Below are 48,470 nucleotides of genomic sequence, written 5' to 3' on the forward strand. Positions count from 1 at the left end.
CTGGGAGCGGCACTGGCACCAGGCACACCACGACCGCCCCGGCGCGATGAGCACGAGTCCCGCGCACCCGTACCTGGCCCGGGAGATCGGCGCTCTGGTGCCGGGTTCGGCGTTGGACGCCGGGTGCGGCGCTGGCGCCGAGGCGATCTCGCTCGCCGCCCACGGCTGGCAGGTCACCGCCGTCGACATCGCACCTGTCGCGCTCGCCCGAGCCGCCGAACGCGCAGCGGAGAGCGGGGTGTCCGAGCGCGTGCGGTGGGTGGAGGCGGACCTGACGGCCTGGGCTCCGGAGGCACGGTTTGACCTGGTCACGACGCACTACGCGCACCCCGCGATGCCGCAGTTGGCCTTCTACGACCGCATCGCCGAGTGGGTGGCACCCGGCGGCACCCTCCTGATCGTCGGGCATCTGCACACCTCGGAAGCCTCCGCGCCGGGGCACGGACACGGGCACGGGCCCGGGCACCACCCGCCGGACGAGGCATCGGTCACCCTCGCGGACATCACCGCCGGCCTGGACAGCAGCACCTGGGAGATCGTCACCGCCGAGGAGCACCGCCGCACGATGCCGGGCCGGGACGCACCGCTGCACGACGTGGTCGTACGCGCCACCCGACGCCAGTGAGCACACCGCTGCCGACCGCCGGACGTCCCGGCGGCCGGCAGCGGCTGTCACACAGCGGGCTCGACGGCCGGGCAGCTGGCACTCCGGGCGGGCACCACCTGATCGATCAGGTACGAGTCGACGACTCGTTGCACGCACGGGCTGCTGCTGTAGCTGCCGTGCCCCCACCCCCGGTAGGTGAGCAGCGCGCCGTGCCGACCCAACTGCCGCGCCACGTTGCGCGCCCAGCCGTAGCCGCTCGCCGGGTCGTGCACCGTGGCGGCAACCAGCAGCGGCACGTCGGTGTGCACCCGTAGCCGATGCTGCGGGTTGGCCACCGGCGTCGGGGTGCCCAGGCAGGTGACCAGCGCGAACAGCGCCGGCGGGTAGCGCAGGTCCGGCGCGAGCCGGGCCGCCCGGCGCAGATGTCCGGCGTACTCCCGGTAGTCGCGCACCGGCAGGCTCCAGTCCTGACAGAAAACCGCGAAGGGGTACGGAGCCACGGCCTCGTCCGCCAACGGGCGGACGCTCGGCGTGGTGGCCGTTCCCTCCAGTCGGAGGATCCACTCGGCCAGGCCCGGCCACCGCCAGGTGTCGTAGAACTCCTTGTGGGTGAGCCTGCTCAACTCGAATGGGGTGAGCACCACCCCGGGCCGCTTCGGGTCGGTCAGCAGACCGCGCTCGGCCCGGGCGTGCAGCCCGGCCCAGATCGCCTGGAAGTCCCGGCCGTGCAGCGCACAGGCCGTGGACCGGTCACACCAGGCGACGAACTCGTCGAACGCGCCCTCGGCAGTGGCGGCCTGGGTGTCCAGGAAGGCGCGGGTGCCGAGGCTGTGGTCCATGGCGGCCTCCAGCACGATGGCCCGGACCCGGTCGGGGTACAGCTCGGCGTACCGCTGCCCGAGCACTGTGCCGTACGAGCTGCCGTGGAAGGTCAACTGCCGCTCGCCGAGCGCGGCGCGGACCGCGTCCAGGTCGCGGGCGGCGCTGGTGGTGTCGACGTGGTCGTAGAGCGCCCCGGTGCGGGCCCGGCAGTCGGCACGCAGCAGCGCGTTGTTGGCCAGCGTGGCGTCGAACTGCGCCTGGTCGGCGATCAGTTGTGGTTGCCGGGCGAGCAGGTCCCGGGCACAGACCACTGGGTGGCTGTCGCCGGTGCCGCGTGGGTCGAAGCTGACGATGTCGAACCTGGCCCGCAGGTCTGCGCTGAACCGGGAGCTGCCGTTCACCACCCGGTCGACCCCGCTGTCGCCCGGCCCGCCGGGGCCGAAGACCAGCGCGCCTTCCCGGGTGGCCGGCTTGGCGACCCGGCGGGCCAGCGACAGGTCGAAGCGCTCACCCCGGGGTCGGTTCCAGTCCACCGGCAGCGACAGGGTGCCGCACTCGGCGCTGCTGTCCTCGGCGCACGGCCGCCAGTCGATCGTCGGGGCGGGCTGTGGTCGGGCGGCGGCCCGGCTCGCCGGGGTCAGGCCGGTGGCCGTCAGGGCCAGGGCGACCGCCCAGCCGACTGCGGATTTGCGTACGCGCAGCATGAGGTGCTGTCCTCTCCTCGAAGGAGCGTTGCCTGTGAAACTCGCCCACTGGGCGAGGTGATGCTGCTTCCACCCGGGCCGTCGAGTAGCCGCTCGACGGCCCGGGGCCTCTCGTCCGCCGGGTCAGTCGACCTCGCGCAGGACGCGTTCGAGCGTGGTCATCCGGGTCTCCATCCCGCCCAGCCGGCCGTCCATCGCCGCGAGCAGTCGGGCGTTGTCCGCCTGGGCCTGAGCGGCCGTCTCGGCCAGCCGGCGGTAGTCGTCCGCCCGGTCCGCCTCGTACCGGGCCCGCCGGGTCTTGGCGAGCTGCACGACGGTCACCGTGACCACGCTGATCAGGAAGGCGAAGATGCCGATCGCACCGACCACCTCGGTCCAGTCGTGCTCGCTCATCGCTGTGCTCCCGGCTGCTCGCCCGAGTCGGGCACCGTCAGCGTCTCGACCGCGGCCGCGATGACCCCGGGGGTGAGTGTGAGCACGAACGGCTCCACCTCGTAGTAGTTCATGGCCTTCCCGTCCTCCGACAACTCCAGGCGGGCGGTGACCAGCCCGGCCGCCGCCAGCTTCCGTAGGTGGACCTGCAACAGCGCCCGGCTGATGCCCAGTTGCCGGGCCAGCCCGCTGACGTACGCACGCTCGCGGGCCAATGCGGCGACGACCCGCAGCCGGTGCGGGTTGGCCAGGGTGGCCAGCACCCGGACCAGGTCGTCGCCGGTCGGCGGTGAGGCGGCGCTCATAACCAGCCCTTGCACATGCCAAGGAAAGTTAGCAGGTGCCGGCGCGCTGCGGTGCGGGACGCGAGTGGAATCAGGGGGATCTCAGGGTCGGCGAAAGAGTCCTGACACACAGCACGCCGGGCCGGTGATGATCACCGGCCCGGCGTGCGGGTTACGTCGTACGTCAGCTCTTGAAGGCGTCCTTGATCTTCTCGCCCGCCTGCTTGAGCTTGGCGGTGGACTGGTCAGCGCGACCCTCCGCCTCCAGCTGCTCGTTGTCGGTGGCCCGACCGGCGCCTTCCTTCAGCTTGCCGGTCGCGTCCTCGGTGGCGTTGTTGATCTTGTCGTCGAATCCCATTGCCAACCTCCATTGCAAGCGTCGCTACGACAACAGAGGTACCCCCGCCGGAACCGGCCCAACCATTGCCGTCGTCACAGATCGGCAGCGGCCGGACGAAAGCGACGCAGGCGCAGGCTGTTGGCCACCACGAAGACCGAGGACAGCGCCATCGTGGCGCCGGCGATCATCGGGTTGAGCAGCCCGGCGGCGGCCAACGGCAGCGCGGCCACGTTGTAGCCGAACGCCCAGAACAGGTTGCCCCGGATGATGCCGAGCGTGCGGCGGGACAACCGGATGGCGTCCACAGCGGCGTCCAGGTCGCCCCGGACGAGGGTGAGGTCGGCCGCCTCGATCGCCACGTCGGCGCCGGTACCCATCGCCAGCCCCAGGTCGGCCTGGGCCAGCGCCGGGGCGTCGTTGACCCCGTCACCGACCATCGCCACCGACCGCCCCTCGGCCTGGAGCCGCTTGATCACGTCGACCTTCCCGGCCGGCAGCACCTCGGCGATCACCTCGTCGACGCCCACCTCGGCGGCGACCGCGCGAGCAACTGTGGCGTTGTCCCCGGTCAGCAGGACCGGAGTCAGCCCCAGCCCGCGCAGCCGAGCCACCGCCGCCCGGCTGGTCGGCCGGACCACGTCGGCGACAGTGAGCACGCCCCGGGCCCGTCCGTCCCAGCCGGCGACGATCGGCGTACGGCCGGCAGCCTCGGCGTCGCGCACTGCCCACTCGACCTCCGGCGGTACGTCGAGCTCACGCTCGCGCAGCAGCCGGACCCGGCCGACCAGCACGACCCGCCCGTCGACGGTGCCGGTCACCCCCAGCCCTTCGAGGTTGCTGAAGGCGGTCACCGGGGGCAGCGCGCCCGCGTCGGTGGCAGCGGCCGCGACCGCACGGGCGATCGGGTGCTCGGAGGCGACCTCCACCGCCCCGGCGAGCCGGAGCAGCTCGGCCCGGTCCACACCGCTCGCCGGCACCACGTCCACCACTGTCATCCGGCCGGTCGTCACGGTGCCCGTCTTGTCGAGCACCACGGTGTCCACCCGGCGGGTCGACTCCAGCACCTCCGGGCCCTTGATCAGCACGCCGAGCTGGGCGCCCCGACCGGTGCCGACCAGTAGCGCCGTCGGGGTGGCCAGGCCGAGCGCGCACGGGCAGGCGATGATCAGCACGGCCACGGCGGCGGTGAACGCGGCGGTCGGGCCGGCCCCGCTGCCGAGCCACCAGCCGAGCGTGCCGACGGCGAGGGTGATGACGATCGGAACGAAGACCCCGGAGATCCGGTCCGCCAGCCGCTGCACGGCCGCCTTGCCGCTCTGCGCCTGCTCCACCAGGTCGGCCATCCGGGCGAGCTGGGTGTCCGCGCCGACCCGGGTGGCGGTGACGACGAGCCGCCCACCCGCGTTGATCGTGGCGCCGACCACGCCGTCACCCGGGGCGACCTCGACCGGCACCGACTCACCGGTGAGCATGCTGGCATCGACGGCGGAGGTGCCCTCGTCGACCACTCCGTCGGTGGCGATCTTCTCCCCGGGGCGGACCACGAACCGGTCACCGACGGCGAGCCGGTCCACCGGGATCAGGGTCTCCACGCCGTCACGCAGCACTGTCACGTCCTTGGCGCCGAGGTCGAGCAGGGCGCGTAGGGCGGCGCCGGCGGTCCGCTTGGAACGGGCCTCGAAGTAGCGACCGGCCAGGATGAACACTGTGACCCCGGCGGCCGCCTCCAGGTAGATGTTGCCGGCGCCGTCGGTCCGGGTGATGTCGAAGCGGAACGGGTGCGTCATGCCGGGCATCCCCGCGTCGCCGAGGAAGAGCGCCCAGAGCGACCAACCGAACGCGGCCAGGGTGCCGAGCGACACCAGGGTGTCCATGGTGGCCGCGCCGTGCCGCAGGTTGGTCCAGGCGGCCCGGTGGAACGGCAGCCCACCCCAGACCACCACCGGGGCGGCCAGGGTCAGCGACAACCATTGCCAGTAGTCGAACTGCCAGGCCGGGACCATGGCCAGCAGCACCACCGGCACGCTCAGGGCCACCGACACCCAGAGCCGGGTACGCGGCCCCCGCAACGGGTCCACCGGGGGTTCCGCGCTGGGCGGGGCTGGCAGCGCCGCCGTGTAACCGGTCTTCTGCACGGTCCCGATCAGGTCGTCCGGCGTGATGCCGTCGGCGTACCGGACGGTCGCCTTCTCGGTGGCGTAGTTGACTGTGGCGCTCACCCCGTCCATCCGGTTGAGCTTCTTCTCGATCCGGGCTGCGCACGCGGCGCAGGTCATCCCGCCGATCGCCAGTTCGATCCGGTTGGGCGCCTCGGGCAGGGGTCTGCTGGTGGTGGTCATCGTCTGGTCCCGTCAGTTGTGTCCGTGCCCGGGGGTGCCGTGGTCGGCCCCGCCGGTCGGTGCGGGCCCGCTCGGAGTGGGGGCGTCGCCGGTCGGGGCAGCGTCGGCGACCACTGTGAACTCGGCGGTGTGCACCCGCCCACCGTGTTGGAAGTCGAGGTAGAGACGGTAGCTGCCGGTCGAGGGCACCTCGGCGAGGAAGGTGACGGCCGGACCGGGTCGGGTGCGCCCATCGCCGGGCGTCCCGTCCGGGTGCACGTGCAGGTAGGCCAGATCGCCCTGGCGCAGTGCCACAAGGTGCCCGTACGCGCCCAGGTAGGGCTCCAGGTCGGTGACCGGCTGCCCGTCCCGGCTGACGGTCAGTGTCAGCGACGACGTGCGGCCGGGCTGCGGCGCTCCGGTCAGGGTGACCGTGTAGCCGTCGACCGTGGTGGTGGTCGCCGGGGCGGGCAGCGGCCGTTCGGTCAACTCGCCGGGGACTGTCACGTCCACGCCGAGGGTCAGCGGCTCACCACCGGTCGGGGTGAAGTCGGCGAACGCCCGCCACTGACCGGGGCCGGCCAGCGGGGTGTCGACCCGCCAGGTGCCGTCCGGGGCCAGCTCGGGGTGGACGTGACGGAAGCCGGAGAGGTCCCGACGGGCGACGATCAGGTGCATCTGCTTGTCGTGCGCCACGTCGTACCGGGTGACCGGGCGGCCGTCCGGGCCGGCGATCCGGAAGGCGAACCCGCCGGCCGGGGCGTCGACCGGTTCGAGGGTGTAGCCGTGTTCGGAGACGAGCAGCCCGCCGGGGAGCCGATCGCCCGTCCCGCCCCGTTCGTCCGCCGTCGGGGTGGTGGCGGCATCGTCGTGCCGGCTCTCGGCGGCCGGGGCGGTGTCGACGACCCTGCCGACCCCGTAGGTGGCGCCGAAGACCGCCGCCAGGCCGACGGCGAACCCGGCGAGTCTCGTCACGGTGCGCACGCCGGCCCGCCGATCACGCGTCGACGAGGTCGTAGCCGGCCTCGTCGACGGCGGCTCGGACGACAGCGGTGTCCAGCGGCTGATCGCTGCTGACGGTGACCCGGCCGGCCGCGAGGTCGACCTGGACGTCACGCACCCCCGCGATGGCGCCGACCTCGGCCCTCACCGCGCTGACGCAGTGCCCACAGGTCATGCCCTGCACCTGATACGTCGTGTTGACCATTGGATCGTCTCCTTCGCGGTACCGGTACCCGGTGGGGGTATCTCGACAGAGCCGACCCTACCATACCCCCTGGGGGTAGGCTATCCTTGTCGGCATGACCGCACCCACCCCGATCCGCGGATACACCGCCAGCAAGGACCAGCTGCTCGCGCGGCTCCGCCGCGTCGAGGGGCAGGTCCGGGGCATCGAGAAGATGGTCGACGACGACCGCTACTGCATCGACGTGCTCACCCAGATCTCCGCCATCCAGGCCGCCCTCGACAAGGTGGCCCTCGGGCTGCTCGACGGGCACGCCCGGCACTGCATGCACGAGGGCGCCGCCGAGGGTCGGGCCGACGAGATGGCCACCGAGATGATGGCGGCGGTCGGCCGGCTCATGAAGCGCGGCTGACCGCGCTCAGTCCGGCGCAGGGTCGAGACGGACCCTGCGCAGCAACTGCGCGTTGAGCGCCACCACGATGGTGGACGCCGACATCAGCACCGCGGCCAACGCCGGGCTCAACGCCACGCCGGCCCAGGCCAGCACCCCGGCGGCCAACGGCAGCGCCACCACGTTGTAGCCGGCCGCCCAGGCCAGGTTCTGTCGCATCTTCCGGTACGACGCCCGGGACAGCCGGACCACTGCCCCCACCCCGCGCGGGTCCGAGGATGCCAGCACCACCCCGGCGGACTCGATCGCCACATCGGTGCCCGCGCCGATCGCGATGCCCACGTCCGCCCGGGCCAGCGCCGGCGCGTCGTTCACCCCGTCACCGACCATCGCCACCACCAACCCCCGCCGCTGAAGCTCGGCCACCCGATCGTCCTTCTCCGCCGGCAGCACCTCGGCGAAGACCTCGTCGACGCCAGGTCGGAAGCCGAGGTCGGCGGCGACCGCCTCGGCCACCGACCTGGCGTCACCAGTGATCATGGCGATGGTGCGGACACCCTCGGCACGCAGCTCGTCGACGGCACGCCGGGCCTCCGGACGCACCTCGTCGGTCAACGCGAACGCACCGAGCACGGCGTCCGGCAGCCGCACCAGGTGCAACACCGCGGCACCCCGCGCCGACCACCGCCCGGTCGCGGCCTCCAGCTCCGCCGGGACCGGAAGGCCCAGCTCGCGCAGCAGCGCCGGCCCGCCCACCGCGTACTCCGTACCGTCGATCGTCGCCTGCACACCGCGGCCCGGCAGCGACCGGAACCCGGCTGCCCGGGCCGGGCCGGCGCTCCCGACCGCCGCCACTATCGCCCGGGCCAACGGATGTTCGCTCTCCGACTCGACACCGGCCGCGATCCGCAGCACCTCGTCCCGCTCGACGCCGGACACCGTCACCAGGTCGGTCACGCCGTGCTCGCCCCTGGTCAGCGTGCCGGTCTTGTCGAAGAGCACCGCGCCGACGGTCCGCATCCGCTCCAGCGCCAACCGGTCCTTGACCAGAATCCCGGACCGCGCGGCGAGCGCCGTGGAGAGCGCCACGACCAGCGGGATGGCGAGACCCAGCGCGTGCGGGCAGGCGATCACCAGGACGGTGACCGCACGGACCACCGCCTCGTCCGGCTGACCGAGCGCGGTCCAGACCAGCACCGTCAGCACGGCGGTGCCGGTGGCCAGGTAGAACAGCGCCGCGGCGAACCGGTCGGCCAACAGTTGGGCCCGTCCACCGGAAGCCTGGGCCTGCGCGACCATGCGCTGGATGCCGGCGAGGGCGGTCTGCTCACCCAACGCCTCGACGCGCACCCGGACCGCCGAGTCGGTGGCGACGGTACCGGCCACCACCCGGTCGCCCGTCGACCTGGCGACCGGCCGCGACTCCCCGGTGATCATCGACTCGTCCAGCTCTGCGGCGCCCTCGACGACCTGGCCGTCCGCCGGCACCCGACCCCCCGGTCGGACCAGCACCACGTCACCGATCCGCAGACCGGTCACCGGCACCGCCTCGACCCGCCCGTCCGCCGCCACCCGTTCGGCCTCGTCCGGCAACAGCGCGGCCAGCGCCGTCAGCGCTCCCCGGGCCTGCCCGATGGCCTTCATCTCCTGCCAGTGCCCGAGCAGCATGATGGTGACCAGCGCGGCCAACTCCCACCAGAAGTCCAGGTCGAAGGCGCCGACGCTGGTCGCCAGGGACGCGGCGTACGCGACGGTGATCGCCATCGCGACCAGCAGCATCATCCCGGGCGCCCGGTCCCGGACCTCCCGAACCGCACCGACCAGGAACGGCCAGCCGCCCCACAGAACACCACCGAGCCGAGCACCGGTCCCACCCAGTCCTGGACGGTCAACCAACATGCCGCCCCGGAGACCGCCGCGCGAGCGGTTCGGCCACCCGACACTCCGCCACGACCTGCGACCCCCGGGAGGGCTGGCTAGCATCTCCCACGATGGCCCTCCGAATGCCGCTGCACAGTCGGGCACCGGCGCCGCCACGTCATGGCGTCGCCCCCGGCCGACCGGGCCGAGCACTGACCGTCCGTGATCAGGCGGTCGTCAGGCAGCGATCCGCCCCGCCGTCCGCCGCGTTTCCACAGCAACTGTGAACCGCCCGGCCCGCTGACCCGTATCCCGCACCGGATCGTTGGGAGACTCGCCTTGGCCGCCGACCACACTCACCCCGCTCCGTCCGCCCCACCACGGGTGCGACGGATCCTCGTCGTGACTGTGGTACCCCTCTTCGTCGCCACAGTGCTGGCCGCGGTGCTGCTCTGGCCGCGCGGCGGGTCACCGCAGACCGATGGTGGTGCGGACGTGCCGCGCCACCCCGGCACCGTCACCCGGGTGGTGAGCGAGCCGTGCCCGCCGGTGCCGTCGGTTCCGGAGGGCACACCGAGGGTCGGCGACGGGCGGTGCGGCACTGTCGACGTCCGGGTCGACGACGGGCCGAACGCCGGCCAGCAGGTACGAACTCCGGTGCCCGACGGGCCCGGCGCACCCCGGGTCGAGGTCGGCGACGAGGTCGTCCTGGTCGAGCTGGCCGATCCGGTTGATCCCACCACCAGCAACTGGAACATCGCCGAGCACCAACGCGGCACCCCGATGGTGTGGCTGGCGGTGGTCTTCGCTGCCGCGATCGTCGCGTTCGGGCGGTGGCGAGGTCTGGCGGCGCTCGCCGGGCTGGCCGCCAGCTTCGCCATCCTGCTCACCTTCGTGCTGCCGGGCATCAGCGCGGGCAGGTCACCACTGCTGGTGGCGGTAGTCGGCGCGGCCCTGATCATGTTCGTGGTGCTCTATCTGACCCACGGGGTCACCGCACAGACCTCGGTCGCGGTGCTCGGCACCCTGGGCAGCCTGGTGCTGACCGGCGTGCTCGCCACCATCGCCACCGCCGCGACCCACCTCACCGGGTTCGGCAGCGAAGACGCCACCACCCTGTCGATGTTCCAGGGCGACGTGGACCTGCACGGTCTGCTGCTCGCCGGAATCATCATCGGCTCGCTCGGAGTGCTCGACGACGTGACTGTCACCCAGGCGGCCACCGTCACCGAGCTGGCGAACGCCAACCCCGGGCTGACCCGGTTGCAGCTGTACCGTGCCGCCACCCGGGTGGGCCGCGCGCACATCGCCTCCACTGTCAACACCATCGTGCTGGCGTACGCGGGCGCGTCACTGCCCCTGCTGCTCCTGCTCACCGCCGACGCGCGGCCGATCGGGCAGATCCTCACCAGTGAGTTCCTCGCGCAGGAGATCGTCCGCAGCGCTGTCGCCACCCTCGGTCTGATCGCCGCCGTGCCGCTGACCACCGGGCTGGCCGCTGTGGTGACCGCCGCCGGGCGCAGCGCTGCCGCAGCGTCCACCGACGCTCCCGCGCCCCGGCCCCAGCCGGACCGCAGCGAAGCACTGGCCGCACTCAGCTCACCGCGAACGGCCGGCTCCGACGAGCCGGACCGGACGCGGACCGCACCCCCATCCGAGGCCACCGACCGGTGGCCGGAGCCGAACAGGAGCACGGATACGACATGGTGACACTCCTCAGCGTGACCAGATCGGGCATCCACCCTGAGAACCACGTCACTGGTCACTCAACGCTATGGCGAAATGACGCTTTTGGTCGGCATCCAGGCGTAGCTCAGGCGGTCGACTCTCGGGTAACCTCGCTGCCGGTTACCGATGAAGGCGCGAAGCGGCGCCTGCGGTGCCACCGCCCAATCGCCAACCGGCGAGCCGGGGACCCAGGTGCCTGGGGTGAATCCGCGTCAGCGGTAGGGGCCACTTCCGCCCCGAACCCGTCAGCTAACCCGGTCGGCGGTCGACGGAAGGGAACATTGTGACGGCACCCCTACGCCGCTGGTTGACACCCGTGGTGGCCGTGATCGCCGCACTGACAGTGCTCGCCGGGCCGCTCCCGGCGCACGCCGCCCCGACGAACCCCACACCGTCCGGGCACGAGGAGGACGGCGAGCCCAAGCTGCTCAACGACGTCATCGAGCAGGCCAACCGCGACTACTCCGCCGCAAAGTCCAAGCTGGACAAATCCAAGAAGCGGCAGGGCGAGTTGGCGGCGGAGGTCAACCGCGCCAAGGCCGACCTGGACGCCTTGGCCCCGCAGGTCGGGCAGATCGCCGCCCAGGCGTACCGGACCGGCCGGATCGGCGCGGTCGCGATGCTGCTGGAGAGCGAGGCTCCCGACTCGTTCGTTCAACGCGCCGGGATGCTCGACGAGATGAACATGGTCAACGAGAAGAAGCTCTCCGAGGTCAACGAGGTGAAGGCCCGCGCCGAGCAGGCGAAGCTGGCCCTCGACACCGAGGTCCGGGAGCAGCAGAAGCAGACCGCCCTGATGGCGAAGCGCAAGAGCGAGGCCGACAGGGCGCTCTCCCTCGTCGGCGGCAAGGGCTTCACCGGCGGCCTGGTGGACGCCACCTCCAAGGTCGCGAAGATCGGCCCGGGTCGCACCGCCGACGGTGACTGGAAGCCCCAGTCGTGCAGCGAGAATGACCCCACCACGTCCGGCTGCATCACGCCGCGCACGCTGCACGCGTACAAGGAGGTCAAGGCGGCCGGCTTCAACCGGTTCGTCGGCTGCTACCGCCCCGGCGGGCCGTGGGAGCACCCCAAGGGGCGCGCCTGCGACTGGTCGCTGCAGAAGAGCGGGTTCTCCCCGTGGCACAACAACGACACCCGGACGTACGGCAACAACGTTGCCGCGTTCCTCATCCGTAACGCCGACCGGCTCGGCATCTACTACGTGATCTGGAACCGGCAGATCTGGTTCCCGGCCACCGGCTGGAGTTCGTACAGCGGGCCGTCGAACCACACCGACCACGTCCACATGTCGCTGCTCTGACCCGCACGATCCCCGTCGAGGGCCGTTCCGCGTGATGCGGAGCGGCCCTCGACGCGTCAGACGGTGGCAGGCGCGGCCGGGTCGGTCGAGGCCGCGGTCTCCAACGCCGCCAGGCCGGCCGGCACGGCGGCCACCGGGCGCACCGCGCCGGCAGCCAGCCGGTAGGACACACCCACCACCGCGCACCGCCCCTGCGCCACCGCGTCGGCCAGCACGGGCGACTGCCCGAGCAACGTCTCGACGGTCTGTGCGATGTGGATGTCGACGATGCCGTCGATGTCGTCCACGCCCTCGGCCGCGGCTCGGCGCAGGCTGGGCAGCACGGCGTCGACCACCGCGCCCAGATGGCCACTCGGCGCGGTGCCGGTCGAGGCAGACTCCCGGGCGGCCTGCACCGCACCGCAGGAGTCGTGGCCGAGCACCACCACCAGCGGGGTGCCGAGGACTGTCACCGCGTACTCGACGCTGCCGAGCACCTCGGGACCGGCGGTGTGCCCGGCGGTGCGAACCACGAACAGGTCGCCCAAACCCCGGTCGAAGATGATCTCGGCAGCCAGCCGCGAGTCGGAGCAGCCGACGATCACCGCGAACGGGTGTTGCCCGTCGGCCACGGCGGCCCGGTGCCCGGCATCCTGGTTGGGGTGGCGTGGGGCGCCATCGACGAAGCGCCGGTTGCCGGCGACCAGCTCGGCGTACGCCCGGGTCGGCTCGCTGAGCGCGGCGGCCCGGTCGGTGGTCCGCTGCGGACCCGGCTGACCGCCGGAGCTCCCGGTATGACTCATCCCGCACCTCGTCTCGACGCATCTGACCTGGTCAAACCGGCTCTCCGCCGGCCGGGCGGCGGGCGCTGGCTCGTGCTCCACCGTCACACGCACCGTAAGATGCGTCAAGGTATGCGTGATTTAGATTTCATACGTTGACTTCGGCCACCCCCTGGGCAACCTTCCCGGGGCGGGGCGGACCAGACTCTCGCGAGGGCAGACGGACATCCGGAAAGGCGGTCACACGATGGCGAGCACGGTGACGGACGACACCGGCGGCGGGCGGAACTGGACGTTCCTCACCAATCACGGGCACGTCCTGCTGGCCATCGCCCGCGATCCGACCGCCCGGCTGCGCGACGTCGCGGCCGAGGTCGGCGTGACCGAACGGGCCGCGCAGGCGATCGTCGCCGACCTGGAGGCGGGCGGGTACCTGCACCGCACCCGGGTCGGGCGACGCAACGAGTACACACTCAACCCGGCCGGCCGGTTCCGGCACCCCGCCGAGGCCGACCGGCAGGTCGGCGACCTGCTCGCGCTGTTCGCCGACGACTCCACAGCGAAGGCAGAGCCCCGGGCCTGACAGTGGTCACCGGGGGCCGCTGACCGATGGTCACGGCGGTAACCTTTGCGTGTGCGCGAATGCCCGCCGTTGAGCGCGACCCCGTCCCGCCGTGCCCTTCGGGGCGTCCTCAGTGGAACGCTGGCGGTCCTGCTCGGCGCCGGCCTGGTGGCACCCTCCCCCGCGACCGCCGCGCCGCCCCTCTGCGGTCCCACCGGCACCGACAGCCTGACCCAGCTGCCGTGGGCGCTCCGCCGGCTGGAGCCGTCCTCGGCGTGGCCCCTGTCCCGGGGCGCCGGGATCACGGTGGCCGTGATCGACTCCGGAGTCTCCGCCGCCCACCCGCTCCTCAAGGGGCAGGTGCTCGAAGGGCGCGACTTCAACGGCCTGCCGGCCCGACAGGGCCAGTGCGACGAGGCCGGGCACGGCACGCTGATCGCGGGCATCATCGCGGGCCGGGAGGGCACTGTCGTCCCCTTCAGCGGCATCGCCCCGGCCGCCCGCATCCTGCCGATCCGGGTTCTGCCGCAGCTCGGCGCGGTCAACAACCCGCAACTCCCGGCAGAGATCGCCGCAGCCATCGACTGGGCGGTCGCGCAGGGCGCCGACGTGATCAACCTGTCCCTGACCACAATTCCCCGCCCCGAACTGACGGCGGCCGTCGAGCGCGCCCTGGCCAAAGGGGTGGTGCTGGTCGCCGCCGCGGGCAACCGGTCGGAAGATTCGCAGAACCTGCCGGGTTACCCGGCCGCGTACCCCGGGGTGATAGCGGTCGGCGGGGTGGACGAGCAGGGCGGCCACGTCGGCACCTCGATCAGCGGCGACTACGTCGACATCGCCGCACCCGGGATGAACATCGTCGGGCCGGCACCCGGAAACAGCGGCTACCGCACCGTGCCGGAGGGCGGCACCAGCTACGCCGCCGCGTACGTCTCGGGAGTGGCCGCGCTGGTCCGGGCCGCCTACCCCAGTCTCGACCCGCAGCAGGTCGCGGATCGGCTGACACGCACAGCGGACAACCCACCCGAGGGCCAGAACGCCGACATCGGCCACGGGATGGTCAACCCGTACCGGGCGGTGTCGAGCCTGCTCGGCAGCCGGGCGAACCCTCCGGCCGGCGTGCTCCCGGCGCCCGCCGTGCGGGACGACCCGCTGAGCTGGCAGCGCCCCGCAGCGATCTGGGCGGCGGTCATCGGCGGGCTACTCGCCCTGCTGCTGCTGGTCGCGCGACCGATCATGACCCTTGGCCGCCGACGCGACTGGCGCCCCGGCCGACGCACCGACGCACCAACTGCCGGCTGAGCGGCGCACCGCAGCCGCAGCCAGGTGCCGACGCCTACGTCCGCCAACGGTTACGCCCGCCAACGCCAGACACAGAGCGGCTCCGGGCCGGGCGAACCGGACCGGAGCCGCTCGTGCGAATGCCTCAGCTCCACACCTTGGAGTTGCTCATCTCCGTGGTGAGGTAGTTCTCACGGGCGATGCCCACGGCACCACCGATCTCGTTCAGGATCCGGTTGATGTCCCGGACCGCCGCGTCCCACTTCGCCTGGTGCTGCTCGTAGGCAACCCGGTCCTCGCCGTCCCAGTGCAGCTTGGTCAGCATCGACCGCAGCGTGTCAAGCTTTTCCTCGAGAGTCTTCGAGATGGCCTGCATCTGCTGGTTGCTGCTCTCGAGGACCGCATAGTCAACTTTGATCGTCACGATTTCCTCCTCTGCCGGCTACGGATCACGGGTTGAGAGCAGAGTGGAACTTGTCCAGCATCTGCTGCTGCTCTTCGTCGTTGACCTGGTGCGTCGTACCCGACTTGTCGAGCAGGTCAGCGATGCTGTCCATCGCCGTCAGCAGTTTGACGGTGTCCTCGTTCCAGCGCGTCATCAGCGACTGGAAGCCCGTGGACGCCTGACCCTTCCACGCGATGGCCAGGTCGTCGACGACGTTCCACAGCTTCTTCAGCTCGCCGTCGACCTCGCTGCGCGTGGACCGCACGTCACTCGCGGCGGTATGCAGAGTCGCAGCTTCGACCTCGAACGCCATGCTTCACACCCTTCCGTCTGTTGTGGTGGCGGCTTCGCCGCATCCTCCCCCGCGGCAAGGCAGCAACACCCCACCGACGGACACTCCTGTGAAGACCGTAGCGGAACGGGTCCAGCCCTCGCAGCCCTGACCGGCGACGTTCGATGGATGGTGGTGAATCGGGCCGGAAAGGCCCACCACCCCTGCCGAACGAACGACAGCGCTCAGGCCGGCTCGGACCAGGCGGTCTGAATCAACTGCTGGCCATCGCGACGGCGCACCAGGGTGCCCCGACCGGGCGGTTGCGGGCTCGGCCGCAACGTGCCGAAGACCGCGCCCTCCTCCCGGTTGCCGGACATCAGCAGGCCCGGAGAGTCCAACTCGCGAAGCCGTTGCAACACCGGCTCGTAGAGCGCCCTGGACACACCACCGACGCGACGCGTGACGATCAGGTGCAGACCGATGTCGCGGGCCTGCGGCAACAACTCCTGGAGGGCGCTCAGCGGGTTGCTGCCACCCGATGCCACAAGGTCGTAGTCGTCCACCAGGATGTAAAGATCCGGACCCTTCCACCAGCTCCGATCACGCAGCTGGGCGGTGGTCACGTCCGGGCCGGGCAGTCGGTTGGACAGCGCGCTGCGGATCGATCCGAGCCCCTGGGCGAACGCCTGGTTCGACGGGGCGTAGTCAAGCAGGTGGTCACCCTCCACCGCCCCCAGCAGGCCACGCCGGTAGTCGGCGATCACCAGCCGGGCCTGCGCAGGCGTGTACCGCTCGGTGATCCCCCGGGCGATCAGGCGCAGCAGGTTGGTCTTGCCGCACTCCGCGTCACCGAAGACCGTCAGGTGCGGCTCGTTGGCCAGGTCCAGGTAGACCGGAGCGAGCGCCGACTCGTTGACGCCGATCGGGAGACCGGGCGTCGACCTGTCGATGATCCGGGCCAGCTCCGCCACCGGCATCCGGCGCGGCAGCAACCGCACCTTCGGCGCCGGGCGACCCGGCCAGTTCGCCGCCACGTGCCCGGCCAGGGACAGCGAGGCCTCGCTCAGATCGTCGATGTCGCGACGGCCGTCGATCCGCGAGATGGCGGTGAGGAAATGCAGCTTGTCCCGGGTCAGGCCACGACCGGGCGACTTCTCCGGCACGTTGTTCGCCGCCCGACGGTCGATCTCGGACTCCGACGCGTCACCGAGGCGCAGCTCCAGCTTGGTGCCGAGCAGATCCCGCATGTTGATCCGGATCTCCGCCCACCGGACGGCGGTGAGCACCACGTGCACACCGAAGCCGAGGCCCCGGTTGGCCAACGTGGTGATGATCTGCTCCAGCTCCTCGTACTCCTGGCGCAGGGTGTTCCACCCGTCCACCACAAGGAACACGTCGCCGAACGGGTCGTCGGCGAACTCACCGGCGGCACGGCGGCGGCGGTAACTCGCCACCGAGTCGATGCCGTGCTGAGCGAAACGACTCTCCCGGTCGTCCAGGACGGCGACCACCTCGGCCACCGTCCGGCGGACCGCCTCGACGTCGCGCCGACCCGCCACCCCGGCCAGGTGCGGCAACCGCTCCATGCTGCGCAGCGCGCCCCCGCCGAAGTCCAGGCAGAAGAACTGCACCTCCCGCGGCGTGTGCGTGAGCGCCAGCGAGGCGAGCAGCGTACGCAGCATCGTGCTCTTGCCGCTCAGCGACCGACCGACGATGACCACGTTGCCGCCGGCCCCGGCCAGCTCGACCATCATCGGGTCCCGGCGCTGCTCGTAGGGGCGGTCCACGACGCCGACCGGCACTGTCAGTCGCCCGCGCCCCGGCCAGGAGGCGGTGCACAGGCCGTAGGTGGGGTCGACAGCCAGCGGGCCGAGCAGCTCGCCGAGGCCCGGCGGGTCGGCCAGCGGCGGCAGCCACACCTGGTGGGCCGGGCGGCCCCGACCCTTGAGCTGGTCGATCAGCACGTCGAGCATCGCCACGGCCTTGCCGTCGGCAGGCTGCTCCGGCTCCGGGGCGGTGGCCACCGGCACCTGCGGGACCTGCACCGGAACGAAGTCGAGACCGTACGGCACGATCCGGCGCTGCACCAGCGCCTGCGAGGCGGATGCCTGCTGCCCCGGCGCCCGGTACGCCCCCGACACGTACGCGGCCCGGAACCGCAGCATGGTGCTGGTGTCCGTCTTCAGGTAGCCGTGGCCCGGCGCGTTCGGCAGCTCGTACGCGTCCGGTACGCCGAGCACGATCCGGCTCTCCACAGCGGAGAACGTCCGCAGACCGATCCGGTACGACAGGTGCGTGTCGAGGCCGCGCAGCTTGCCCTCTTCGAGGCGCTGGCTGGCCAGCAGCAGGTGCACGCCGAGGGACCGACCCAACCGGCCGATCATGACGAACAGGTCGATGAAGTCCGGTTTGGCTGCGAGCAGTTCGCTGAACTCGTCACAGATGATCAACAAGCTGGGCATCGGCGCCAGCGGCTCACCTGCCGAACGCGCCTTCTCGTACTCGAAGCGGGAGACGTAGTTGCCGGCCGCCCGCAGCAGCTCCTGCCGGCGCACCATCTCGCCGGCGAGCGCGTCGCGCATCCGGTCGACAAGCGGCAGCTCGTCGGCCAGGTTGGTGATCACCGCGCTGGTGTGCGGCAGCGCCTCCAGCGAGGCGAAGGTCGCGCCGCCCTTGAAGTCGACGAGGACGAAGTTCAGTTCCTCCGACGAGTGGGTCACCGCCAACGCGGCCACCACGGTACGCAGCAGTTCGCTCTTGCCGGAGCCTGTCGCACCGATCACCAGACCGTGCGGGCCCATGCCCTCGTGCGCCGACTCCTTGAAGTCGAGCTCGACCACGTTGCCGTCCGGGCCGACACCGAGCGGGATGCGCAGCCGGTCACGGTGCCCACGCGGGCGCCAGGTGTTCTGCACGTCCACCGCCGCGGCGTCACCGACACCGAGCAGGTCCGGCAGCTCCGTGCTGCGGGCCAACGGCTCGTCGCCGCCGGTCTGCTGCTGGGAGAGCCGGAAGGGTGCGATCTGTCGGGCCAGCCCCTCGGCGGCCTCCGCGCTGAGCCGGTCGGGCCGACCCAGCGTCGACGACGAACTGCCCCGGACCAGTTCGAGGGATCCACCGTCATTCACGTCGAGGCAGAGCAGCCAGCGGCCGGCGTCGCGCGGCACCGTCCCGGACAGGTCGATGACCGTGGCGCCGAGCAGCCCCGGGCCCACCAGCTGACAGGTCGGCGAGATCTCCCCGCCGTCGATCACCACCACCAGGTGCGGAGCGGTGGTCAGCGGCTTCGCCTCCGGCGCGAACCGAGGCCGCCCGGCCAGCTCGGCGGCGAGCGCGGCCTCGGCCTCGGCCAGACTGGCGAAGACCAGCCGGCGCGCGCCGGCCGCGTCCGTACGACCGCTGTGGTGGGCGTGTGGCAGCCACTTCACCCAACCCCAGGACGACTGCCGGTCAGGTGCGGCGACCACCGCGATCACCAGGTCGTCCGGTGCGTGGAAGGTGGCCAGCTGCCCCAGCGCCGCCCGGGTCAGGTCGAGCACCGGCTCGCGGTCGCCGCGCAGCACCACCCGGCTGAACGCGCGCACCGACAGCGCCGTCGGCAGCTCGGGCACCGTGGAGTGCGCCCGGACGAACCGGCGAAGCGCGATTGCGCTCATCGGCTCCAGGTCCTCCACCGGCTTCGTCTCCGGTGGGACGATCTCCACGGCGAGCCGCTGCGGCCCGAGGGCGATCCGGGTCTCGCCGAAGTCGTCCTCGGTGATCCGCCGCTCCCAGAGTCGCCGCGACGCGGCGATGGACCAGAGCGCGTCGGGCTCCGGGTGCCGCCAGGCCATCGCGGCCCGCTGCTGCTCGGCGGCACGCCGGGTGCGCTTGCGCATCTGCGCCAGGTAGCGCATGTAGTCGCGGCGATCGGCGTTCAGCTCGGCCTTGTCCTTGCCACCGCTGTTGGCCAGCGAGCCGATCGCCATGCCGAGCATCGAGACACCGAACAGACCACCGGCGACGTAGGTCATCATGCCGCCGCCCTTGCCGGCGTAGAGGAACGCCATGGCGCCGACCCCGCAGAACATCGGCAGGATCATGAGCAGCTGCCCCATCCCGCGGGGCGTCGGCTCGGGCAGCTCTGGAGGCGACTCCAGCAGCACCTCGCCGCGCGGCAGGGCCGGCCCCGGCTGACGCGGGAGCCGGCGGAACACCACAGTGCTCACGGCTGTCTCCTCCCCAGAAGCGGCCCTGATGACGTGCGGCCCGCGGAACACCGCCCGCGGGTGGGCATCGTACGTGCCGTCATCGTAGGTAATCTGCCGTGTGCGCGGTGGACCCGTACCGCAGCATTCCAGCCAGCCGATCACAGACGCACACCTGGAGGCCACTGTGGCGACGAAGACGGCGACCGGTGGTCTCAGCCGGATCACCATCGTGGCTCCGCGTACCCGGATGGATCTGGCGCTGCCGTCGGACGTGCCGATGGCCGACCTGCTGCCCACACTGCTGCGTTACGCCGGCGAGGACATGGCCGACGAGGGTGCGCGGCACGGCGGCTGGGCACTGTCCCGGTTGGGTGGTGCGCCCCTCGACGGTGGTCGTACCGCGGCGCAGCTCAGCGTCCGCGACGGTGAGGTGCTCTACTTCAACCCCCGGTCCGACGCCGCGCCGGAAATCGTCTTCGATGACGTGGTGGACGCGGTCGCCACAGCCACCAACCAGCGCCCCGGCGCCTGGCAGGTCGGCGCGACCCGCTCCTTCGCTGTGGTCTTCGCGGCGGCGGCGTTCGGCGCCGGCGCGCTGGCCGCCCTCTTCGCCGGTCCGCCGCACCTGCCCGGCGCGCTGGCCGCGCTGCTGGTCGCGGTGGCGCTGTTGGTGGGCGCGGCGGTGCTGTCCAGGGCCGCCGGTGACAGCGGCATCGGCGCGGTGCTGGCCCTCGTCGGCCTGGTGCACGCGGCCACCGGCGGTCTGCTGCTGCTCGCCGGCGATCAATCGTTGACCGACCTGGCCGGTCCGCATGTCCTGCTCGCGGCGACCGCGGCGGTGGTGGCCGGCGCGGTGGCAGTGCTGGCGGTCGGCGACCGGTACCCCCTCTTCTTCGCCGCGATCGGGGTCGCGGCCGCCACCGGTCTGGGCGCGGTGCTCTGCCTGGCCCTCAGCCTCGACGCGGCGGCCTCCGCCGCGGTGGTCGCGGCTGTCGCGTTCGGCGTGGTGCCGGCGCTGCCGATGATGGCCTACCGGCTGGCCCGGCTGCCGGTGCCGTCGATTCCGACCGGTCCGGAGGACCTGAAGACCGACAGCGAGTCGGTGGACGGCCGCCAGGTGCTCCAGCAGAGTGAGCGCGCCGACCAGTTCCTCACCGGTCTGCTGTGGACGGTGTCACTGCTGGTGCTGGGCGCGCAGATCGTGCTGGCCCTGGACGGACGCCTGCCCGCGGTGCTGCTGTGTCTGGTGCTGGCACTGCTGGCGCTGCTGCGGGCCCGCCCCCTCCTGGGCCGGGCCCAGCGCACCCCGGTGCTGCTGACCGGCACCGTGGGTCTGGGCCTGGCCGCCGCGACCACCTTCGCCGGTGGGTCGCTGCCGGTCCGGCTCGGCCTGATCCTGGGCGGGCTGGTGCTCGCCGCGGTGATCAGCCTGATCTACGGTCTGACAGTCGCCGGCAAGCGCATCTCGCCGGTCTGGGGCCGCCTGCTCGACATCGCCGAGATCCTGCTCATCATCGCGCTGGTGCCGCTCGCCTTCTGGGTCTGCGGCCTCTACGGCTGGATCGTCAACCTCCGACCCTGACCAGCACCGGTCAGCGCGACCGCAGACCGGTGGAGACGCCCAGCGCCGACGCGACCGGAGCGGTGGCGTAGACGCCCGGGGCGTGCTGACCGTCCATCGGCCGGGTGGACGCACCCACCCGGCCGGCGACCTCACGAACCACCTTGACCAGGGCCTCGACGTGGTTGTCCATCGCCGCGACCCGCAACAGCGGTGCCGCCACCCGACCGTCTGACGAGACGGTCACGGCCACCGTGTGCGACGGCGCCGAGGTCGCGGTGATCGCGTCCACGAGCGGACCGAGCGGCGCGTCGAAGCGGCCCCGCAGCGCCATGCAGCGGTGCGTCCAGCCGCCGCCGCGCAACCCACGCCAACTCTCCGCCGGCGCCTCGGGCACCAGGTCCAGACCGGCGGCCGAGACGATGGCCGCGCGCAGCTCCTCCCTGCCCAGCGGGCGATGTGCCAGCCCCGCCGAGGTCAGCGCCTTGCCGAGCCTGCCGATCCCGGCCGCCACCGTCCGGTGCACGCCGGTCAGCCCACCGCCGCGGCTCACCGCCTCGACCCGGGCGTCCCGGACGGTGAGCCGCACCGCCACCCACACGGTCCGGTGGGCAGCCGGCGGCGCACCGGGTGCCGGGTACCAGACCAACGTGTGCGCGACGACCTGGGCCCGGGAGACCGGGGCGCTGAAGTCGGTGAGCACCCGCAGCGCGCGGTCCACCGCGGCGGCGTCGACGGAGCCGACCGCCGCACCGGTCGCGGACTGCAGGGCGACGGCCGCGAACCAGCCCTGGTCGTCACGCCCGATGCCGAGCCGGGTGCCTCGGTCGGTCAGCTCGATGACGCTCAGCTCAGGAGCGAGCGCAGCCAACCTCGGGTCGGTCGCGGTGCCGCCGGCCAGCGCGGCCGACGCCCGCTCACCGCGTCGCCGCAACCGCCGGCGCAGCAGCAGGTCCTCGAACCACCAGCGGCCACCCCGACGGGCGAAGGCCGCCAGGACGACCAGCAGCGCCGCGGCGCCCGCCGCGGCGAGCACCCAGCTCGGCCCGGCCGTGGCGGCCCAGACGCCGACCACGCACAACTCCAGTACGACGAGCTGCCCGACGAGCACGGGGCCGACCCGCCCACGGCCGGGCCGCTCAGCCGGGGGCACCGGCCGGCTCGGAACGTCGACAGGGTCCGTGACCGCTCGGGCGGGTGGCGCCTGAACCTGCGTCATCGCTGACTGTCCCTCCTGCACGGTACGACCCTGCGCCGGTCGGTCCGGTGCCGGCCACGAGCGGTGGTCCCAAGGAACCACCGTCGGCCCCTTATCGTAGGGAAGCCCGCGACGGCACCCCGACCCTGATCGTCGCGGATCCACCCCGCCGGAGGTAAGTCATGCGGACCCGCCGCGATCAGGTGCAGGCGTACCGCTTCGTCACCCGCCGCATCGTCTCCGCCTTGCTGTCGGGCGATCCGGAGACCACCAACCTGCCGATGCGACGGCTCGGCATGGCCGTCTTCGGCAGTGTCCTCACCGCGGCCATCGTGCTCGGCGGGGTGGGCGCCTACGGCCAGTTGACCGGTGGCACGGCGCCGCTGGACGACCAGACCCTTGTCATCGAAAGGGAGACCGGCGCGACGTACGTGTTCATCGGGGGCAAGCTGCACCCGACGCTGAACTACACCTCGGCCCGCCTCATCGTGAACGACGCGAGTGCCCAGGTGCGGACGATGTCCCAGGCGTCGCTGCGGGACCGGCCCCGCGGCGTCACCGTCGGCATCGTCGGGGCGCCGGACGCCCTGCCGGACCGCAAGTCGCTGACCGGGCTGCCCTGGTCGGTCTGCGACGTGCCCGACCCGGTCGACCGGCAGCGGTCCAGCACCCGACTGGTGATCGACCGGGCGCTGCCCGGCGGCACGCCGCTGGGTGACCGGGCGGTGCTGGTCTCGGTGAACGACCAGCGATACCTGGTCACCAACAACACCCGACTCCAGCTACTCGATCCGTCCCGCACGATCACGGCGCTGCGGATGGCCGGCACCGAGCGACTCCAGGTCGGGCAGCAACTGCTCAACGCCGTACCGGCCGGGCCACCGCTGCGCCGGCCGTCGCTGCCCGGTGAGGGCGAGCCCAGCAGTCGCACGGTGGCCGGGCAGTCGCACGACGTCGGTTCGGTGTTCAAGGCCGCCGGGCGGCACTACGTGCTGACCCGGGACGCTCTCGTCTCGATCAGTGAGATCACCGCTCTGCTGCTCGTCAGCAACGGCGGTCGGATCACCGACATCACCCCGAACCAGGCCAGCGAGGCGTTCGAGGAACGGCGGATCGAGGAGGACGGGGTGCCCCCGACGATGCCCGCCCTCTACCCGGCCCAGCCCGGTCAGACCACGCTGTGCGCGACGTACCGCAAGGGCAGCGCGGGCGGCCCGCCGACCACCACCCTGGAGGTCTTCGACCGGGTGCCGAGCGAGTTGACCGACAGCGATCCGGGCCTGGTGCCGGTGCGCCAGACCAGGCGCGACGCCGTACGCACCGCTGAGGCGGTGCTGCTGCCCGGCGGCAAGGGTGTCATCGCGCAGGCCTCGCCGGGCGCCGGGACCAGCGGGTCCGGTGCCGCCGGGTCGACGATCTACCTGATCAGCCCGCAGGGCATCCGGTATCCGCTCGGCTCGGCGGCGACACTGGACGTGCTCGGTTACGGCGGGATCACCCCGCTGGCGGTGCCCGGCTCCCTGCTCGCGCTGATCCCGACCGGGCCGACGCTGGACCGCGAGGACGCGTTCGCCGTCTTCGCCGCCGACGGGCCGGCACCGAGCGCACCGCCGTCGGCCGCGCCGAAGTCGGGCTCACCATCAGCGGCGCCGCCCTCGGGCACGCCGTCCGCGGCGTCACCGTCGGGGTCGTCCTCCGCTGCGCCACCGTCGGGGTCGACGTCGTCGAGTCCGGCCGGTGGCACGCCGTCGAGCGGCGGGACCGGCGGGGGGTCCACGGAATCGATCGGCACCGACGGCTGAGCAGCTTCGACGGGTCGCCCGGAGTCGCACTGGTGGACTAACCTGGATGTCGCTGACGGTTGTCAACCAGAACGACGGGGATGTTGCCATGGCCGGGCGTACGGAAGTCGACCTGTTGTCCCTTGAGGACTTCCACGAGCACCTGGCCTCGCGGTTGAGCCAGGCCGAGTCGGTGCTGCGCAAGCTCAACACCGAGATGCAGTGCCGTCCTCCGGCGCTGGGCTCGTTCTTCGACGCCACCGACAAGGCGCGTCGCTACAGCGAGGTCCACCAGTCCTATGTCGACCAGGCCGAGCGCATCAGGCAGGCGGTGCTGGCGGCGCAGCAGGCGACCAGCACGATCCTGAACAACTACCGCACCGCCGAGGCGCGCAACGCGGCCAACGCCGACGATGTCACCGCCGCGCTGACCCCTGTCGACCGGGCGTTTCAGGCGAAGGAGGACGGGCGTGTCTGAATACACCCAGCGCTACCAGGGCAACAGCCACCAGCAGCTGTACGACGGCCTGATGGCGGGCAAGCCGGAGCAGATCGAGGGCGTGGCCACCCAGTGGGCCGAGGTCAAGGGCATCCTCGACGGCCTCGGCCGGGATCTGGGCGGCGACCTCGACAAGCTCAGCAACACGTGGACGGGGTCGGCGGGTCGGGAGTTCCATCGGCGACTCAGCCTGATCGTCGCCCACACCGACGCGTTGGGCGAAGGGATGGCCGGCATCAAGCAGGGGTTGACCATGATGGCCGACCATCTGCGCGACGCCCACAAGCAGGCCGAGAGCCCTGAGGAGACCGACGACAACGACAAGGCGATCGGCGGCGCGATCAAAGGTGGCGCGGTCTTCGGTCTGACCGGTCTGATCGTCGGGGGCATCGCGGGGCACCAGCAGGACAAGGCAGAGCAGGAGAAGGCCCACCAGCGGATGGTGAACCTGGTGGCCGGCCTGGCCAACAGTTACGAGATCTCGGCCTACGACCGGGTGGTCGAACCACCCCCGCCCGACCCGGATACTCCGAGCACCGCCCGCAAGGATCCGACGACGTCACAGAGCGTCTCGGCCATCGCCAGGGTGACCGGTGGCCCCACCACCGGCGCGGACTCCGGGCACACCGGCGACGCGACCATCTCGACGCCCGACCGGGTTGCCCAACTGCCTGGCGACGGTTCGACGCCGGGCGATGTCGGCTCGGGCACCGGCGGCAGCCCTGCTGTCGGTGCCGCGCCGATCGGTGCTGGCAATGACTTCGCTGACCGCGGCACCTCCCTCGCCGGCGCCGACCCTCTGGTCGGCGGCGCGCTGCTCGGCGGTGGTGCCGCCGGGCTGGCCGGGCTGTCCGGGCCGGTCGGCGCGCCCACTGCGGCGAGCACCGGTCCCGGCCTGCTCTACGGAGCACCGGGCGGGTCACCGGCCGGCGGGGTGTTGCGCAGCGGCGCGCTGGCCGGCTCGGGCAACGCACCCCCCGCCTCGGCTCGACCGACCGGCGGTGGTGCGGCTCCGGCGGAGACCCGCGCCGCCAACGGGGTCGGGCGCAGCATCGACGGCCAGCGTGGTGGGAGCGGCGGACGCCCGGCCATGACCGGTGGCAACGCCCGACCGGGGTCCGGCGGCGGCCGGCCCGGTGTGCTCGGCGGGCAGGGTCGCGCGCAGGATGACGACTCCGACGAGCGGCTGACCTGGTTGACCGAGGACGAGATGGTGTGGCAGGGCGACGAGAAGGCCGCACCGCCGGTGCTCGGCACCGGCGACTGACCACGGCCCGCCGCCGGCACGCCCGCACCACCGGCGGTGCCGCCCCGACGTTGCACGGCGCCCCCGATCGGACCCGATCCGGTCGGGGGCACTGCCGTTCCGGGCCTCTACCGCCGGCGTCCACAGTGCGCATGGTGGTGGCGGTCACGCCCGCGCGGTCCGTCGCCGTGCTGCGGTAGGCCGGGACGGGCGATAGGTTGGTCGGGTGTCGTCCGCAGCGTCTGTCCGCCCAGCCAGGTGGGCTGCGCTGCGGTCACTGCGGGAACTGACCCGCCTGGCGGTCACCGCGCTGGTGCTCGCGGTCGGCCTCGGTGCCGCTCTCGCCGCGACGCCACCGCCCGCCCCCACGCAGCTGCGGCCCAGTGCCGTGAGCAGCCGGGTGGCAGATGTCCGCCCCGACACCGGCCCGGCCAACCAGCGGGCCGCACAGCCCGCCGAAGCCCCGCCGGCCGGCACGCTCGACACCGCCACGGCGACCGTTCCGGTCGCGGCAGGCCCGGTGCACGTCCCGGCCATCGATCCCGGCCGTGGCTCTCCTGCACGACGCGGCCCGCCCGCCCGCTGAACCAGGCCCGGCGATCCCCGGGGCCCGATCCCGGCTGATCCTCCCGCACGGCACCTGACTTCGCCGTCGACGGGACCATCCCGCCACCGGGCCGACCGGTGCTGCCGCGCCTTCCTGCCGCCCGTCGATACCCGCCTTCGACCGCGAGGTGCTGAACATGCAAACCATCCTCTCCGCCGTCCTGCCAGACCTCTCCCGGGCCGCCGTCATCTGGCTGAGCCTGCTCGGGGTGGTGGCCGTCGCTGTCTCCGCTCTGCTGCTGCGGCCCGGCCGGCTCCGCTTCGACCCGGGCTCCCGGATCCGCCGCGCCGCCATGCCGAGCCAACTTGAGCAGGCGCAGGAGGAGCGGGAGCAGAGCCGCTACGCGCAGGAGGTCGCGGTGGCCGCGGAGCGGGCGACCACCACCGTGCGGCGCCGCCGGGCGGAGTGGGTGGCCGCGCAGGAGGCGGTCGAGGCGGCCTGGCTGGCGTACGAGGCGGCCGAGGCTGGCGTACGGCGGCTCGACGCGGCGGCCGCGATGCCGCTGCCGCACACCGCACGGACCCCCGCCGAGTACGCGGACCGCGAGCGCTACCTGCACCGGGCGGCGCTGGATGCGTACTGGCGGCGGGAGCTGTCGGTGGAGCAGCTCAGCGACGTCTTCGCGCACCGCGACGGGTGGGACCCGCGACTGCACCCCGTCGAGCAGGAGCTGGTGCTCCAGCGGGCGATCCGGGACAACCTGGCGGCCCGGCACGCCGCAGCCCGCGAGCGGGAGCAGGCCGCGTGGCGGGCGGCGGAGTTGGCGGTGGCCGCGGCTCGCAGTCTGCGCGAGGAGGCGCACGCCGCGACCGGACGACGGGTCGCCGAGTCGGCGTCGGTGCTGCCGCTGAGCGAGGTTGCCCGACCGGTGGGCGCGCAGACCCGGGAGAACGTCGAGCAGACCCGGGAGAACAAGGTGACCGCGCGCGGCCGTGCGACGGTGCCCGCGTTCTGAGCCGCGCAGGCTCGGGTGGGTTAGCGTGACGGCATGTCCCGACAGGCGTGGGTCCTCGTGGTGGTCGCCAGCATCCTGGCGCTCGCCACACTGGTCGGTGCCGTGGTGCTGGCGGTGCGCGTGGTGCGCACCCGGCGGATGCTGACCGGGCTGGGCGCGGGCGGCAAGGTCGCCTTCTACGGGGCGCTGATCTACACGATCTTCCCGGTCGACGTTCTGCCGGACCCGATCTACCTGGATGACATGGGGGTCCTGGCCGCCGCGCTGATCTACCTGACCCGGCTGGTGCACCAACGTCGGGCGGCGGGTCGCCAGCTACCGGGTCAGCCGGACGCTCCGCCGGATCGGGGCCAGGTGCGCCGCCGCGTGCCATGATCGGGGTCGGTTTGGTGGACAGGGGACGGGCATGGCGGGCGATCATCGGTTGGACGTGCACGATGAGCGGGTTGTCGCCTTCTGCGCCGAACGGCACCTGGCGACGCTGACCACCCTGCGGGCGGACGGCACCCCGCACGTCGTACCGGTCGGGGTGACTCTCGACCCGGCCGCCGGCCTGGCCCGGGTCATCACCTCCGGCGCCTCCAGCAAGGCCCGTCAGGTGGCGGCTGCGGGCGCGGCGGGCGCGGCGGTTGCCGTGTGCCATGTGGATGGCCGCCGCTGGTTGACCATCGAGGGCCGCGCGGTGCTGCGGTCGGATCCGGCCGCCGTGGCGGAGGCGGAGCGGCGGTACGCCGAGCGGTATCGGACGCCGCGTCCGAATCCGGAGCGGGTGGTCATCGAGATCACCGTGACCAGGCTGTTGGGCAGCCTCTGAGCTGACCGTGTGTCCCCGATGACCGGTTCGGGTCGGGCAGGGACGCCGCGCGACCCCGGGGCCCGCAGCCGGCGGAATTCTCCGTGGAGCAGAGCCGTTACGCCCTCGGTACGGCCAGGGCCGAGACCACAGATGGTCGGCCCCCGTGTTGCGCCGAGCGCCATTCCCGGTGCTGCCGCCCTCCGCTGGCCGGAGGCGCCAACCCCCGAACGGAGACTCGACAATGAACCCGATCGTCCAGAAGAGCGGTCTGTCCGTCGTCGGCCTGCTGGTCGCCGGGGGCTGCGCTCTCGGCCCGGCCGTGGCCGCGCAGGCCGCCCCGGCTCAGGCCGCCCCGGCCTCCTCGAGCCAGAGCGACAGGCACGCCGAGCGGATCCTCGGCGTCGACTACCAGGCCCAGCCGAACTTCTACTACTGCGGCCCGGCCGCGACCCGGATCGCTTTGTCGGCCCAGGGCAAGGCGCTGTCCCAGGACGAGGTGGCCCGGCTGCTCGGCACCACCGAGGCGGGTACCCCCTCGGCCCTGGACACCACCCGCGTGCTGAACGAGCTGACCGGTGGCAAGTACCGGACCACCGAGATCCGTGATTCGGTGGCCCGCCCCGACCAGGTCGAGCAGCTGCGCCGTGACGTGCTGGCCGCTGTGGACGCCGGCCGCCCGGTGGTGGCGAACATCAAGGGCACGACGGTGGACACCGACGGCAACCCGCACTCGTACGAGGGTGGCCACTACCTGACCCTCGTCGGCTACCGCGACGGTGGTGACATGATCCGGGTCGCCGACCCGGCCGACCCGGCGTTGGGCGAGTACTGGATGAGCCTGCCGAAGGTCGCCAACTGGATCGCCGAGCGCGGCTACTCCTCCTGATCAGGACGGTTCACCGGGCCGGCCTCTCCCGTGCGGGGAGGCCGGCCCGACCGTCGTTACGGGCCCGGGCGGCGAGGTGTGCGCGTCGACGGGCTCGGGCGGCCCGCGTCGGTCGGGTCCGGTGCAGTTGTCGGCGGACCGGCGGGTGGATCTCCGCCTCACCTGCTCCGGTCGCCCGGCGCACGATCCGGTTGGCGTCCTCGGGTTCGGAACCGGCGGCCCGGAGCAGGTCACTGGCCGCGGTACGAAGTCCGGTGACGAGGGATTCCCCGAACGACTTCACGCCGGTCGAGGAGGCCCGCCCGGCCAATTCGGCGCACTCCTCGACCAACCGGCGGGTGCGTCGGGGGTCGTCGCCGACCTTGCACTCCACCCGCATCTCCGCCACCGCCTGACCCAACCGGCCCATCGCATCCGGCAACTCCGGCGGAATCGGCTCGTCGTACTGCAACGCGGTGGCCGACCAACGCGCCATGGCGCGGCTGTCCAGCAGCAGCCGCTCCAGGTGACCCGCGCTGCGGGCGTAACTGTGGTACTGCTGCCGGCGGTGCCAGCGCACCGGGGCGATCGTCACCACCTCCTCGGCGCCGCTGAGGGCGTCGTGCAACCGGCTCAGGTCGTCGTCGGTGCCGCGGAGCCGTTCCAGGACGCCCATGGTCCCGGCGCTGTCGCGCTCGCGCAGCGCCCGCGCCAACTCGGCGAGTTGCTCGCAGAGGATCGTGAAGATCGGTGCCGCGGCGCGGTCCAGCACCCGCATCGGGTTGATCGGCAACAACAGGGCGACCACCACCAGGCCGACCGCCCCACCGACGAGCGCGTCGAAGATGCGGGGCACCTCCAGGCCACGCTCCATCGGGGCCAGCGTGGCGATCAGCACTGCGGTACCGCCGGCTTGGCCGACCAGCGGACCGCCCTTCCCCGCCACCAGCAACGCGGCGGCGATTGCCAGCGCCACCACCACGCCGGTCTGCCACGGGCCCGAGCCGAGCAGGAATCGCAGCGTGTCCCCGATGATGATGCCCAGGGCCACGCCGCCCAACAGCTCGAAGGTCCGGCGGGCCCGCTGCCCGATGGCGGTGGCGATCGTACCGACGGCGGCGGCGGGAGCGAAGACGTGCGATCCCTGGCCGAGCAGATTCTTGGCGAGCAGGGCGGCGATGGCCGCGGCCAGCCCGGCCTGGATGGAGATCACCAGGGTGACCTCCCACTGCCGGGCCCTGATCCGGCCGGCCTGCCCGCCACGGTGCCGCACCCGCCGGACCGTCCGCTCGGCGGTCTCGTCGAAGCGCGACTGATCGCGGTCGGCGGTGGGGCGATCGTCGGCCATGGCGGCGGTTACCCCGGCGGTGGCAGGGCAATCGTGGCGGCCGGGCACCACCGCCACCGGGAGCACCACCGGCACCGTCGGACGCATCGTCAACCGTAGGTTTGTGCAGCCCCGTGGGGGTACCAGAGCCACACACCTCCCACCGATCCGCAACCGGTAAGGGGCCGTGACATGACCAGTCCACCGACCACCGACGACCACGATGCCGTCGACATCCTGGTCTCCGATCATCGTGAGATCGAGGCAGTCCTCGTCGAGTTGGCGACCCGGCAGGGCACCCCCGAGCACCGCAGGCGCCTCGCCGACGTGGTGATCGCCGAACTCGTCCGCCACTCGGTGGCCGAGGAGGCGTACGTGTATCCGATCGCCCGGAAGGTACTGCCCGACGGCAACGAGATCGCCGACCGGGAGATCGCGGAGCACGCCGACGCCGAGCGGACCATGAAGGAGTTGGAGTCAGTCGACCCGTCCGACCCCCGCTTCGACGAGTTGCTCGCCCAACTGACCGGCACCGTCCGACAGCACGTGGCGGAAGAGGAGAAGGAGCTCTTTCCCCGGCTGCGCGCGGCGACGGCACGGGAGGAGCTGGTCGAGATCGCCGCCCGGGTGACGGTGATCAAGGAAATCGGGCCGACCCGGCCACATCCCGGGAGCCCGGTACACCCGCCGGCGAACAAGCTGCTCGCCCCCGGCATCGGTCTGGTCGACCGGTTGCGCGACGCGTTGAGCGGCCGGCCCACCTCAATGGACGAGCTACGCGACAACCACTGACCCGCGCAGCATCGGCCTCCCGGGTCGTCGACGGCTCGACGGCCCGGGAGGAGCGCGTCGGGTCAGCGGACCTGGTCGCCCTCACCGGTGCGCGCCTGGGCCTGGTCCACGCCCTTGTCGATCTGATCGCCGTACTTGCCGCCGGTGCGCTTGTCGGCCATGTCGCCGGCCTTCTCCGCACCCTGGTCGACCTGCTTGTCATGCTTGTCCGCGAAGTCCTTGGCCTTGTCCATGAAGTCACCCACCGCGTTCCTCCTCAGTCCGGTCCGTCCCCTTCGCGTTCCCTCGGCCGGACCACGCAAACGCCGCCGCTGTGGACGTGATCCGCGAACTCCCGCCCACGTCACTCGGCCCGACGTACGATCCGCGCGGGCACCGGCCAGCGAATCGGGTGTCGGGGCACGACCGACCGGGTACCGACCTCGTCGACATCGAGGAGGACCGACATGGCCGCAGAGGAATCCGGACCGACAGGTGGCCCCGGGCCGCGCCAGACCTGGGCGGCGCTGCCGTGGCTGGTCCGGACCGCGGTGTTGTGGAGCGCCTGCCTGGTGGTGATCGCCGCAGGGCTCTACCTGCTCGGCCGGATCGCCGTCCTGTTGGCGCCGCTGGCCATCGCGCTGGCCGCCACCATCTTCCTCACCGCGCTGCTCGATCCGGTCCTGCTGCTGCTGCGCCGGTTGCGCCTGCCGGCGGCGCTGGCGGCGCTCTGCACCGTGCTGCTGTTGCTGGGCATCCTGGTCGGTGTCGGCGCCCTGGTATGGAACCTGACCGCCAGCCAGTTCGATCAGCTCAGCCAGGAGTTGACGCAGGGGGTCGAACGGAGCCGCGACTTCGTGACGTCCACCCTGCCGGTCAGCGAGGCACAGCTGGACCGGCTGGTCGACCAGGCCCGCGAGGGGCTCAGTGGCAGCTCTCCGGACCCGGTGGCCGGCGCCCGGACCGCCACCGAGGTGTTCGGCTCCGCGCTGCTGGCTCTGGTGCTGCTCTTCTTCCTGCTCAAGGACGGCCGGTCCATGTGGCACTGGGTGCTGTCCCGGGTGTCCGGCCCGAACCAACCAGTGCTGGCCGAGGCCGGCCGGGCCGGTTGGCAGACGTTGGGCGCGTACAGCCGGGGCACCATGTTCATCGCCGCGATCGACGCGCTGGGCATCGGGCTGGCTCTGGTGGTGCTGCGGGTGCCACTCGCCCTGCCGTTGGCGTTGATCACGTTCCTCGGCGGGTTCGTGCCGATCATCGGGGCGACGGTGGCCGGCGCGGTGGCGGTGCTTGTGGCGCTGGCCGCGAACGGTCCCACCACAGCGCTGCTCACCCTCGCGGCGGTGATCGCCGTGCAGCAGATCGAGGGCAACCTGCTGGAGCCCTTGGTCATGAAACGGCAGGTCCGACTGCATCCGGCGGTGATCCTGGTGGCGGTCACCGCGGGCACGCTGATCGCGGGCATCGCTGGCGCCTTCGTCAGCGTCCCGATCACCGCCGTCCTCTGGCGGATGATCGACACCGTGCAACAGCGCCGCTCGGCCTCGGCTCTCCTGCCCTCGGACTGATCACCGCCGACCGAGGTGCGTGGTGAACCAGGTGGCAGCCTGATCGGCGACCTGCTCCAGGGTGCCGGGTTCCTCGAAGAGATGGGTGGCGCCGGGGATCACCCGCAGCTCGCCGACCTCGCCCAACTCGGCCAGCGCCCGCTCGTTGAGCGTGATCACCTCTTCGTCCAGTCCGCCGACCAAGAGCAACGTCGGGGTACGCACCTGGGCCAGCGCGTCTTCGGCCAGGTCCGGCCGACCACCCCGGCTGACCACAGCGGCCACCCGATCGGCGCGGGACGACGCCGCTACCAGGGCGGCGGCAGCACCAGTGCTGGCCCCGAACAGACCGATCGGCACATCGCCGGCAGGACGCTCGACGGCCAGCCAGTCGACGATCCCGGCCAGCCGGCTGGCGAGCAGCCCGATGTCGAAGCGCAGTTCGGCTGTTCGGGCGTCCACCTCGTCCTCGGCCGGGGTGAGCAGGTCCGCCAGCACCGTGCCGAGCCCACTGCCGTTCAGCGTCCGGGCCACCGCCACGTTGCGCGGGCTGTGCCGGGAACTGCCGCTGCCGTGCGCGAACAGCACCACGCCGACCGGCTGGGCGGGCAGCGTCAGGTCGGCGGGGAGTTGGGCGTCCCCGATCGGAATGGTCACGCTGCGCTGCTCGTCCATGCCCCACCTCCGCGTACTCGCCGGTGGTCCGGGTACCCCGCCCGCCGCCGGGCACGCACGCCGCGACGGTGTCACCCCGGGCCGTGGGCCCGCCGCCGGGCCGCGTTTGCCCGCTGGGGCGCCGGGTACGCGACGAGCGACCGCAGACCGTGTCGGCGCAACCGCGCCCCGACGGATCGCGAGGATCGCCATGGCCAAGCAGCAGATTTCCCGGCAGCAGCAGCTGACCGAGCGAGCCCAGCGTGAACAGGACGCCGCGCGCAACCAGGACGTCGGGGACCAGGATTTCGGAGACCAGGCCGCTTCGGCCCGGCTGCCCGACGACCCGAAGGCGGCGGCGCCCCGCGACGCCATCGGACGTCCGTCGACCGGCGAACCGGTCTGACCAACCTGGGCCGGCGAGCCGGTCCGACAAACAGCGCGGGCGGGCGGGGCGGGAGGACTCCCACCCCGCCCGTCACTGTTCGCGTTCGGGCAACCGCAGCAGCGGAGACCGGCCCGGTGGCTGCTCGGGCGGCGGGCCGGACGGGTCGGCCGGCGGCACCGGCACCGTCACCGGCTCGTCGCAGGTCACCCGCAGCATCTGGTCGTGGTGGCGCAGCTCCACCACGTCGTCCGGGCCGCCGTGCCGCAGCGAGTACGTCGTCTGGTGCGGCCGGACGTCCACCCGCAGCGCCAAGCCCCGCCACTGGAGTGAGAACTCCAACCGGCTGAGTCGGCTGGAGAGCCGGGGGGCGAAGGACAGCTCGCCGTCGTGGTCCCGTAGACCGCCCAACCCGCTGACCAGGGCGAGCCACGCGCCGGCCAACGACGCCATGTGCACGCCGTCGCGAGTGTTCTCGTTGAGGTCGTGCAGGTCCATCAGCGCGGCCTCGCGCAGGTAGGTGTGCGCGAGCTCGGGGTGGCCCACCTCGGCGGCGAGCACCGACTGGGTGCAGGCCGACAACGACGAGTCGCGTACGGTGCGACGCTCGTAGTAGAGGAAGTTGCGCACCTTCTCCTCGGGGGTGAAGGCATCCCCCCGCCAGTGCATGGCGAGGACCAGGTCGGCCTGCTTCACCACCTGCTTGCGGTACAGCTCGAAGTACGGGTAGTGCAGCAGCAACGGGTACTTCTCCGCCGGGGTGTGCGTGAAGTCCCATTCCTGGAGTCGGGTGAAGCCCTCCACCTGCTGATGGACCTCAAGCTCCTCGTCGTACGGGATGTGCATGGAGGTGGCGGCGTCCCGCCAGCTCGCGGCCTCCTCGTCGGTGACGCCGAGGTGGAACGCCTCGTCCCGGTGGCGCATGACCACGTCGGCGGCGGCGAGCAGGTTCCGCTGCGCCATCAGGTTGGTGTAGACGTTGTCGTTCTTCACGGCTGTGTACTCGTCCGGGCCGGTGACGCCATCGATGTGGAACAGCCCGTGCCGGTCGTGGTGACCGATCGAGCGCCACAGCCGGGCGGTCTCCACCAGCAGCTCCAGCCCGATGTCCCGTTCCAACTGGGTGTCCCCGGTGACCATCACGTAGCGGCGCACGGCGTCGGCGATGTCGGCGGCGATGTGGAAGGCTGCCGTCCCGGCCGGCCAGTACCCGGATGATTCCGGGCCGCCGATGGTGCGCCAGGGGAAGGCGGCGCCCCGGAGGTTGAGCGTCTCGGCGCGTTCCCGCGCCGAATCCAGAGTGCTGTGTCGCCACTGCAACGCGCTGCGCACCGCGCTCGGCTGGGTGTAGGTGAGCACCGGCAGGACGAACATCTCGGTGTCCCAGAAGGCGTGACCGTCGTAACCGGGGCCGGTCAGCCCCTTCGCCGAGATCGGCCGCTGCTCGGCCCGCGCGCCGGCCTGCAACACGTGGAAGAGACCGAACCGGACCGCCTGCTGCACCTCCGGGTCGCCTTCGACCAGCACGTCGGAGGCGTCCCAGAACGCGTCGAGGTAGTTGCGCTGCTCCCGGTGCAGCCCGTCCCACCCGTCCAGCCGGGCACCGGCCAGTGCCGCGCCGACCTGGTCGCGCAGCGCCGGCAGGGACCGTCGACTCGACCAGCTGTACGTCAGATACTTGATCACCCGCAGCTTCTCGCCGGGCTGGAGCACGCAGGCGATTGTGGTACGCACCCAGTCCTGGTAGCCCTCGGACTCGATCGTGGTGTGGTCCGGGCCGTGCACCTCGTGCTCCATGGCGGCGGCGACCCGCAGACCGGAGACCTTGGTGCGGTGGATCAGCTGGCCGCCGTCGGGGGTGGTCAGCTCTTCCTCGGCCTGGAGCGGCGACTCCAGCACCGCCGCGACCCGGGGGTCCTTGCTCTGCGCGGGCAGCGACTCGTTCGCCACCAACTCGGACTGCACGATCAGCCGCAGCGGGCGGTCGACGGCCTCCACCTCGTAGCTGATGGCGGCCACGGACCGCTGGGTGAACGAGACGAGACGGGTGCTGCGGACCTTGACCTCCCGGCCGGCGGGCGAGCGCCAGTGCAGCTCCCGGTGCAGCGTGCCGGCCCGCAGGTCGAGGATCCGTTCGTGGGCGATCAGCTCGCCGTAACGCACGTCGAGCGGTTCGTCGTCGACCAGCAGCCGGATCAGTTTGCCGTTTGTGACGTTGACGATGGTCTGCCCGGACTCGGGGAAGCCGTAGCCCGCCTCCGCGTACGGCAACGGACGCAGTTCGTAGAACGAGTTGAGGTAGGTGCCGGGCAGGCCGTGCGGTTCGCCCTCGTCGAGGTTGCCGCGCAGGCCGACGTGCCCGTTGGAGAGCGCGAAGACCGACTCCGACTGGGCCAGCACGTCCATGTCCAGCCGGGTCTCCCGGACGTGCCACGGCTCTACCGGATAGGCGCGCTCCCGAATCATCTGAAGCCTCGTTCGGCGGCGAGCGGGTCGGTAGCGGTGCGGTTCGGCGCCGGTGGGTCCGCGCGGTCGAGGAGGTCGGCGAGGTCCGTCACCACGATGTCGGCACCGTGGGCGAGTAACTCGTCGGCCTGGCCGACCCGGTCGACGCCGACGACGTAGCCGAAGCCACCCGCGCGGCCGGCGGCCACCCCGGAGAGGGCGTCCTCGAAGACGGCGGCCTGGGTCGGGTCGACGCCGAGCGCCCTGGCCCCGGCGAGGAACGTGTCCGGGTGTGGTTTGCCGCGCAGCCCCTGCGCACGGGCGACCAGCCCGTCCACCCGGGCCTCCAGCAGTGGCTCGAACCCAGCGACGGCGACCACCTCACCTCCGTTCGCGCTGGCGGTGACCACGGCTCGGCGGAGCCCGGCGGCTTTTGCGGCCTTCAGATACCGCACGGAGCCCGGGTAGACCTCGACGCCGTCGGTACGCAGGCGGTGCAGGAGCAGGACGTTCTTGCGGTTGCCAAGGCCGTTGACTGTCTCCGCCTCCGGCGGGTCGTCCGGGCCGCCCTCGGGCAGCACGATCCCGCGGGAGGCGAGGAACGACCGGACGCCGTCGGCGCGGGGGCGGCCGTCGACGTAGCGGTTGTAGTCCGGGCCCGGATCGAACGGTTGGAACGGTTCGCCGGAGGCCGTGGCGCGCTGGCGGAGGAACTCGTCGAACGTCTGCGTCCAGGCGGCGTTGTGTACGCGGGCGGTCTGCGTCAGCACACCGTCCAGATCGAAGAGACAGGCGGTCACGTGAGCAGGTAGGCCCAGCACGGTACGAATCTATCCACCCTGCTGGGCCCGCAAACCCGTTTCGGCCGCCCTGAGGCGTTTCAGTTCGGTCGCAGCGTCCAGATCACTGTCATTTCCGAGGTGGGCTTGCCGTCCTCGGTGGCGATCTGGACCGTGACGGGGAATTCCGGGCGCCGACCGGCGGCCAGTTCCTCGGTCACCTCGGTCGCCGACCGGCCGAGTCGCGCGGTGGCCAGCACCGGACCCATTGCGAGTTTCCGGTAGGCGATCTCGGCCCGGACGGCCAACGGCACGGCCCGATCGAGCAGTTGCCCGAAGGCGGCCAGCACCACCGCGCCGGAGGCCGTCTCGCCGAGGGCGAACATGGCTCCGGCGTGCGGGCCCCCGATGTGGTTGTGGGTGGCCGGTGAGTCGGGCAGCCGCACGACTGCCCGCACGCCGCCCTCCGCCTCGGGTGCCACCTCGACGAACTCGATGCCGAGCGTACGAGCGAACGGCACCGCTTCCAGCATTCCGGCCGCCACCTGGCGGGAGTCGATAGTCATGACCTGACGTTACTAATCGGTAACCAGGCCGGCAACCAGCTACTTTCCCGTCAGGGCCCGCTCAGAGGTTGCCGATGATGCGCAGGATCTCCGCATAGAAGTTGCCGTCGATGCTGCGGAAGAAGGAGAAATCCTGCCCCGGGTCGCCGAAGAACGGCCGCAACGTCCACGCCAACTGGGTGCCGACAAACCCGAAGAGCAGGATCCAGATGTAGAGCAGTGTCATGCTGGCCGGCCGCTGCGTCGGCTCCCCGCGCCGGACCGTACGGCCGTCCCACGGGCGTTGCGCCACGTAGCCGGGCGGCAGCATGCCGGGCGGGAACGAGGCACCGGCCGGCTGCCCGGCCCACTGCGTCGGAACCGGGGCCGGGGGCGTCGCAGTGGTCACGGCACCGTTCGCTGTCGACTCGGCCACGGCGGCTCCGGCAGGCACGGCGACCGGTTCGGTGCTCTGACCGGCGGCCGGCGCGGCAGCCGGCGACGGCCCGGCGGGCACCGCGGCCGGCACGGCCTGGACCGGCGCCGGGGCGCTGGCCTGCTCGCCGACAGTGGCGTTGGCGGCCTCGGGCGCGAGCAGGCCGTGGTCGTTGAGCACCTGCATCCCGCTTGTCAGAAAGCGCAACCCGACCAGCGCCGACAGGGTCAGGATCGACACGTTGAGCAGCTTGAAGAACCCGTAGTCGTTGGCGGTGATCAGGAAGAAGAGGCTGATCGGCGCGAACGCCACAGCGAGCATCGAGGTGACGGTGATCGCCACCATCACCAGCGCCACCGACTGCCGCACCGAGAGCCGGGCACCGAAGACCAGGTTGAACAGGTAGAGCGTGGGCAGGCAGATGACCAGGGTGACCAGGAACAGCAGCGGCAGCTTCAGCGCCGAGGTCAGCGCCATCAGCGGGCTGTGGAAGAAGCCCAGCACCGCCCCGTAGCAGGCCAACGCGATGGCGGAGCTGGTCAGCATCCGCCCGGTCAGGGCGTTGAGGTCACGCTCGGCCACGATCTGCTGCCAGATGCCCTCGCGATCCCGCAGGATGCGCTCGATGACGAGCGGGCTGGGACGGTCACCCGACACGGGTGCACCCCTCTCGGTGGTATTTCACAGTGGACTGGGTGGGCAGACGGTAGGGCACCGGGTGGCGGGCCCGCCACCCCGTCCGGGGACGTCGTCAGCGCCAACCCACGTCGATCCGGTCGCCACGCTCGTCGAAGAAGTGCAGCGCGTCCATCCGTACCGAGACGGCGAGCGGGTGACCGGCGCTGACCGCCGGGTACGGCGCCAGCCGCACCGCCAGCTCCGCCGGACGGCGGTGGTGCCGGCCCGGATCGGGCAGCACGCTGGTCTGGACGCCACTGGGCGGGGCCTCCTGCGCCTCCACCGGCTTGCCGGTCAGCCGCTGCATCACCGAGCCGAACCGGCGCAGGCCTCGCTGGCCGACCGGCGGCGATTCGAGTGGGGCGCCCATCTCGTCAACCACGATCGCTGTCGCGCCGATGTCGAGGAACGCCAACGACTCGTGCCCGTGGTGCTCCAGGTAGCGGATCCGCCCACGCAGCACGTCGCCGGGGCTGTCCGGTGCGACAGGGGTGAGCGCCTCGGCCCGCATGCCGACAACGATCCGCTCACCGTGGTAGTGCGCCACCGCCCTACTGCGGATGTCGTTCCAGGGCAGGTAGAGCGACTGGTCACCGAGGTTCAGCGTGACGTAACGGTCGAGATGGACGTAGACCGACGCCTCCAGCAGGTTCATCCGCGGGCTGCCCAGGAACGCCGCGACATAGAGCGTCGCCGGCCGGCCGTACACCTGGGTCGGTGTGCCCACGTCCTGGAGTACGCCGCGGCGCATGATGGCCACCCGGTCGGCCATGGTGAGCGCCTCGGCCTGGTCGTGGGTGACGTAGACAGTGGTGACGCCCAGCTCGCGGGTCAGGCCGGAGATCTCCGCGCGCAGCTCGGCCCGCAGACCGCTGTCCAGGTTGGACAACGGCTCGTCCATCAGGAACAGGCCCGGCCGGCGGACGATCGCACGCCCCATCGCCACCCGCTGCCGTTGCCCGCCGGAGAGCTGCCCCGGCTTGCGGGCCAGCACGTCACCGATGCCCAGCGCGCTCGCCACGTCGCTGACCCGCTCGCCCCGCGGCTCGGGCTCGACCCCGGCCAGCCGCAGCGGAAACGCGATGTTGTCGCCAACCGTCATGTGCGGGTAGAGGGCGAAGTCCTGGAAGACCATGGCGATCCTGCGGTCCCGTGGGGGCAGGTCGTTGGCCAACTCCCCGTCGAGCATCACCGCACCGGTGGTCGGCTCCTCCAACCCGGCGATCATCCGCAGCACCGTCGACTTGCCGCAGCCGGACGGCCCAAGCAGCACCATGAACTCGCCGTCGTTCACATCGAGGTTGATGCTGTCGACGGCGAGCGTGCCATCCCGGAAAACCTTGGTCACATCCTTGAGCGTGACGGTGCTCACCGTCTTCCCCCCCAGCGCGCGTCGGCCGAACCCCACAAGACTGTGACCAGGATCATGGGTTTGTGACATCGGGTAAACGTCTCATGTTCGATCGATGACACTGCTATTACACGACAGAAGCGTCGATCAGCAGCGCGTGGATCGCTCGTCCGGCTCCCCGAGGAACACCTGCCGCACCACCCGCTCCGCCGCCCGCCCGTCGTCCAAAGTGCAGAACCGGGCCCGGAAATGCTCGCGGGCCTTCGTCGCCGCGTCCGAGCGCACCCCGTCGGTACGGAACAGGTCGAGCAGATCGGCGAAAGTGGAGGCTACCGCGCCCGGCGGTTCGGCGGTGACGTCGAAGTAGACGCCCCGGGCCAGCCGGTACGCCTCCCAGTCCGGGGTGTACAGCACGATCGGCCGGTCCAACACCGCATAGTCGAACATGGCCGACGAGTAGTCGGTTACCAGCACGTCCGCCACCAGGTAGAGATCCTCCACCCGTTGATGGCCGCTGACGTCACGAACCCGCTCCCAGTCCCTCGGCTGGCCGGGCCGTCGGTCCCGGTCGTGGAAGTAGTGGCTGCGCATCAACAACCGGCCCGAGTCACCCAGCGCCTTGACGAACCGGTCCGGGTCGAACGGCGGCCGATAGCCGGGCAGGTGCTCGCGGTGCGTCGGGGCGTACAGGACGACCTGCTCGTCGGGGTCGAGGCCGAACTCCGCGCGGAGTCGGCGCACCTCGTCCGGGCTGGCGGTGACCAGGCGATCGTTGCGCGGGTACCCCACCTCCAGCGTGGTGTACGTGGCCGGGTACGCCCGGTCCCACATCTGGGTGGAGAAGCTGTTGGCGCTGACGCTGTAGTCCCAGCGGTCCACCCGGCGCAGCAGCCCGGCGAAGTCCATCCGACCCGCGCCGATCGGGTAGCGCTGCTGATCCAGCCCCATCACCTTGACCGGCGTGCCGTGGTGCGTCTGCACGTGCACCTGTTCGGGTCGCTTCCTGACGAAGTCCGGAAAGTTGACGTTGTTGACCAGCCACCGGGCGCGGGCGAGCACCCGGTAGTACGCCGGCGTGCCGGCCACCACGTACTCCACTCCGGCCGGCACGCTGTCCACCCGGTCCCGACGCACCACCCACACCCCGCGCACCCCCGGCGCCAATCGGCGGGCGACCTCGTAGATGGCCGCCGGGTTGCAGGAGTAGCCCCGGTACCAGTACGCCGCGTACACGGCGAGCGCCGGGTCGACCGGCCGCCGCAACTCGGCCCGGTAGTACTCGCGCAGCAGCCCGTCCCGGGTCAGCCGGGCACCGCGCCGGGCGACCGGGCCGACGGTGCGCCGCGCGGTGCGGGCCCGTCGGCGGGCGGCGTCGCGGGCCCGGCCGGCGGCCCGCAACGCGCTGAAGGTGCGCCACCGGCCGGAGGCGACAAGCTTGTGCTTGATCCCCTCGACTCCGTCCGGTACCGGATAACCGCCGGCCGGCAGCCAGCGCTCGTAGTCCGCTGTGATCTGCGCGAAGAACGCCTCCCGCAGTTCCGGCGCGATCCGCTGACCGTTGCCGAGCACCGTCAGGTAGTGCCAGATCATCCGTTCGAAGACCACCGGCCGCAGGGCCTCCGTCGCCGACCCCCACGACTCCATCAGGTGGAACACCCGGTGCCACTGCGGGAAGACCTCGAAGTGCCGGTCACCCCGGGTCCGGGTGATCGCACCGGCGCGGCGTTGGCGGTAGTTGACGCAGACCCGGTCCAGTACGCCGATCCGGTGCGCGGCCATCAGCACCGGGTAGCTGAACGAGACATCCTCGTACCAGCCGGGTGCGAAGCGCAGACCCAGATCGGTGAGGAACTCCCGACGGACCAGCCGGTTCCACGCGGTGTGCAGCAGGTGCATCGCCTGCGGCCGGTCCCGCAGGCGGAAGGTGCCCGGGCCCGGCGACTCCGGAAACACCTCGGCCATCGCGCTGCGGGTGGCGGTGTCGTTCCAGTGGGTGCGGACGTGGTCGACGAGCAGGACGTCCGGGCGGGTGACCCGCAACCGTTCGGCGACCTCGGTCAGGCACTCCGGGGCCAGCCAGTCGTCGCCGTCGAGGAACCACACGTACTCGCCGACGGCCCGGTCCAGCCCGATGTTCCGGGCCGGACCGAGGCCGACGTTCTCCGACAGCCGGACCGAGTGGACCCGCTGGTCGCGGGCCGCGTACTCGTCGATGATGTCGCCGCTGGCGTCCGGCGAGCAGTCGTCGACGGCGATCACCTCGATGTCCGTCTCCGGCTGACCGAGGATGGAGTCCAGGCACTCCCGCAGGTATCCCTGCACCCGGAAGGCGGGCACCACGAAGCTGATCAGAGTCATCCGGCCGCCCTCCGTCAGCGCGGCGCGGCACCTCCAGCGCCCGCCGGCGCCACCGACGCCCGCGCGCTACGGGCCGGTCGCACGAACCAGGCCAGGACGACGCTCACCACGAAAACCACGAGAAGGTACGCACCGAGTGTAGCCAGTCCGATACCCGCAATACCGGCGATCGCCGCGAGGGCCAACAGCACGGAACGTCCCTCCCAGCCCAGCGTCGCCGCGTGCAGGGGCGGTGCCGCCTGACGCTTCTCCAGCCGGGCGGTCAGGTCGTAGTGGTGCACAGTGAGCACGAAGACGTACCCGAAGATCAGCCAGCCGGGTGCCGCACCGACCACCCCGACCGCGATGGCGAACAGGTACTCGGCGGCCCGCAACGCCGCAGGCACCAGCCAGTCCAGCGGACCGTTGTGCGCCGCCCCGGCGCCCAGGCCGCCGACCAGCAGCACCAGCAGCGCCACCGGCACCGCCCAGCGCAGCCCCTCGGGCGCGTCGCTCAGCAGCGCCCCGACCAGCAGCACCGCCGGGCCGAGCGCGGCGATCACCGCCAGGGTCAGCGGCCCCATCGGGCGGACCACCGGCAACCAGCGGGCCAGCGGGCCGTCGTCGCGGTGCAGGGTGGCGTCGACAGTGTCCAGCACCGGCACCCACATCCAGCGGGCCCGCAGCGTCCGCAGCGCCCCCGTGTACGCGAACGCCAACACCCCCCAGACCAGCACGGCGATCAGGCTGACCAGCGGGTTGAACAGCGCCACTGTCAGCGCGATCAGCGCCCACCGCTCGCCGATCGGGAAGACCACTGTCCGCTTCAGCCAGTACGACACCGACCCGGTGTCCGCCTGCACCCGGGTCGACGCCGCGTTGAGCCGGTCACCGATCCCACCGCTGGCGTTCGTCGCCGTACGCGGGCGGCGGGCAGCCTCGTCGTGCAGCACCCCGTACCAGGTGTCGGTCATGTGCCGGACGGTCTGCAACGTCATCGCGGCGATCGCGAGCGCCCACCCGTTGCCCAGCCCGGCGTGGCTCACCCCGAAGCCCAGCCCGGCGTAGACCAGGTACTCCTTGGCCCGGTCCGCCATCGTGTCCAACCAGCCACCCCAGGCGCTGAAGTGCCGGGTGTAGCGGGCCAACTGGCCGTCCACGCAGTCCAGCACGAAGCCCAGGTAGAGCAGCACCGCGCCACCGACCAGCGCGGGCCGCCCACCGACCCCGAACAGCACCGCCGCGCCCAACGCGAAGAGCACCGAGATCACCGTCACCCCGGTCGGGGTGAGCCGGAGCCGGGCCGAGAGCCGGACCACGTACGGCGACCAGGTGCTGACGAAGTAGGTGGAGAAGAAGTCGTCCTTCTCCTTCACCGACAGCCGCAACTCGGCCCGGTCCTCGTCGACAGCGGTCACCGCCGCCTCGGCAGCGGTGAGCCCGGCCGGGTCCTCGACCCGGTGGGCGACGAGCAGGCGTACCCGCTGGGCGAAGATCAGGGTGCCGAGCGCCGCGAGACCCGCGAAGAGCCGGTCCACGGCGGACCCGGGGCCACCGGCCGCCACCGACCCCCCGGACCCGCCCCCGCCGGTCACCGGCAGCGGCGCGACGTCGCCGGCCGGGCCGATCGGAGCGGCGACGGGGAGCATCCCGGACGTGGCGGCGCGGGCGGCGGCCGCGAGGGTCGGCAGGTCGTCAACGCCGACCCGCAGCGCGCCGCCGAACACGCCGGTGGCGGCCCCGTCGAGGGCGTCCAACGCGCCGGCGTCGACCACCTGGCCGCGCTCCTCCCGCACCGCTGTCCGACCGGGCACCGGCGGGTCACCGAGGACCAGCGCCACAGTGGGACCCACCGGGCTGGTGGCCAGGTGCCGCAGTACAGCCGTGTGCGCCACCAGGTCGGTGCCGGTGATCAGCACCGGGACGGTCGCTGTGGTGACCAGGTCGGACAGCTCGTCGAGGTTGGCGGCGAAGCGCACCTCGTCCGCCCCGGCCAGGCGCAACTGGTCGGCCAGCCGGTCGGCCAACGGCTCACCGGTCGCAGTGGTCAGGCCCGCCGCGGGCATCCCGGCGGCGAGCACGATCGCGAGCGTCACCGCGGGACCGCTGCGTGGTACGCGTCGAGCGCCTCGGCGATGGTGCCGTCGAGCGTCAACCGGCCCGCGTCGAGGTACAACCCCCGACGGCAGAACCGGGTCAGGTCCTTTTCGTTGTGTGACACCAGCACCAGCGTGCGCCCCTCCCCGAGCAGACGATCAATAGTCGCGTAACACTTCTTGCGGAACTCCGCGTCCCCGACCGCTGTCACCTCGTCCATCAGCAGGATCGGGTGCGGCAGGTGCGAGATGATCGCGAAGCCCAGCCGCACCTTCATCCCCGACGAGTAGTGCCGCACCGACGTGTCGATGGCCCGTTCCACCTGCTCACCGGCGAACTCGACGATCTCGTCGAAGTGCCGCTTCAGATAGCTCGTCGACAGTCCGTGCAGCCCACCGACCAGGTGCAGGTTCTCCCGCCCGGTCAGGTCGTTGGAGAAACCGGCGGACAACTCCAGCAGCGGCGCCACAGCGCCGTGCACCCGGATGTCGCCCTCATCCGGAATGAGCACCCCGGCGATCAGCCGCAGCAGGGTGCTCTTGCCGGTGCCGTTGCGCCCGATCACCCCGACGGTCTCGCCGGGCTCGACGGTGAACGACACGTCCCGCAACGGCCAGAACTGGCCGGGCAGGGCACCACGCGCACCCCGGTGGATGAACAGCTCCCGCAGCCGCAACTGGCGGCGACGGTTCCGCACGAACCGGATGCCCAGCCCGTCGGCCTCGATGATCGGCGCGGCCACCTCAGAGCTCCTTGAGCACTGCGGGCTCCAACCGGCGGAACGACCACCAACCGGCGGCCAGCACCAGCAGGCTGCCGACGACAGTGGTGGCGAGCAGCCGGGCGTCCGGGAACTCGTCCGGATACCAGATCGCGTGGTGCAGCTGGAAGATCCCGACCAGCGGGTTCAGCTCGTACACCACCTTCAACCAGCCGGGCAGGCCGGACTCCCGGACCAGGCTGAGCGGATAGATGATCGGCGTGGCGTAGAAGAGCACCCGGATGATCAGCCGCATCAGCCGTTCCACGTCGCGCATCAGCACGTTCCACGCGGACAGCAGCAGGGCGAGCCCGGTCAACAGGACGGCTTGGACGGCCACCGCCAGCGGCAGCGAGAGCAGCGACCAACCCGGATGGATCCGACCGTGCGCCGCGTAGATCACCGCGATGGCGATAAGGATCGGCAGGCCGGCCGCGTACTCGGCGAACCGGCCGGTGACCCGACCGATCGGAAAGACCTGACGTGGCACGTTCATCGTGGTGATCAACCGGGACTGGCCGGTCAGCGCGTTCGTCGCCTCACTCAGCGCCGAACTGGTCCACATCCAGGCGAAGATGCCGGTGATCAGGAACAACGGGTACGAACCGGCCGCCTCGCCGAGGTGCCGACCGGTGTCCCGGGAGTAGAGCACCCCGAAGACGAACCAGTAGATGGCGCCCATGCCGAGCGGCTCGATCAACGACCAGAAGTAGCCCAGCACCGACTGCTGGTACTTGACCGCAAGATCCCGCCTGACCAGGATGCGCAGCGAGTTGCGGTGCGACCACAACGCCGCGACGCCAGAGGTCACCGCAGCCTCCCGCCTCCTGAAACGGACGACAGGTTAGCAGTCGGTGAACGATTGCCCCGAATCGACCGGACTCAGCACTCGATCACGTTGACGGCCAAACCGCCACGCGCCGTCTCCTTGTACTTGACCTTCATGTCGGCGCCCGTCTCCCGCATGGTCTTGATGACCTTGTCCAGCGACACCTTGTGCACCCCGTCGCCGCGCAGCGCCAGCCGGGCGGCCGTGATCGCCTTGATGCTAGCCACCGCGTTCCGCTCGATGCAGGGGATCTGCACCAGGCCACCCACCGGGTCACAGGTCAACCCGAGGTTGTGCTCCATCCCGATCTCGGCCGCGTTCTCCACCTGCTCCGGGGTGCCACCGAGCGCCTCGGCCAGCCCCGCCGCCGCCATCGAGCACGCCGAACCGACCTCACCCTGGCAGCCCACCTCGGCGCCCGAGATCGAGGCGTTCTCCTTGAACAGCACACCGATCGCACCCGCCGTCAGCAGGAACCGCACCACACCCTCGTCATCGGCGTCCGGCACGAACCGGGTGTAGTAGTGCAGCACCGCCGGAATGATCCCGGCCGCGCCGTTGGTCGGCGCGGTGACCACCCGGCCGCCAGCGGCGTTCTCCTCGTTGACCGCGAGCGCGAACAGCGTCACCCAGTCCATCGCGTGCAGCGGGTCCGCCGACCCGGCCTCCGCTTCCAGACCACGCCGCAGCTCCGCCGCCCGCCGCCGAACCTTCAACCCCCCAGGGAGTACGCCGTCCCGCTCGCAGCCGCGCTGCACGCACTCCTGCATCACCCGCCAGATCTCCAGCAGACCGGCCCGGATGTCCGCCTCGCTGCGCCAGGAACGCTCGTTGGCCAGCATCACCTCGCTGATCGACAGCCCGGTGCGGGTGGTGATGTCGAGGAGCTGCGCCCCGGTCAGGAAGGGATACCGCACCACAGTGTTGTCCGGCTTGATCCGGTCCGCCCCGGCCGCCGCCTCGTCCACCACGAACCCGCCACCGACGGAGTAGTAGGTGCGGCTGCGCAGCTCGACGCCGGCCCCGTCGTACGCCACGAACGTCATCCCGTTCGGGTGATACGGCAACGACCGGCGGCGGTGCAACGTCAGGTCCCGATCCGGGTCAAAGTCGATCTCGTGCGCGTCGAGGATGTTGATCCGCCGCTCGGCCCGGATCCGCTCGACCCGAGGACCGACAGTGTCCGTGTCGACAGTCTCCGGCGACTCGCCGGACAACCCGAGCAGCACCGCCGGACCGCTGCCGTGGCCATGCCCGGTAGCACCCAACGAGCCGAACAACTCGGCCTGCACCCGCGCCGTGTCGCTGAGCAGCCCGTCGGCCTTCAGCCCACCAACGAACGTCCGCGCGGCCCGCATCGGCCCCACAGTGTGAGAGCTGGACGGCCCGATACCGACGCTGAAGAGGTCGAAAACACTGATCATGGCTGCGCTTCCTCGCCGTCGTCCCGGCGTACGGGACCCGGCCGGGTCGTGACCGCCGGTCTGGCGGCCCCGCTCGTGACCGTCCGGGGTATGGGGTGCCGGCCCTCCGGGGTGTGGAAGACCGATCAACCAGCCTACCCGCCCAGCTCACCGCCCACCCGGTCCGGGACGTGAACACCCGACCACCGTCCCCCGCCCGCCCCGACCGGCCCGGCGCCGCCCCGCCCGGTGCCACCCTGGTCGACCCCGCCCGGTGCCGCCCCGCCCGGTGCCGCCCCGCCCGGTGCCGCCCCGCCCGGTGCCGCCCCGCCCCGCCCCGGCGCCCGCCACCCGCCGCCCGCCGCCCGCCGCCCGCCGCAAGATCGTGCTCGATCCAGGATGTAGTGGTGTCCGTGCGCCTCGATGCCACTACAACCAGGATCGGGCACGATCTTGGGGCGGCTGCGGTGGGCGTGGCAGACCGGGCGGCGGGCGGCAGGCGACCCGGGGAGGCGTCAGCAAGGGGCTGCCCGGGTAAAGCACCTACGGGTCCACGGGTTGCCGCTCCTCCTCGGGACCGAGGGCGAGGTGGCCATCCCTTTCTACCGTGGATTGCAGACGCGGCGCACCGCCGCAGAGTGGGAGTACGACGATGAGTCGCAAACTGGTCCGGCCCCGCGAGGGGCGCATGATCGCTGGTGTCTGCGCCGGCCTCGGGCGGCGGTTCGGCATGTCGGCCGGAATGGTCCGGCTGCTGTTCCTGCTGTCGCTGTTGCTGCCCGGCACGCAGGTGATCGTCTACCTGATCCTGTGGGTGCTGATGCCGAACGAGGACCGCTACCTCGCCTCCACCGGGCACTGATCCCGCCCCCACAACACACGTAATCGGAGATCTTGGACAGTTTCCGTTAGCTGCTAACGGAAACTGTCCAAGATTGCTCGTATCGCAGCCCAACGGCATCGCAGATCCGGTAGGTCGGTGGTCAACTTCGGCCAGGGCAGGGCTTGGGACCGCCCCGGACCGCCCGGCCACCGCCGCGGACAGCCCGGGACCGCGCCGGGACCACCCACGACCGCCGCGACCGCCGGGACCACCCGGACTGCCCGCGACCGCCGGGACCGCCGGGACC

The 48,470-nt window shown here is 71.9% G+C and carries 44 protein-coding genes, 1 pseudogene and 1 riboswitch (1 of these 46 cut by a window edge); of the genes and pseudogenes, 19 read left to right on the plus strand and 26 right to left on the minus strand.

Features of this window, described 5'->3' with window-relative positions; genetic code table 11:
- On the plus strand, window positions 1-625 hold the 3' portion of the coding sequence (locus MED01_RS26975; protein WP_238671323.1) for a class I SAM-dependent methyltransferase. The gene continues 32 nt to the left of window position 1, outside the view; only the last 625 of its 657 coding nucleotides appear in the window; its start codon lies beyond the left edge, outside the window; its stop codon occupies window positions 623-625.
- A 47-nt stretch (window positions 626-672) separates the two neighbouring features.
- Here the strand turns inward: MED01_RS26975 and MED01_RS26980 are convergent, their stop codons facing one another.
- The 7 genes from MED01_RS26980 to MED01_RS27010 all read right to left on the minus strand — a co-directional run bounded on the left by MED01_RS26980 (window position 673) and on the right by MED01_RS27010 (window position 6,714).
- The gene (locus tag MED01_RS26980; RefSeq protein WP_238671324.1) at window positions 673-2,133 is read right to left on the minus strand and encodes an alpha/beta hydrolase; all 1,461 of its coding nucleotides are present in this window, start codon (window positions 2,131-2,133) and stop codon (window positions 673-675) included.
- Window positions 2,134-2,256: 123 nt separating this feature from the next.
- A complete protein-coding gene (locus tag MED01_RS26985; protein ID WP_238671325.1) occupies window positions 2,257-2,526 on the minus strand; it encodes a hypothetical protein in 270 nt (89 codons plus the stop codon).
- Window positions 2,523-2,870, minus strand: coding sequence for an ArsR/SmtB family transcription factor (locus MED01_RS26990; protein ID WP_238671326.1), 348 nt, complete (start codon window positions 2,868-2,870; stop codon window positions 2,523-2,525). The genes MED01_RS26985 and MED01_RS26990 overlap by 4 nt, the downstream gene beginning before the upstream one ends.
- Window positions 2,871-3,033: 163 nt before the next feature.
- Window positions 3,034-3,207 (minus strand): CsbD family protein, encoded by a 174-nt coding sequence (locus MED01_RS26995; protein WP_036410891.1) that lies wholly within the window; start codon window positions 3,205-3,207, stop codon window positions 3,034-3,036.
- A 74-nt stretch (window positions 3,208-3,281) separates the two neighbouring features.
- Window positions 3,282-5,528: a heavy metal translocating P-type ATPase gene (locus MED01_RS27000; RefSeq protein WP_238671327.1), complete on the minus strand. Its 2,247-nt coding sequence runs from the start codon at window positions 5,526-5,528 to the stop codon at window positions 3,282-3,284.
- A gap of 12 nt (window positions 5,529-5,540) precedes the next feature.
- Window positions 5,541-6,491, minus strand: coding sequence for a DUF8832 domain-containing protein (locus tag MED01_RS27005; RefSeq protein ID WP_238671328.1), 951 nt, complete (start codon window positions 6,489-6,491; stop codon window positions 5,541-5,543).
- Window positions 6,492-6,504: 13 nt separating this feature from the next.
- Window positions 6,505-6,714 carry a heavy-metal-associated domain-containing protein gene (locus MED01_RS27010; protein ID WP_238671329.1) on the minus strand — a complete coding sequence of 70 codons (210 nt, stop codon included), beginning with the start codon at window positions 6,712-6,714 and terminating at the stop codon, window positions 6,505-6,507.
- A gap of 94 nt (window positions 6,715-6,808) precedes the next feature.
- Between MED01_RS27010 and MED01_RS27015 the strand changes: the two genes are divergently transcribed.
- Window positions 6,809-7,105 (plus strand): metal-sensitive transcriptional regulator, encoded by a 297-nt coding sequence (locus tag MED01_RS27015; protein WP_030329541.1) that lies wholly within the window; start codon window positions 6,809-6,811, stop codon window positions 7,103-7,105.
- A gap of 6 nt (window positions 7,106-7,111) precedes the next feature.
- Here the strand turns inward: MED01_RS27015 and MED01_RS27020 are convergent.
- A pseudogene (locus tag MED01_RS27020) lies at window positions 7,112-8,961 on the minus strand (heavy metal translocating P-type ATPase); the annotation flags it as partial.
- Window positions 8,962-9,283: 322 nt separating this feature from the next.
- Here MED01_RS27020 and MED01_RS27025 point away from each other — a divergent pair.
- Together MED01_RS27025 and MED01_RS27030 are read left to right on the plus strand one after the other, a co-directional pair.
- Window positions 9,284-10,654: a YibE/F family protein gene (locus MED01_RS27025; RefSeq protein WP_238671331.1), complete on the plus strand. Its 1,371-nt coding sequence runs from the start codon at window positions 9,284-9,286 to the stop codon at window positions 10,652-10,654.
- A 166-nt stretch (window positions 10,655-10,820) separates the two neighbouring features.
- A riboswitch (cyclic di-AMP (ydaO/yuaA leader) is annotated at window positions 10,821-10,951 on the plus strand.
- Between the two features lie 4 nt (window positions 10,952-10,955).
- Window positions 10,956-11,975 (plus strand): coiled-coil domain-containing protein, encoded by a 1,020-nt coding sequence (locus MED01_RS27030; protein WP_238671332.1) that lies wholly within the window; start codon window positions 10,956-10,958, stop codon window positions 11,973-11,975.
- 56 nt (window positions 11,976-12,031) lie between these two features.
- Here MED01_RS27030 and MED01_RS27035 read toward each other — a convergent pair whose 3' ends face one another.
- Complete coding sequence (locus MED01_RS27035; RefSeq protein WP_238671333.1) at window positions 12,032-12,757, minus strand: carbonic anhydrase; 726 nt, start codon at window positions 12,755-12,757, stop codon at window positions 12,032-12,034.
- A gap of 226 nt (window positions 12,758-12,983) precedes the next feature.
- On the opposite strand from MED01_RS27035, the gene MED01_RS27040 reads away from it, so the two are divergent.
- Together MED01_RS27040 and mycP are read left to right on the plus strand one after the other, a co-directional pair.
- Complete coding sequence (locus MED01_RS27040) at window positions 12,984-13,319, plus strand: helix-turn-helix transcriptional regulator (RefSeq protein ID WP_238671334.1); 336 nt, start codon at window positions 12,984-12,986, stop codon at window positions 13,317-13,319.
- 51 nt (window positions 13,320-13,370) lie between these two features.
- The gene (mycP, locus tag MED01_RS27045) at window positions 13,371-14,600 is read left to right on the plus strand and encodes a type VII secretion-associated serine protease mycosin (protein ID WP_238671335.1); all 1,230 of its coding nucleotides are present in this window, start codon (window positions 13,371-13,373) and stop codon (window positions 14,598-14,600) included.
- Window positions 14,601-14,724: 124 nt separating this feature from the next.
- Here the strand turns inward: mycP and MED01_RS27050 are convergent, their stop codons facing one another.
- From MED01_RS27050 to eccCa, 3 genes are all read right to left on the minus strand, one after another.
- Window positions 14,725-15,003: a WXG100 family type VII secretion target gene (locus tag MED01_RS27050; protein ID WP_030329555.1), complete on the minus strand. Its 279-nt coding sequence runs from the start codon at window positions 15,001-15,003 to the stop codon at window positions 14,725-14,727.
- Window positions 15,004-15,028: 25 nt separating this feature from the next.
- The gene (locus MED01_RS27055; RefSeq protein ID WP_030329557.1) at window positions 15,029-15,337 is read right to left on the minus strand and encodes a WXG100 family type VII secretion target; all 309 of its coding nucleotides are present in this window, start codon (window positions 15,335-15,337) and stop codon (window positions 15,029-15,031) included.
- 203 nt (window positions 15,338-15,540) lie between these two features.
- Window positions 15,541-19,506: a type VII secretion protein EccCa gene (gene eccCa, locus MED01_RS27060; protein WP_238671336.1), complete on the minus strand. Its 3,966-nt coding sequence runs from the start codon at window positions 19,504-19,506 to the stop codon at window positions 15,541-15,543.
- 166 nt (window positions 19,507-19,672) lie between these two features.
- On the opposite strand from eccCa, the gene eccD reads away from it, so the two are divergent.
- A complete protein-coding gene (eccD, locus tag MED01_RS27065; RefSeq protein WP_238671337.1) occupies window positions 19,673-21,070 on the plus strand; it encodes a type VII secretion integral membrane protein EccD in 1,398 nt (465 codons plus the stop codon).
- A 10-nt stretch (window positions 21,071-21,080) separates the two neighbouring features.
- On the opposite strand, the gene MED01_RS27070 is transcribed toward eccD, so the two are convergent.
- Complete coding sequence (locus MED01_RS27070) at window positions 21,081-22,268, minus strand: type VII secretion protein EccE (RefSeq protein ID WP_238671338.1); 1,188 nt, start codon at window positions 22,266-22,268, stop codon at window positions 21,081-21,083.
- A gap of 161 nt (window positions 22,269-22,429) precedes the next feature.
- Between MED01_RS27070 and eccB the strand changes: the two genes are divergently transcribed.
- The 8 genes from eccB to MED01_RS27110 all read left to right on the plus strand — a co-directional run bounded on the left by eccB (window position 22,430) and on the right by MED01_RS27110 (window position 29,017).
- A complete protein-coding gene (eccB, locus tag MED01_RS27075; protein ID WP_238671339.1) occupies window positions 22,430-24,049 on the plus strand; it encodes a type VII secretion protein EccB in 1,620 nt (539 codons plus the stop codon).
- Between the two features lie 46 nt (window positions 24,050-24,095).
- Window positions 24,096-24,506, plus strand: a complete 411-nt coding sequence (locus tag MED01_RS27080) for a hypothetical protein (protein WP_238671340.1) — start codon at window positions 24,096-24,098, stop codon at window positions 24,504-24,506.
- Window positions 24,499-25,794, plus strand: a complete 1,296-nt coding sequence (locus MED01_RS27085; protein ID WP_238671341.1) for a WXG100 family type VII secretion target — start codon at window positions 24,499-24,501, stop codon at window positions 25,792-25,794. Before MED01_RS27080 ends, MED01_RS27085 begins: the two co-directional genes overlap by 8 nt.
- Before the next feature lie 205 nt (window positions 25,795-25,999).
- Window positions 26,000-26,359: a hypothetical protein gene (locus tag MED01_RS27090; RefSeq protein WP_238671342.1), complete on the plus strand. Its 360-nt coding sequence runs from the start codon at window positions 26,000-26,002 to the stop codon at window positions 26,357-26,359.
- A gap of 157 nt (window positions 26,360-26,516) precedes the next feature.
- On the plus strand, window positions 26,517-27,335 hold the full coding sequence (locus MED01_RS27095) for a hypothetical protein (protein ID WP_238671343.1): 819 nt from the start codon (window positions 26,517-26,519) through the stop codon (window positions 27,333-27,335).
- 33 nt (window positions 27,336-27,368) lie between these two features.
- Window positions 27,369-27,710, plus strand: coding sequence for a YkvA family protein (locus tag MED01_RS27100; RefSeq protein WP_238671344.1), 342 nt, complete (start codon window positions 27,369-27,371; stop codon window positions 27,708-27,710).
- 31 nt (window positions 27,711-27,741) lie between these two features.
- Complete coding sequence (locus MED01_RS27105; protein ID WP_238671345.1) at window positions 27,742-28,149, plus strand: pyridoxamine 5'-phosphate oxidase family protein; 408 nt, start codon at window positions 27,742-27,744, stop codon at window positions 28,147-28,149.
- A 223-nt stretch (window positions 28,150-28,372) separates the two neighbouring features.
- A complete protein-coding gene (locus MED01_RS27110; RefSeq protein WP_238671346.1) occupies window positions 28,373-29,017 on the plus strand; it encodes a C39 family peptidase in 645 nt (214 codons plus the stop codon).
- A gap of 10 nt (window positions 29,018-29,027) precedes the next feature.
- Here MED01_RS27110 and MED01_RS27115 read toward each other — a convergent pair whose 3' ends face one another.
- Window positions 29,028-30,431, minus strand: coding sequence for an FUSC family protein (locus tag MED01_RS27115; protein WP_238671347.1), 1,404 nt, complete (start codon window positions 30,429-30,431; stop codon window positions 29,028-29,030).
- 84 nt (window positions 30,432-30,515) lie between these two features.
- Here MED01_RS27115 and MED01_RS27120 point away from each other — a divergent pair, with 84 nt between their 5' ends.
- Window positions 30,516-31,115 (plus strand): hemerythrin domain-containing protein, encoded by a 600-nt coding sequence (locus MED01_RS27120; RefSeq protein WP_238671348.1) that lies wholly within the window; start codon window positions 30,516-30,518, stop codon window positions 31,113-31,115.
- 62 nt (window positions 31,116-31,177) lie between these two features.
- On the opposite strand, the gene MED01_RS27125 is transcribed toward MED01_RS27120, so the two are convergent.
- On the minus strand, window positions 31,178-31,348 hold the full coding sequence (locus MED01_RS27125) for an antitoxin (protein ID WP_231393380.1): 171 nt from the start codon (window positions 31,346-31,348) through the stop codon (window positions 31,178-31,180).
- 213 nt (window positions 31,349-31,561) lie between these two features.
- Between MED01_RS27125 and MED01_RS27130 the strand changes: the two genes are divergently transcribed.
- Entirely contained in the window at window positions 31,562-32,662 is a 1,101-nt protein-coding gene (locus tag MED01_RS27130) for an AI-2E family transporter (RefSeq protein WP_238671349.1), read from the plus strand.
- On the opposite strand, the gene MED01_RS27135 is transcribed toward MED01_RS27130, so the two are convergent.
- A complete protein-coding gene (locus MED01_RS27135; protein ID WP_238671350.1) occupies window positions 32,663-33,316 on the minus strand; it encodes a dienelactone hydrolase family protein in 654 nt (217 codons plus the stop codon).
- A gap of 190 nt (window positions 33,317-33,506) precedes the next feature.
- Here MED01_RS27135 and MED01_RS27140 point away from each other — a divergent pair, with 190 nt between their 5' ends.
- Window positions 33,507-33,701, plus strand: a complete 195-nt coding sequence (locus tag MED01_RS27140; protein ID WP_238671351.1) for a hypothetical protein — start codon at window positions 33,507-33,509, stop codon at window positions 33,699-33,701.
- Window positions 33,702-33,773: 72 nt separating this feature from the next.
- Here MED01_RS27140 and MED01_RS27145 read toward each other — a convergent pair whose 3' ends face one another.
- From MED01_RS27145 to MED01_RS27190, 10 genes are all read right to left on the minus strand, one after another.
- Entirely contained in the window at window positions 33,774-36,146 is a 2,373-nt protein-coding gene (locus MED01_RS27145) for a glycoside hydrolase family 65 protein (RefSeq protein ID WP_238671352.1), read from the minus strand.
- Window positions 36,143-36,946 carry an HAD family hydrolase gene (locus tag MED01_RS27150; protein WP_238671353.1) on the minus strand — a complete coding sequence of 268 codons (804 nt, stop codon included), beginning with the start codon at window positions 36,944-36,946 and terminating at the stop codon, window positions 36,143-36,145. Before MED01_RS27150 ends, MED01_RS27145 begins: the two co-directional genes overlap by 4 nt.
- Window positions 36,947-37,005: 59 nt before the next feature.
- A complete protein-coding gene (locus MED01_RS27155) occupies window positions 37,006-37,470 on the minus strand; it encodes a DUF4442 domain-containing protein (protein ID WP_238671354.1) in 465 nt (154 codons plus the stop codon).
- Between the two features lie 61 nt (window positions 37,471-37,531).
- The gene (locus tag MED01_RS27160) at window positions 37,532-38,542 is read right to left on the minus strand and encodes a hypothetical protein (protein WP_238671355.1); all 1,011 of its coding nucleotides are present in this window, start codon (window positions 38,540-38,542) and stop codon (window positions 37,532-37,534) included.
- A 94-nt stretch (window positions 38,543-38,636) separates the two neighbouring features.
- Window positions 38,637-39,935 carry an ABC transporter ATP-binding protein gene (locus MED01_RS27165; RefSeq protein WP_238671356.1) on the minus strand — a complete coding sequence of 433 codons (1,299 nt, stop codon included), beginning with the start codon at window positions 39,933-39,935 and terminating at the stop codon, window positions 38,637-38,639.
- A gap of 126 nt (window positions 39,936-40,061) precedes the next feature.
- Window positions 40,062-42,272 (minus strand): bifunctional glycosyltransferase/CDP-glycerol:glycerophosphate glycerophosphotransferase, encoded by a 2,211-nt coding sequence (locus MED01_RS27170; protein ID WP_238671357.1) that lies wholly within the window; start codon window positions 42,270-42,272, stop codon window positions 40,062-40,064.
- Window positions 42,273-42,286: 14 nt separating this feature from the next.
- Complete coding sequence (locus tag MED01_RS27175) at window positions 42,287-44,317, minus strand: DUF5941 domain-containing protein (RefSeq protein WP_238671371.1); 2,031 nt, start codon at window positions 44,315-44,317, stop codon at window positions 42,287-42,289.
- A 26-nt stretch (window positions 44,318-44,343) separates the two neighbouring features.
- Window positions 44,344-45,090 carry an ABC transporter ATP-binding protein gene (locus MED01_RS27180; protein WP_238671358.1) on the minus strand — a complete coding sequence of 249 codons (747 nt, stop codon included), beginning with the start codon at window positions 45,088-45,090 and terminating at the stop codon, window positions 44,344-44,346.
- A gap of 1 nt (window position 45,091) precedes the next feature.
- Window positions 45,092-45,919 carry an ABC transporter permease gene (locus tag MED01_RS27185; protein ID WP_238671359.1) on the minus strand — a complete coding sequence of 276 codons (828 nt, stop codon included), beginning with the start codon at window positions 45,917-45,919 and terminating at the stop codon, window positions 45,092-45,094.
- A 71-nt stretch (window positions 45,920-45,990) separates the two neighbouring features.
- Window positions 45,991-47,361 carry an L-serine ammonia-lyase gene (locus MED01_RS27190; RefSeq protein ID WP_238671360.1) on the minus strand — a complete coding sequence of 457 codons (1,371 nt, stop codon included), beginning with the start codon at window positions 47,359-47,361 and terminating at the stop codon, window positions 45,991-45,993.
- Between the two features lie 631 nt (window positions 47,362-47,992).
- On the opposite strand from MED01_RS27190, the gene MED01_RS27195 reads away from it, so the two are divergent.
- Window positions 47,993-48,202 carry a PspC domain-containing protein gene (locus MED01_RS27195; protein WP_030486383.1) on the plus strand — a complete coding sequence of 70 codons (210 nt, stop codon included), beginning with the start codon at window positions 47,993-47,995 and terminating at the stop codon, window positions 48,200-48,202.
- Window positions 48,203-48,470: the final 268 nt, after the last annotated feature.

The sequence above is a fragment of the Micromonospora alfalfae genome, from assembly GCF_022230925.1.
GTDB lineage: Bacteria > Actinomycetota > Actinomycetes > Mycobacteriales > Micromonosporaceae > Micromonospora > Micromonospora alfalfae.

Coding starts and splice junctions, on each gene's coding strand:
- MED01_RS27015 (WP_030329541.1), top strand. CDS start 6,809: ATGACCGCACCCACCCCGATCCGCGGATACACCGCCAGCAAGGACCAG.
- eccB (WP_238671339.1), top strand. CDS start 22,430: ATGCGGACCCGCCGCGATCAGGTGCAGGCGTACCGCTTCGTCACCCGC.
- MED01_RS27095 (WP_238671343.1), top strand. CDS start 26,517: ATGCAAACCATCCTCTCCGCCGTCCTGCCAGACCTCTCCCGGGCCGCC.
- MED01_RS27125 (WP_231393380.1), bottom strand. CDS start 31,348: ATGGACAAGGCCAAGGACTTCGCGGACAAGCATGACAAGCAGGTCGAC.
- MED01_RS27010 (WP_238671329.1), bottom strand. CDS start 6,714: ATGGTCAACACGACGTATCAGGTGCAGGGCATGACCTGTGGGCACTGC.
- MED01_RS27175 (WP_238671371.1), bottom strand. CDS start 44,317: ATGCCCGCGGCGGGCCTGACCACTGCGACCGGTGAGCCGTTGGCCGAC.
- MED01_RS27190 (WP_238671360.1), bottom strand. CDS start 47,361: ATGATCAGTGTTTTCGACCTCTTCAGCGTCGGTATCGGGCCGTCCAGC.
- MED01_RS27040 (WP_238671334.1), top strand. CDS start 12,984: ATGGCGAGCACGGTGACGGACGACACCGGCGGCGGGCGGAACTGGACG.
- MED01_RS27080 (WP_238671340.1), top strand. CDS start 24,096: ATGTCGCTGACGGTTGTCAACCAGAACGACGGGGATGTTGCCATGGCC.
- MED01_RS27140 (WP_238671351.1), top strand. CDS start 33,507: ATGGCCAAGCAGCAGATTTCCCGGCAGCAGCAGCTGACCGAGCGAGCC.
- MED01_RS27120 (WP_238671348.1), top strand. CDS start 30,516: ATGACCAGTCCACCGACCACCGACGACCACGATGCCGTCGACATCCTG.
- MED01_RS27070 (WP_238671338.1), bottom strand. CDS start 22,268: ATGACGCAGGTTCAGGCGCCACCCGCCCGAGCGGTCACGGACCCTGTC.
- MED01_RS27035 (WP_238671333.1), bottom strand. CDS start 12,757: ATGAGTCATACCGGGAGCTCCGGCGGTCAGCCGGGTCCGCAGCGGACC.
- MED01_RS27000 (WP_238671327.1), bottom strand. CDS start 5,528: ATGACCACCACCAGCAGACCCCTGCCCGAGGCGCCCAACCGGATCGAA.
- MED01_RS27100 (WP_238671344.1), top strand. CDS start 27,369: ATGTCCCGACAGGCGTGGGTCCTCGTGGTGGTCGCCAGCATCCTGGCG.
- MED01_RS26995 (WP_036410891.1), bottom strand. CDS start 3,207: ATGGGATTCGACGACAAGATCAACAACGCCACCGAGGACGCGACCGGC.
- MED01_RS27105 (WP_238671345.1), top strand. CDS start 27,742: ATGGCGGGCGATCATCGGTTGGACGTGCACGATGAGCGGGTTGTCGCC.
- MED01_RS27145 (WP_238671352.1), bottom strand. CDS start 36,146: ATGATTCGGGAGCGCGCCTATCCGGTAGAGCCGTGGCACGTCCGGGAG.
- MED01_RS27115 (WP_238671347.1), bottom strand. CDS start 30,431: ATGCGTCCGACGGTGCCGGTGGTGCTCCCGGTGGCGGTGGTGCCCGGC.
- MED01_RS27155 (WP_238671354.1), bottom strand. CDS start 37,470: ATGACTATCGACTCCCGCCAGGTGGCGGCCGGAATGCTGGAAGCGGTG.
- MED01_RS26985 (WP_238671325.1), bottom strand. CDS start 2,526: ATGAGCGAGCACGACTGGACCGAGGTGGTCGGTGCGATCGGCATCTTC.
- MED01_RS27170 (WP_238671357.1), bottom strand. CDS start 42,272: ATGACTCTGATCAGCTTCGTGGTGCCCGCCTTCCGGGTGCAGGGATAC.
- MED01_RS27110 (WP_238671346.1), top strand. CDS start 28,373: ATGAACCCGATCGTCCAGAAGAGCGGTCTGTCCGTCGTCGGCCTGCTG.
- MED01_RS27130 (WP_238671349.1), top strand. CDS start 31,562: ATGGCCGCAGAGGAATCCGGACCGACAGGTGGCCCCGGGCCGCGCCAG.
- MED01_RS26990 (WP_238671326.1), bottom strand. CDS start 2,870: ATGAGCGCCGCCTCACCGCCGACCGGCGACGACCTGGTCCGGGTGCTG.
- MED01_RS27135 (WP_238671350.1), bottom strand. CDS start 33,316: ATGGACGAGCAGCGCAGCGTGACCATTCCGATCGGGGACGCCCAACTC.
- MED01_RS27195 (WP_030486383.1), top strand. CDS start 47,993: ATGAGTCGCAAACTGGTCCGGCCCCGCGAGGGGCGCATGATCGCTGGT.
- MED01_RS27055 (WP_030329557.1), bottom strand. CDS start 15,337: ATGGCGTTCGAGGTCGAAGCTGCGACTCTGCATACCGCCGCGAGTGAC.
- MED01_RS26980 (WP_238671324.1), bottom strand. CDS start 2,133: ATGCTGCGCGTACGCAAATCCGCAGTCGGCTGGGCGGTCGCCCTGGCC.